Here is a 55378-nt window from a genome sequence, read left to right as displayed (position 1 = left end):
ATGTCCGCCCAGGCCGCCACCGGGTCCCCCAGCCGGGCCTTGGCCTCGCGGTACATCTGCAGCAGCACACCGCGCACGTACGGGTAGCGGACCCGGGTCGGCGAGTAGGTGTACCAGGAGAAGGCCGCTCCCCGGGGACAGCCGCGCGGCTCGTACTCGGGGCGGTCCGGGCCGACGGACGGATAGTCGGTCTGCTGGGCCTCCCAGGTGATGATCCCGTCCTTGACGTACACCTTCCAGGAGCAGGAGCCGGTGCAGTTGACGCCGTGGGTGGAGCGCACCACCTTGTCGTGCGACCAGCGGTCACGGTAGAACTCGTCCGCCTGGCGGCCGCCCTTGCGGTGCATCGAGCGCAGGTCCCCGGACACCTCGGCCCGGGTGAAGAAGCGGCGTGAGCGGACGAGTGCCTGAGCCACCTCACCGTCCATGCCCGGGGCGCTCTCCGCCCGGCCCGTCGATCCCGGTGTCGGGCTTGCCTCCGTGCTCACTCCGTCGCTCCTTCCCGGACGCTGCGCGCCCGTGGGATGCTCGCTCGGGTCCCGGCCGTCGTACGCACTGGCTCGTCTTACCTGACCGCCGGACAGATATGCGGAACCAGTGCATCTTTTTGACCGCGAGTCCCTTTGTACCCTCCTTTCACACCGTCCGGGAGGTGGAGCGGCCGGTCGGACCTGGCCCGTCTCAGCCGGCCGGCTGCTCCATGCGGGTGCCGGCGCGGGCGCGCACCGCCTCGACCGTCTCCCATTCCTCGGTGGACAGCGCCGCCAGCGCGGCCGGGAAGACACCGTCCTGTTCCTTCAGGATGTGCAGGCGCAGCAGGTCGAGCGTCCGGATCAGCCGGTCCGGCCAGGTGGCGTCCCGCGGCGCGCCCGCCCCGGCCTCCGCCAGCACGGCCTCGATCCGGCGGTGCTCCTCCTCCAGGACGGCCAGCTGCTCGGGGAACTCGTCGGCGAGCGCGGGGAACAGCCCGTGCTCCTCCACCTCGGTGTGCGGCTCCAGCACGTCACCGATCCGGCGGGCCAGCTCCGCCATCCGGTCGATGTCGCCGTCGCGGCGGGCGTCACGGACGTGGCTGATCAGGTGCACCACCTCGTCGTGCTCGCGGGTGAGTTCGTCGATCGCCGTGAGCGACTGGCAGCCGCAGTACTCGCACATGATGTGACTCCTTGACGCGGTGAGAGGTCAGTGCGCCTGGGGGGCGGTGACGCGGCGGTCGATGCCGCGGCGGACGACGGTCCCGGTGTAGAACAGCGCCGCCGCGGCCACCAGGGCCAGCAGGATCAGGCCCCAGGCGTAGGAGCCGTACGCGCCGTACAGGGCGCCCATCACCAGCGGGGGCAGGAAGCCGCCGAGGCCGCCGGCCGCGCCGACGACGCCGGTGACCGATCCGACCTTGTTCGCCGGGGCCAGCAGGGCCACCAGGGCGAAGACGGCGCCGCTGCCCGCGCCGAGCGCGGCGGCCATGGTGAGGAAGGCGATGGTGCCGACGGGTGCCAGGGACGGGGTGAACGACTGCACGAACGCGCCGGCGACCACCAGGGCCAGTGAGCCGCTCAGCACCCGCACCGGGCCGATGCGGTCCGACAGCCAGCCGCCGACGGGCCGCATGGCCACGGCCAGCAGCACGAACCCCGCCATGCGGTTGGCCGCGTCCGCCTGGGTGAGGCCGTAACCGGTCTTGAGGTAGGTGGGCAGGTACACGGAGAAGGCGACGTAGCCGCCGAAGGCCACCGCGTACAGGGCGGAGGCCTGCCAGGTGACGCTCAGCTTGAAGGTGGCGCTCAGCCGGCGGGCCAGCGGCTCGGTCGGCACGGTCCGCCCGGGGGCGTCGCGCAGCAGGAGGGCCGAAGCCACCGCGTACACGGCGAGCACCGCGGCGGTGATCAGGAAGGGGTTGGCCATCCCGTTCGCGTCGACGAGCTTGACCGTGGTGAGTGCGCTGATCGCGGTGCCGCCCATGCCGGCTCCGAAGACCCCGATGGCCAGGCCCCGGCGCTCGGGCGGGAACCACGCGCTGACGAACGGCACACCGACGGCGAACGCGGTGCCGCCGATTCCGAGGAAGAAGCCGCCGGCCAGCAGGGCGGGGAGCGAGGAGTGCCCGGCCAGACCCAGGTAGAGCACGGGCACGATGGTGGCCGCGGAGACCAGCGGGAACATCACCCGTCCGCCGAACCGGTCGGTGAGGGCCCCGACCGGGATGCGGCCCAGGGAGCCCACGATCACCGGCACGGCCACCAGCAGCGACTGCTGGAACGACGACAGGCCCAGGGAGTCCTGGAGCCGGGGGGCGAGAGGGCTGAGCAGGGCCCAGGCCCAGAAGTTCAGGGCGAACCCGGCCGTGGCCAGGGCCAGCATCAGCCAGGCCCGGCCGGTCACGGCCGCACCGGGTCGCGGTGCTCGATCGGATGTGCTCGACGGCTGGAGCATGCCGCCCGTCCTCCCTGTTCGCGGTGCGGCCCGATCACGTCGGTGCCGCGGGTGCCCGGACTCTGTGCCGGCGTCCCAACGACCACTATCGGCCGGGGGGACGCGGTGACGCGTTGGGCCGTCAGTCCTTCGCGCCGGGGTCCGGCGGTCCCGGTTGTGAGGTCCGAACGGCGTGCGGCACCGGCCGGTCGGCCGGACGTGCCGCCGCGCGAGGCGTACGCGTACCCCTCGCCTCGGGGCCGTAACCGAAGCGGATCAGCACGTGCGGGCTGCACCACTTGGCCGCGGGGGCCCGCATCGCCGACCGCAGGTCCGGCCATTCCATGGCCTGATGGAGGAGCGAGGTCCGCACCCCGTGCACCGTGGCCACCAGAAGTGCCCGTTCCAGTGCCTGGCCCGCCAGCAGCCAGTCACGCGGCCGGTCTCCGACGGTCCACAGCAGGGCGACCTGGGCGTGCCGTTCGAACCGCAGGCGCGGCCGTCCGGGCGCGGGCGGGCGGCCGGTGAAGTCACGCATCGGCATGCGCCCGGCGGCGTCGAGCGGGCGGGACGTGGTGAACGGGATGCCGTAGGGACTCGATCCGGGCGGAGCGATCCAGGCGCGGCTCTCGGCCGTACGCGCCTCGTCCGCGGTGTTGCGCAGTTCGGCCGCCGACGTCACTCGCAGCAGCCGGCGGGTGTGGAGGATGTCCGGGACGTACAGGTGCGCGCCCTCGGCCCGCGCGGCGGCGACCAGGTCGGCGACGACCGGCTCGGGCACCGGGCGGCCGGTGAACGGCATCCGGCTGGAGTGGCGCCGGGCCACGGCCGTGTACAGCGTGCGGTAGTCCGGCGCGTTGTCGGCGGGGACGGTCAGCTGCACGGTGGCGAGCAGTTCGGGGTCGCAGGGGTCCGGCAGCAGGTGGGGCACGGGCTGCCAGCCGAGGTGGGCCGCGGCGACCCGCAGGTTGAACACCGCCGAGCCCGCGGACAGGTACATGGCCCGCCCCTCCGGGTCGGCGAGGGCCAGGGACCGGCTGCGGTCGGCGTGGACCGTGACCGCCCGGGTGCTCAGGTCGAAGCCGAAGCGCCAGGGCTGCGTGTTGTGGATCGACGGCGCCGCCACCGCCGCGGCCAGCAGCGTCTCCAGCGCGAGGGCGTCGATCTTGTCGGTGTGCATCGTGGCTCCTCGCTGTGCGGGAACCTCCAGGTGGAGGAGGACTGTCCTTGATCCCCACCCTCCGTCACCGCCCGGCGCGCGACGAGGGCCACCCGGCCCTTCGCCCCGCGCCGAGCGGACCCGGCGGTGTCGTCGGGATCAGGACGCAGGAAGGCGGCGGCGCCTCGCCGGCACCGCCGCAGGGGCGTGCTCACGACGCCCTATGTGGCCGGCAGCGCGGTGGCGAGGAGGACGACCCCGAGGGAGCCGACCAGCGAGACGACGGCGAGGGCCCGGGCCAGGTCGGCGCGGTGGCGCGCGTGGGCGATGCCGTGTCCGGCCGCGGCGGCCATGACCAGGACGAACAGGGCGAGTTTGGCCGCCAGGGTGCGGCCGTAGCCGGGTTCGGCGAGGGACGCCCAGGTGACGCCCTTGTGCCAGGCCATCGCGACCCCCGTACCGAGCTGCACCGGCAGGAACAGCGCCCCGGTGAGCATCCCGAACCGGCGTCCCGCCTCGGCGGTGAAGCGGTCCTTGGCCTCGGGCCCGAGCAGACGCCTGGCGAGCGGCAGGATCACCAGCGACAGGGCCAGCTGTCCCCCGACCCACAGCGCGGCACCGGCCACATGCGCGAAGCGCACCAGGGACCAGAGTCCTACGGTGTCCACTACCGGCTCACCTCCACCGTGCCGTGCGCCCCGGCCTCGGCGTGCCGCATGTCGTGGTCGACGAAGGAGTAGTGCCCGGCCTCGGGGAACGTGGTCTCGACGAACCCGCCCTGCGCGGGGGCCAGGTCCAGCACCTGCGCCCCGCCCGGCCGGCCGGGTGTCAGCAGGTAGGCGCCCTCCTTGTACACCGTGTCGAAGACGGTTCCCACGATGTGGAAGGCGACGGGGTCGCTCGGCCCGGCGTCGATCACCCAGAACCGGGCCCGTTCCCCGGCCTTCACGGTCAGGGGCCGCTTGGCGTACTGGGCGGCGGCGCCGTTGAAGGCCCATGCGTCGGGTGTGCCCTCGCGCATCTTGGCCACCTGGGCGGTGCTGCCGGGGGTGCCCAGGTAGAGCGCGGAGGAGACCAGGAGGTATTCGTGGTCCACCTTCTTCAGATCCGGCGGGTCGATGACGACGGCGCCGTACATGCCGTTGCCGATGTGCTGGAGCATGGGGGCGGTGCTGCAGTGGTACAGCCAGGCTCCGGCCCGCTCCGCGCGGAACCGGTAGACCAGGCGTTCGCCGGGCTCGAGGGTGCGCATGGGCCGGTCGGGGGCCAGGGAACCGGCGTGGAAGTCGATGCCGTGCCCCATGCCCTCGTCGTCGTTGACCAGGGTGATCTCGAAGACGTCGCCGACCTTGCCGCGCAGGGTGGGGCCGGGGGCGGTGCCGCCGAAGGTCCACATCTGCTGTTTCACGCCGGGGGCGACCTCGGCCGTGGTGTGGGCGGCGCGCAGCTCCACCTTGTGGAGGCGTCCGCCGGGGGCGGGGGCGAGGTCGGCGGTGCGCTCCCGCCAGCCCCGGGAGAAGTCGGCGCCGAGGTCCGGGCCGGTGCCGTTGCCGGCGGGCGCGGAGTGGCCGCCGTGCGCGTCGTCGGTGGGGTCGCCGTGCGCGTCCCCGGCCGCCCGGTGGGCGGAGCCGCCCTCGGTGTCGCGGACGACGATGTCCAGGGTCATGCCGGCCGCGCGGTGCCCGGGCAGGGTGCACCACGCCTCGCGGTCCCGGGTGACGGTCCCGAGGTCGAGGGTGCGGCTCTGGCCGCGGGTGAGCAGCGGGGTGGCGGGCCCGTCCTCCACCTTGAGGTCGTGGCGCGCGGCGTCGGTGTTGGTGACCTTCAGGCGCAGGGCGGTGCCCTCGGTGACCTCGATGCGGGCGGGGCGGACACGCATGGCCGCCAGGGTGACCTCGACGGTGCGTGTGACGGTGGCACCCCCGGCCCCCGTGCCCGCCGCGACGGCGGGATCGCCGGTCCCGCCGCCGCTGTTGGCGGCGAGCACGGCCAGTACGGTCAGTGCCGCGCCGGCCGCCGTGCCCAGCAGGGCGGGCCGCCGTGCGGAGCGGCCGGCGCCGGTGGATGCGGGCTGGTCCTGCTGGGCGGTCACGGTGCTCCTCGGTGCTCGGCGCGGGGGTGCGGGACGGCGGGACCGCCGGCGCCCGGGTCGTCGGGCCCGTGCTGCTGTCCGGTACCGGTACCGGACAGCAGCACCGCCAGTTCCCGTTGGTACGGGAAGGAACCGGGCCGGTAGCCGCACCAGGGTTCCTCGGCGTACGGGTCGCCGGTCACGCCGTAGGCGCGGGACCGGGATCCGCCGCAGACCCGGCGGAACTCGCACCGCCCGCACCGGCCGCCCAGCCCGTCGGCGTCCCGCAGGCCGGTGAACAGCTCCGAGGAGCGGTAGATCTCCGCCAGGGGTCGGGTGCGCACACTGCCCGCGCCCAGGGGCAGGAATCCGCTGGGGTGCACGGTGCCGGTGTGCGACACGAAGACGAAGCCGCGGGCCGCGTTGACGTCCAGCGGCGGCCGCCTGGCCCGCCGGCCCCCGGAGTCCAGGCCCAGCGCGGTGGAGCGCTCGCGCAGTTGCCGGTAGAGCGGGCCGAGCCCCAGCACCGCCATGTGGTCGTCACCGGTGTCCGCGAGGACCGCGCGCTGGAGCGCGACCCGGCGGAAGTGGTGGGCCTCGGTGGTCTTGGCGGGCACGGTCAGCCCGACGTCGTACACGAAGTTCAGTACGTCCTCTGTCTCGGCGGGCGTGAGTTCACCGAGCTGCCGGCCGCGCCCGGTGGGCACCAGGAAGAAGGCGCTCCACAGCATCGCCCCGTGGTCGCGGACCAGGCGGACGATGTCCGGCAGGTCGTGCAGGTTGTGCCGGGCGACCGTGGTGTTGATCTGCACCTTCATGCCCATGGCCCGGGCGGCGTCCCAGGCGTCCAGCGTCCACCGGTACACGCCGGGCACACCACGGAAGCCGTCGTGCAGTGCGGCGGTGGACCCGTCCAGGCTGAGCGAGAGCCCGACCGCTCCGGCGTCGTGCACCTCCCGCAGCCGCTGCGGTGTGAGCGTCGGGGTGCCGGAGGGCGACACGGCGACGCGGACGCCCACCTCCTCGCCGTACCCGATCAGTTCGTTCAGGTCGGGACGCTGGAACGGATCGCCGCCGGTGATGACGAACAGCGGGGCGGGCCGGCCGAACGCGGCGACCTGGCGCAGCAGGTCCTTGGCGGCCGCCGTGTCCAGCTCGCGCGGGTCACGGTCGGGGACGGCCTCGGCCCGGCAGTGCAGACAGGCCAGCGGGCAGGCCCGGGTGGATTCCCAGATGACGATGAACGGCCGGTCGTCGACGTCCTGGTGCTGCCGCCTGATCGCTCGTGCGCCGCTCACCGGGTCCTCCGTCCCGCGCAGGTGCGGGGCGCGCGTCCGGCGGCCCGGGAGTCGGCACGGACGGCCCGGGCTGCCGAACGGTGACCGGCCCGGACCGCGCGCCGCATCCGTGACGGGGATCTGCGGGGGAAACGGCCGCACGGATACTGGTTGCGGTTGTACACGGGACACCTCCGGGTCGGTCGGTGTCAGCCTGTCGCACCGGGCCGGGCGGCGCCCCGGCCGACCGGTCCCGGCCCGGTGGGCCGTTGGTCCCTCGCGGGTGCACGGCGGGGCCGGGCGGCCTCCGCGCAGACGTGCGCCGCCCCGGACCGCTGGTCGCGGCCGGGGCGGCGCGGGAGTCACCGGACCCGGTCAGGTGTGGCGCCGGTCCGCTCCCAGGGCGTTCGCCGTGGCCACGAGGGCGGCCCCGGCACCGGTCAGCAGGGCACCGAGGCCGGTGACGAGGGTGGTGAGGTGCCACGCCTGGTAGGCGGACAGCAGGGAGGCGCGCAGGGTCTCGCCCATGAAGGCGGTCTGACGGAGCTCGGCGAGCTTGTCGGCGTCGCCCCCGCCGGCGTGCAGTTCGTCGGTGATCTCCGCGTAGGTGCGGCCCCCGGTGGCCCGGGTGAGGTGGTCCTTGATGAGCTCGGCGTAGGCGTGGGCCTCACCGCCGGTCCGCACGGGGCGGCCCGCGAAGCGCGCGAGGTGCCCGGGCAGGCCGTGGTGGGGGAAGGTGATCCTCTGCGCGGCCAGTTCCGCCCGTATCTCCTGGCGTCCGCCGCGCCCGCGGAGCAGCATCACCGGCCCGGCGGTTGTCAGGGCGATGCCGGTCAGGCCGATCAGGGCGCCGGCTCGGCGGGGCGCAAGGTTCATCGGGTGCCGTCCTTCGTTCTCGGGTGCGTGCCGTCGTTCTGCGTGTCGTGGGCGGGACGGCCCGCGCCGGCCGGCGCGGGCGGTGTCAGCCGGTCGTGCAGGTCGTCCAGCAGCGTGGCCAGACGGACCCCGGGTGCCATGGCCAGGAGGGGCAGGACCAGGCCGTTCTCCTTGGCGGTGTGTTCCTCGAAGAAGACCTGCAGGGCCCGGGCGTGGGCCACCGCGTCCGCCGGGGAGGCGGCCGCGCGTACCGCGTCCACGAGACCGGCGATGCAGCGGTGCTCGGCGGCCAGGCTCACCATGAGCAGACGGGCGTCGGGCATGGTCCGGGCGACCGGGTAGAGTGCGGCCTCCTCGGCGGCCGCGTGCGGCAGCAGTTCCCGCTCGCAGAAGGCCACGAGGCCCGTGCGGAGCTTCTCGGCCGCGCGCGGATCACACCCGGCTGCGGTGGTCAGCAGCGCCACACGGCCGGCCAGTTCCCCTGCCGTGCGGGCGTGCCGGGCCTCGGCCGCTTCGAGCGCCGCGGCGTCCTCGGCGGACGACGCGAGGGTGGGAGCACTCATGAGGTGTCTCCAGCGGTTCGTGACCGGCCGGACGACCGGTGCGGGTGGGAACGGTGCGGGGCGATCGGGGCCGTGCGGGCCACCACGTCCCTGACGCAAACCCCGCTGGCGGGCGGCCGGCACGGGTGGACGCCGGCCGGGGACGTGGTGGACCGCGGGTCCGGCCGTGACTGAGGAACGGCCGGACGGTGACCGGTCCGGGAGCTCGCCGCGCCTGCTGCCCGGCCCGTGGTACGAGAAGACGTGGCCGGACAGGGTGACGTGGCGGCCTGTTCACTTCCCGGCCGGTCACGCCCCAGCATCACCCGCCCCTCCCGTCCGTCACCTGGGCCGGGCGGGCCCGCGCGGGGGCGCCGACCGGTCCCCGCCCACCGGTCCGGACCGGGGCCGGACGGCCGGGGTGGAGTGGGCACTTCGGCCCAAGTGGCGCACCCGTGCGCCCCGTCACGGGCGCCGGGCGGGAACTGCCGCCCGGGCGGCCGGAGGTCACCGGGTGGCCACGGGGCCGGCGAACGGGCCGAGCCCGTCGAGTCGGGGTCCCGGGGCCCTGGTCCCGGGCACCCGGCCCGAGACCGGGCCGGTAGGACGGGTGACCGGGGCCGTTCGGCCCAAGGCCGCCCCCACGGCGGAAACCTAGGTTCCTGACCATGGAGAACGATCAGAGCGCACGCCGGGGGCACGAGCCGGCTCATGGGACCTGGCCACTGGCCGCGCGCAGACTGCTGAACCGCCGGGAGGTCTCGTCCGACGGACGTGCGGTCTTCGGCGAGGGCGACCCGAAGTGGGAGGGCTTCTACCGGGACCGCTGGTCCCACGACAAGGTGGTGCGCTCCACCCACGGCGTCAACTGCACCGGTTCCTGCTCCTGGATGGTGTACGTCAAGGACGGCATCATCACCTGGGAGCACCAGGCCACCGACTACCCCTCGATCGGCACCGACTGCCCCGAGTACGAGCCGCGCGGCTGTCCGCGCGGGGCGTCGTTCTCCTGGTACACCTACTCCCCCAGCCGGGTCCGCTACCCCTACGTGCGGGGCGAGTTGCTGAAGCTCTGGCGCGAGGCGCGCAGGCGGCTGGGCGACCCGGTGGCGGCGTGGGCGGAGATCACCGGTGACCCGGCCAAGGCCCGCGCGTACAAGCGGGCCCGCGGCAAGGGCGGTCTGGTCCGCGCCGACTGGGACGAGGTCTCGGAGCTGGTCGCCGCCGCCCATGTGCACACCGTCAAGCAGTACGGCCCGGACCGCGTCGCCGGCTTCTCGCCGATCCCGGCGATGTCGATGGCGTCCTTCGCGGCCGGGGCCCGGTTCATGTCGCTGATCGGCGGCACCCTGCTGTCGTTCTACGACTGGTACGCCGACCTGCCGGTCGCCTCCCCGCAGGTCTTCGGTGACCAGACGGACGTGCCGGAGGCCGCGGACTGGTGGAACGCCGGCTACCTGATCATGTGGGGCTCCAACATCCCGGTCACCCGCACGCCCGACGCGCACTTCCTGACCGAGACCCGCTACAACGGCACCAAGGTCGTCGCGGTCAGCCCGGACTACGCCGACAACGTCAAGCACGCCGACGAGTGGATGTCCCCGCACCCGGGCACCGACGGCGCGCTGGCCATGGCGATGGGCCACGTCATCCTGCGCGAGTTCCTCGTCGACCGCGAGGTCCCCTACTTCCGGGACTACCTGCGGAAGTTCACCGACGCCCCGTTCCTGGTCACCCTGCGCGAGCACACGCGGGGCGGTCTCGTCCCGGACGGTTTCCTGACCGCCGCCGACCTCGGGCACGAGGAGGAGAACGCCGGCTCCAAGACGGTGCTCCTGGACTCCGCCACGGGTGAGCCGGTCGTGCCCAACGGCTCGCTCGGCTTCCGCTGGGCCAAGGGCGAGCAGGGCCGCTGGAACCTCGACCTCGGCGACGTGACTCCGGAACTGAGCGTGCTGGAGCGGGCCGGGGAGACGGCCGAGATCGTGCTGCCCCGCTTCGACGAGGGCGCCACCGAGGGCGGCACGACCATGGTCCGCGGTGTTCCGGTCCACACGGTCGCCGGGCGCCGCGTCACCACCGTCTTCGACCTGATGCTGGCCCAGTACGGTGTGCGGCGGCCGGGTCTGCCGGGCAGCTGGCCGTCCTCCTACGACGACGCCGGCGAGCCGTACACCCCGGCCTGGCAGGAGACGATCACGTCCGTGCCCGCGGAGCAGGCGGCCCGGATCGCCCGGGAGTTCGCCCGCAACGCCGAACGCACCAAGGGCCGTTCGATGATCGCCCTCGGGGCCGGCACCAACCACTGGTTCCACTCCGACACCATCTACCGCGCCTTCCTGGCCCTGCTCACCATGACCGGCTGCCAGGGCGTCAACGGCGGCGGCTGGGCGCACTACGTCGGCCAGGAGAAGGTCCGCCCGGTCACCGGCCTGCAGCACCTCGCGTTCGCCTTCGACTGGCAGCGGCCCACCCGGCACATGGCCGGCACGTCCTACTGGTACCTCAACTCCGACCAGTGGCGGTACGAGGCGTTCGGACCGGACGAGCTGGCCTCGCCGCTGGGCGAGGGACGCTTCGCGGGCAAGGGGTTCGCCGACTGCCTCGCCCAGGCCGTGCGGCTCGGCTGGACGCCCGGGCACCCCGGCTTCAACCGCAATCCGCTCGACCTGACGGACGAGGCGAAGGCGGCGGGCCGGCCGGTCGCCGAGCACATAGTCGACGAGCTGAAGGCGGGACGGCTGCGGTTCGCCGCCGACGACCCCGACGACCCCGCCAACTTCCCCCGGGTGCTGACCGTCTGGCGTGCCAACCTGCTGGGATCCTCCGGCAAGGGCAACGAGTACTTCCTGCGCCACCTGCTGGGCACGGACGCGGCCGTCCGCTCCGAGGAGACCCCGCCCGAGGCCCGCCCGAAGGACGTGGTCTGGCGGGACGAGGCGCCCGAGGGCAAGCTCGACCTGCTGGTCACCATGGACTTCCGGATGACCTCCACCGGTCTGCTCTCCGACGTCGTCCTGCCGGCCGCGACCTGGTACGAGAAGGACGACCTGTCGAGCACCGACATGCACCCCTTCGTGCACGCCTTCACCCCCGCCATCGCCCCGCCCTGGCAGGCGCGTACCGACTACGACAGCTTCCTCACCATCGCCGACCGGTTCAGCGAGCTCGCCGCCGAGCACCTCGGCAGCCGCACCGACGTCCTGGCGGTGCCGCTGCTGCACGACACCCCCGACGAACTCGCCCAGCCCGGCGGGGTCGTGCGCGACTGGAAGACCGGGGACTGCGAGCCGGTCCCCGGGCGCACCATGCCCAAGCTGGTGGTCGTCGAGCGGGACTACGCGGCCACCGCGCAGAAGATGCGGGCCGTCGGTCCGCTGCTTGACACCCTGGGCACCACCACCAAGGGCGTCACCGTCCATCCCGACCGGGAGATCGAGGACCTGCGGCACCGCTGCGGGACCGTACGTGACGGAGTGGCCGCCGGCCGCCCGTCGCTGGCCACCGCCTCCGACATGTGCGAGGCGATCCTGGCCCTGTCCGGCACCACCAACGGCCGGCTGGCCACGGAGGGCTTCCGTGAGCTGGAGCGGCAGACCGGCAGCGAGGGGCTGGTGGAGCTGTCCGCCGAGCGCGAGGCCGAGCGGATCACCTTCGCCGACACCCGCGCCCAGCCGCGTTCCGTGATCACCTCCTACGAGTGGTCGGGCTCGGAGACCGGCGGCCGGCGCTACTCCCCCTTCGTGATCAACACCGAGCACAAGAAGCCGTGGCACACGCTCACCGGCCGGCAGCACTTCTTCGTCCAGCACGACTGGATGACCGAGCTGGGTGAGCAGCTTCCGGTCTACCGGCCGCCGTTGAACACCCCGCGGCACTACGGCGACGAGCACCTGCGCGAGGACGGGAGGGCCGAGGTCACGGTCCGCTACCTCACCCCGCACTCGAAGTGGTCCATCCACTCGAACTACCAGGACAACAAGTACATGCTCGACCTGTCGCGCGGCGGCCCGGTCATCTGGATGTCGCTGGAGGACGCCGAGAAGATCGGCGTCAAGGACAACGAGTGGATCGAGGCGTACAACCGCAACGGTGTCGTCGCCTGCCGGGCCGTGGTCACCCACCGGATGCCCGAGGGGACCGTGTACATGTACCACGCCCAGGACCGCAACGTGAACGTGCCGAAGACCGAGGTCAGCGGCAAGCGGGGCGGCATGCACAACTCACTGACCCGCCTGCTGCTCAAGCCGACCCATCTCGCCGGCGGCTACGCGCAGTTCACCTATGCCTTCAACTACTACGGCCCGACCGGCAACCAGCGTGACGAGGTCACCGTCATCCGTCGCCGCAGCCAGCGAGTGGAGTACTGAGATGCCCCGTGGCGAAGCCCCCATCGGCCGAGTGATGGCCCAGATCGCGATGGTGATGAACCTCGACAAGTGCATCGGGTGCCACACCTGCTCGGTCACCTGCAAGCAGACGTGGACCAACCGCACCGGTGTCGAGTACGCCTGGTTCAACAACGTCGAGACCAAGCCCGGCGTCGGCTACCCCCGCCGCTACGAGGACCAGGAGCAGTGGAAGGGCGGCTGGATGCTGGACAGGCGCGGGCGTCTGGTCCTGCGCTCCGGCGGCCGGGTCAAGCGGCTGCTGTCGCTGTTCTCCAACCCCGACCTGCCGTCCCTCGAGGACTACTACGAACCGGTCACCTACGACTACGACAACCTCATCAGCGCCCCCGCCGGGCCCGACATGCCCGTCGCCCGGCCCCGCTCGGTCCTCACCGGCAAACCCACCGAGATCACCTGGGGCGCCAACTGGGAGGACGGTCTGGGCGGCGCCCCGGAGAACGCCGGTGGCGATCCCAACCTCAGCGGCGAGTGGGCCGAGAAGGTCAAGTTCGAGTTCGAGCAGACCTTCCTCTTCCACCTCCCCCGGCTGTGCGAGCACTGTCTCAACCCGGCCTGCGTGTCGGCCTGCCCGTCCGGCGCGATGTACAAGCGGGTCGAGGACGGCATCGTCCTGGTCGACCAGGACAAGTGCCGCGGCTGGCGGATGTGCGTGACGGCGTGCCCGTACAAGAAGGTGTACGTCAACCACGCCACCGGCAAGGCCGAGAAGTGCACCTTCTGCTTCCCGCGCATCGAGGCCGGACAGCCCACCGTCTGCTCCGAGACCTGCGTCGGCCGGCTGCGCTACCTCGGTCTGCTGCTGTACGACGCCGACCGCGTCGGCGAGGCGGCCGCCACGCCCGACGAGAAGGACCTGCTGGACGCCCAGCGCGGCGTCTTCCTCGACCCGTCCGACCCCGACGTCATCGCCGCCGCGCGGGAGTCGGGCATCCCGGAGGACTGGCTGGACGCGGCCCGCCGCTCCCCGGTCCACGCCCTGGTGTCGAAGTACAAGGTGGCGCTGCCGCTGCACCCGGAGTACCGCACGCTGCCGATGGTCTGGTACGTGCCCCCGCTCTCTCCCGTGCTCGACGCGGTCGACGCGGCCGGCGGCAACCAGGACGATCCCGACCATGTCTTCGCCGCCGTCACCCGGCTGCGTATCCCCCTTGAGTATCTGGCGGAGCTGTTCAGCGCCGGGGACACCGACGTCGTCGGCGGGGTCCTGATGAAGCTCACCGCGCTCCGCTCGTACATGCGCGAGCGCACCCTGGGCGAGGAGGGCGACGAGGCGGTGCTCAAGGCGGTCGGGCTGACCGCGCGGGAGGCCGAGGACCTGCACCGGCTGCTCGCCGTCGCCAAGTACGAGGACCGCTACGTCGTCCCCGCCGCCCACAAGGAGGACGCCGCCGCGCTCACCGCCATGGAGAACCGCTGCCCCGTCGAGTCCTCCGGCGACCCGGCGCCCTCCGACGGCCGCCGCGTGATGCTCGGCATCCCCACCCTGCGCCGCCGCTCCCCCGAGACCCCCGCCGGAGGCCGACCGTGACCCCGCTGCCCTCCCCCAGTGCCCAGCGCCCGGGGGGACTCCCGTCCATGCCCGGGATCGTCCGCGCCAGGGTGCGGGCCGCTCTGCGCCGCCCGGACCGTACCCTCCGCGCCGCCCGGCCCGTACCGCTCACCCCCGAGGAGACGGAGCAGCGGGCGCTGCTGCTGCGGCTGATGTCGCTGCTGCTGCAGTACCCCGACGCCGAGCTCGCCGCCGCCCGCCCGGTGATCACCAGCACCGTCGCGGCGCTGCCGCCGTCGTCCGCGGCCGGGCATCTGGCCGAGTTCACCGCGTGGTTCACCGGCCAGGAGACGGACGCCCTGGAGCGGCACTACGTCGAGACGTTCGACCTGCGCCGCCGCAGCAGCCTCTACCTCACCTACTACCTGCACGGCGACACCCGCCGCCGGGGCATGGCCCTGCTCACCCTGGCCCAGCGGTACCGTGCCGCCGGCTGGGACACCGGCGGCGGCGAACTGCCCGACCACCTCCCGGTCGTCCTGGAGTTCGCCGCGCTGACCGGTCCCAGCCGGGGCGAGGCCCCGCTGCGCCAGCACCGGCGCGGCATCGAACTGATCCACCGCGCCCTGACCGACGCGGACTCCCCCTACCGGCACGTGTTCGCGGCGCTGACCGAGCTGCTGCCGCCGCCGACCGAGGCCGATCTGCGGGCGGTCGCCGAACTGGCCGCACAGGGCCCGCCCGACGAGGAGGTCGGACTCGACCCCTACGGGGCGGGTGAGTTCGCACCGCCGGGCGCCTTCGTCCCGCCCGGGCAGGCCCCGCCCACCCTCGTCCCGCCGTCCGCACCGCACCGTCAGGAAGACCGTCGATGAACACCTCCGCAGCCGACCTGCTCCTGTGGGTCGCCGTTCCCTACGTCTGCCTCGCGGTCTTCGCCGTCGGGCACGTCTGGCGGTACCGGCAGGACCAGTTCGGCTGGACCTCCCGCACCAGCCAGCTCCTGGAGCACCGCTGGCTGCGCTGGGGCAGCCCGCTGTTCCACCTCGGCGCGTTCATGGTGATCGCCGGACACGTCGTGGGCCTCGCCGTGCCGGCCTCCTGGACGGAGGCGGTGGGCATCGACGAACACGCCTATCACACCACCGCCGTGTGGGCGGGCTCGGTCGCCGGCGTCGCCATGGTCGTCGGTCTCGGCATGCTGTGCGCCCGCCGGCTGCTGAGCCCCCGGATCCGGCTCCGCACCGACCGCAGCGACAAGGTGCTCTTCCCGCTGCTGTCCGCGACCGTGCTGCTCGGCATCACCGCCACCGCCGCCCACAACGTCTTCGGCGCCGGTTACGACTACCGCTCCACCGTCTCCGTGTGGTTCCGCGGTCTGTTCACCCTGACGCCCGAGCCCGGGGCGATCGCCGGTGCCCCGCTGCTGTTCCAGCTCCACGCCCTCACGGCGTGTCTGCTCTTCGCCGCCTGGCCGTTCACCCGCCTCGTCCATGTGTGGAGCGCGCCGGTCGGCTACCTGGTCCGCCCCTACGTGGTCTACCGGCGGCGGCGCACCGCATGAGCACGGTGGAAGCCACCGCGCCGGAACGGGGCATCGGGTGGCTCATGACGGTGACCGGTGCCGTGGGCTGGCTGGCGTCCTTCCGCCTGACGGTCGACGACTGGCGTCTGCTCAGGGATCCGGCCTACCGGCCGTCGTGCGACGTCAGCACCGTGGTGGGCTGCGGCAGCGCCATGGCGAGCCGGCAGGGCAACCTGCTGGGGTTTCCCAACATGCTGCTCGGGCTGGGCGCGTTCGCCGTGGTGGCGGCCCTCGGCGTGGCCGTAGTGACAGGTGCGCGGCTCCACCGGGCGCTGTGGCTCGCGCTGAACGGCGGGGCGCTGGCGGCGGTCGGATTCGTGCACTGGCTGATCTGGCAGTCGCTGTACGAGCTCAACCGCCTGTGCCCGTACTGCGCCGTCGTCTGGGTCGTGACCATCGCACTGTTCTGGTACGTGACCCTGCACAACGGACGGCGCGGCGTCATCCCCGTGCCGCGCCGTGCCCGTGCCGCCGCCCACCTGGTGCTGGAGAGCCACTGGCTCCTCCTGGCGGGCTGGTACGGCGTCATCGTCCTGCTGGTCCTGACCCGCTTCTGGACGTACTGGAGCAGCCTGCTGTGACGGGGGCCGGGGCCGCCGTCACGGGTCAGTGACCCTCTTGCCGCAGGCGGTCCCGGGCCTCGGTGGCGATCACGGCGGCCTGGATGCGGCGCTCCACACCGAGCTTGGCCAGCAGCCGGGAGATGTGGTTCTTCACCGTCTTCTCGGCCAGGTACAGCCGCTGACCGATCTGCCGGTTGGTCAGCCCCTCACCGATCAGCGCGAGGATCTCCCGCTCCCGGTCGGTCAGCCCCGGCAGCGCGTCCGGCTGCTCCTGCTCCTTCTGCTGTCCGCCGCGCAGCCGGGCCATCAGCTTGGTGGTGGCGTTCGCGTCGAGCAGCGACTGGCCCCGGGCCACGGTCCGCACGGCCGTCACGAGGTCGGAGCCCCGGATCTGCTTGAGCACGTAACCGGACGCGCCGGCCATGATCGAGTCCAGCAGGGCCTCCTCGTCGTCGAACGAGGTCAGCATCAGACAGGCCAGGTCGGGCATGGCCGAGCGCAGCTCGCGGCACACGCTCACCCCGTCCCCGTCGGGCAGCCGGACGTCGAGGACCGCGACCTGGGGACGCAGGGCGGGGACGCGGACGAGGGCCTGCTCGGCGGTGGCGGCCTCGCCGACCACGGTGATGTCCGGCTCGTCGTTCAGCAGGTCGTGCACCCCGCGCCTGACCACCTCGTGGTCGTCCAGCAGAAAGACCCGGATCGGGTTGTCGGGGCCTGGCTGCTCGCCGTCCGCCATCACATGCTCCTGTTCTACGCGTGCAGTGCTCCGGGGAGGATACTCGCCGGTCCTGGGCCGGATGGCCAGGGCCGGTCGGCCCTGATGTCCCCGGTTCCGACCCTACGTCCACCCCCTGGGTGCCCGTCGGCCACCCGGAGCGACGCGTATGCGCCATCATGCCGCCCATGAGTGACCCAGAACACATCAGCGCTGCCGGCGGCGGCAGGCCGGCCCACAGCCGGACGCCGATGACCGGCCGGGATCCCGGGGAACGCGGCGGGACCACCACGCCTCCGGAGTTGCTGTTCGCCCTGACCTTCGTGGTCGCGGTGGGCACCGCGGCCTCCCACTTCGGCGAGATACTCGCCGGGGATCACGCCGGAGAGGCGGTGACCGCCTTCGTGCCGGCGCTGTTCGCGATCACCGTCGCGTGGATCGCCTTGAGCTGATTCTCCTCCGCGTTCGCCACCGACGACCGGCTCTACCGGGCGCTGACGACGGTGCAGACGGCCGGCGTCGTGGTGTTCCCGATCGGGCTGCCGGCGATGTTCCACTCGGTCGGTGAGGGCAGCCATCCCGAGCCGCGCGCCATGGTGATCGGGTACGTCGTGATGCGGAACGTCCACTGGTCCGTGCCGGTCCGGATCGGCTGGGTCGTGGCCGGGTTCGCGCCGCTGACGCTCGGGGAGGGAGTGGTGGGGACCGTGGCCTCGTCCGGTGATCTCCTGGGCGGCGCGGCCGGGACGCACTGGTCCCTGGCCGTGCCGGTGGGCCGTACCTGCTGATGGTGTACCTGCTGCACACCCTGCTGCTGTCCGCGGGGGACGCGTTCCATCTGCTGCTGATCTCCCTCACCCTCGCGGTCCTGCCGGCGGCGGTGGTCCTGGCCGCCGCGGGGGCCGGGATCGCGGTGTGCCTGCTGATGGTGATGCTCGCGCCGTTCGTCACCGTCGTCGGCTTCGAGACGGTCGGCCACCGTCACCAGCGGCGGATGCCGGGGAACCTCCGTGCGGGGTGAGGCCCGTGGTCGTCCGCGGTTCAACCGCCGGCCCGATTCACGCCCGGGTGTGTGGGTCTCGTGAGGGAAGTCAAGTGTCTGGCGGGGCAGGCGTGTTGCGGTCGCCGAGCTGTTAAGATCATCGGACTTTCAGTAGGCTGGCGGCGCGTCATGCACGCGTACGGGGGACAGTCTCTAAGGCCCCATCGCTGAGGAGTTGAGGCTTGGTCCGCCCGTGGATCCGTGCCGTCCGACGGGCGGAGTCGATCCACGGACGCGCGGTCTTCCCGCACTCCCGGCGCGATGCGACTTGAAGAGAGTCTCATGACGTCATTGATCGAGGATCCACTGCTGTGGATCCTGCTTGTGGTGCTCGTCGCTGCGGTCTTCGCAGTGCAGCGGGCGCGGAGAACCAACCTGGCGCTCCGAAGAACGAAGAACGACCTGGAGACGGGGCTGGGCCAGGCCCAGGGCCGTATCGACCAGCTCCAGGGGCACATCACCTCTCTGGACTCCCAGCACCGCGGTGACCTCGCCGACGTCCGCGCCGACGCCGAGTCGGCGACCAAGGCCGTACTGAAGTCGGCGATGGGCACGCTGCAGTCGCTCGCCGAGGAGCAGCAACTGCTGCTGGACGGGCTGCTGAAGAAGTACGGCAACGACACCGAGGTCCTGGCGGACCTGATGTCCGTGGACCACACCGGCAGCCAGTTCAGCCGCCGGGCCAAGGGCATCTCGGTGCTGTGCGGCGGGTGGCTGGGCCGGCGCGAGGGCCTGGCGACCGTCTACGACGTGGCCCGCAGCGCCCAGGGCCGCATCAAGGACTTCAACCGGGTGAGCATCCACGCCCAGGTCAGCGTCGCCGTCTCCAGCAAGGCGGTGGAGCCGGTCGCCGTGGTGCTGGCCGAACTGCTGGACAACGCCACCACCTACAGCGCTCCGGGCACCCCGGTCGAGGTCAACATCCAGGCCGTGCCGACGGGTGTGTGCTTCATCGTCGACGACGCCGGTCTGGGCATGGACCAGGAGACCAAGGACCGTGCGGCGGCCCTGCTGTCCGCGGACGGCCCGGTCGACATCACCGGTCTCGGTGACCCGCCGCGGTTCGGGTTCGCGGTGTGCGGCATGCTCGCCGCGCGGTACGGCTTCGCCGTCTCCGTCGGTTCGGTGTCCCCCTACGGCGGAGTGCGTGCAGTGATCCGTGTGCCGGAAAGTCTTCTGGCGGCCGAGGCCGTCACCCCCGCCGAACCGGTGCGGGAGCCCGCGGCCGAGAGCCAGGAGAGCGCGCCGCAGCGGCTGGCCCCCGTCCCGGTGGGCCCGTCGCACGTGGTGGGCACGACATCCGGCGGGCTGCCCAAGCGCCGTCGGCGTCAGGGGCCCATCTCGGTGGTGCCGGCCCCCGAGCCCGCCATCGACGAGCAGACGTCCGAGTCGGCCGGTGAGGTGACCGCGTCGCGCCTCGGGGCGTTCGCGCGCGGCACCCAGCTCGGACGGACCACGAACACCACGGAAGGACCTGACCACCAGTGAACACCGACCTGTCGTGGGTGCTGAACGACGTGCTCGAGGTGCGTGGAGCCCGCCACGCGGTCCTCGTCTCGGGTGACGGCCTGCTGCTGCAGCGTTCGGACGACATCTCACGCGACGACGCGGAGACCAACGCCGCCGCGATGAGCTCCATGCAGTCCCTCAGCCGGGCGGTCGCCGGCTTCGTGGGCGCCGGGCACGGCATCTGGAAGCAGACGCTGCTGGAGTACGACGGCGGCTGGATCTTCCTGATCGCCGCGGGGCAGGGCGCCTACCTCGCGGTCTCGGCGGCGCTGGACGTCGACATGGAGGCCATGTCGTTCCGTATGCAGAAGACGGTGACGGCGCTGAGCAAGGCGATGAGCGTGGCGCCGCGCTCCGACAACGGTGCCGGCGCATGACCACGCCCGGCGAGGAAGCACCCGTCACCAGTGACTTCGTCCGCTCCTACGTCATCACCGGCGGGCGGAGCCTGCCGTCCTCCGACGAACTGGCGCTGCACACCTTGGTCACCCTGGCTCCCGAGCGGACGCTTCCGCTGGGGGCCGGTCCCGAGGTCAGGGCGATCTGGGAGTTGTGCGCGGGTGGCTACCTGTCGGTCGCCGAGGTGGCGGGCCACCTCGGCCTGCCCGTCGGGGTGGCCCGGCTGCTGCTCACCGATTTATCGGAACAGGGGCACCTGCTGCGCAGGGCCGAGCCTCCCCGGGCCCAGAACGTTGACAGAGCGACCCTCGAGAAGGTTCTGAATGGACTCCAATCCCTCATCGGCTGAGACGGCCCAGAAGTCCATCTACGTCTCCAGCGCGGTGACCAACGCCGCCAAGATCCTCGTCGTCGGGCACTTCGCCGTGGGCAAGACGACCTTCATCGGCTCGCTGTCGGAGATCACTCCGCTGCGCACCGAGGAGAAGATGACCCAGGCGTCCGTCCACATCGACGACCTCCGGGGCGTCACGGACAAGACCACCACGACGGTCGCCCTGGACTTCGGCCGCCTCACCCTGAGCGACGACCTGGTGCTGTACCTGTTCGGCACCCCGGGACAGCAGCGGTTCATGCAGTTGTGGGAGGACATGGCGCGCGGTGCGCTCGGGGCGCTGCTCCTGGTCGACCCGGCGCGCCTGGAGGAGACCTTCCCCGTCATCGACCTCGTCGAGCGCTACGGCCTGGAGTACGCCATCGCCGTCAACTGCTTCGACCCGGCCGCCACCTACAGCGAGGCGGAGGTGCGCGAGGCGCTCGACCTGCTCCCGGACACCCCCGTCGTCTACTGCGACGCCCGCGACCAGCAGTCGTCCGCCAAGGCGCTGATCGCGCTGGTGCGGCACCTGCTCGAGCGGGCGGCCTGACCTCCTCGCGTCCGCCCGGCCCGGGGACCCCGGTCCCCGGATCAGTAAGGAAGACCTCATGGATCCTCAATCCGCATCCGCGCCGGCCTCCGGCAGATGCCCCATGCACGACGCCGCGTTCGCCACCGACCCCCACCAGGTCTACGACCGGTTGCGCGCACACGCCCCGGCCGGTCCGGTCGAACTCGCCCCCGGTGTGGACGCCACCCTGGTCGTCGAGCACGAGATGGCACTGCGGGTGCTTCAGAACACGGAGCTGTTCGCCCGCGACGCCCGCCGCTGGAAAGCCCTGAACGAGGGCCGGATCGGCATGGACAGCCCGGTGCTGCCGATGATGGCGTACCGGCCCAGCTGTCTGTTCACCGACGGCGCCGTGCACCTGCGGCTGCGCAAGGCCGTGGTGGACAGCCTGGCCCGGCTCAACACCACGCGGATCCGGCGTGACGTCGAGCCGATCGCCGACTACCTGATCGACCGGTTCAGCGAGCGGGGCCGGGCCGATCTGCTCGCCGACTACGCCAAGCTGCTGCCGCTGCTGCTGTTCAACAAGCTGTTCGGCTGCCCGGCGGACATCGGTGACACCATCACCACCTCCGTCTCGGCGATCTTCGACGGCAAGGACGCGCTGCGCGCGAACGAGGAGCTCACCGCCTGTCTCATGGAGCTGATCGCGCTCAAGCGGCGCCAGCCGGGTGACGACGTCACCTCCTGGCTGATCCAGCACCCGGCCGGGCTGACCGACGAGGAGCTCAAGGACCAGCTGGTGCTGCTGATGGGTGCCGGCATCGAACCCGAGCGCAGCCTCATCAGCAGCACCCTGATGCTTCTGCTGTCCGGGGCGGGCGGCCGGCAGAGCGGCATGCTGATCGAGGAGGCCGTCGATCACGTCCTGTGGAACCAGACGCCGATCGCCAACTACGCCACCCACTACCCGGTGCAGGACGTCGATCTCGGCGGCCACGTGGCGGAGGCGAACACTCCGGTCGTCATCTCCTTCGCGGGCGCCAACGGCGACCCCGCGCTTGAGGAGGCCCGCCGCGCGCACAGCAAGGGCGCTCACCTGGCGTGGGGGGCGGGACCGCACGCCTGCCCCGCGAAGGACCCGGCGCAGGTCATCGCGACCACCGCGATCGAGCGGGTGCTCAACGCGCTGCCCGACCTCACGCTGGCCGTGCCGGAGAAGGAACTCGAGTGGCGGCCCGGGCCGTTCCACCGTTCGCTGGTCGCGCTGCCCGTGACGTTCAGTCCTACTCCGGCCACCCGCACGGCGGCCGCCATCCGGGACCGGTCCACGGCTCCGGGTGCACAGCCCATGCCGGCGGCCGCGTCCGGACCGGCCCGGCAGGACTCTGCGCGAAGGAAGGGGTTCTGGAGCAGCTTCCTGGACATCTTCCGTGTCTGAGGGCACGGCATGTGACAGGTACAACACGCAACGACACATGACGCAGGTAGGTGGAGGGGTAGGTTCCGTCGGTAACGGTAGCGTCCAGCCGAAGGAGCTCCACGTGACCGCCGTTGGCGACATACGCGGGACCATCAACGACCGCCGAGCCGTCATCTCCCTCCTCCGCCACCTGCGTTCGGCCGAGGGTCAGGCCGACCCCCTTCCCGTCTGGGAGGGGCTACGCGCCCTGGGGGACGTGGTACGCGCCCCCTGGGGCGCCTACTTCGTCACCTCGTTCGAGGCATGCAGCCAGGTCCTGCGCGGCAGGAACTGGCTCGTGCCGGACTTCGCCTGGCAGGAGCGGCAGCCCGACCCGAGACGCTGGCAGGAGTTGGCCACCCAGGAGTTGACGGGCACTCTGTCCCGCATCAACGCCCCGACGCACACCTGCCAGCGCCGTGCCCTGGGCAACCCGTTCGACCGTGCCACCCTGGAGGGCATGCGTCCGCGGATCGCCGCGCTCGTCTCCGGCCTCCTGGACGACCTGGAGGAACGCCTGCGAGTCGACGGGGAGGCCGACTTCGTCCGTACGGTCGCCGAACTCCTCCCCGTCCGTACGGTCGGTGAGTGGCTGCGCATCCCCGAGGAGCACCACGCGCACATCCTGGACTTCGCCCACCGGCAGGCCTACGCCCAGGAGTTGCTGCCCACCAAGGAGGAACTGGCCGCGGCGGGACGGGCCACCCTGGAGATGCGGACGTTCTTCGACGAACTGATCCGCGACCGGCGCGCACACCCTGGCAACGATGTCCTCACCGCCTGGATCCACCACTGGGACGCCCAGTACCCGCACGACCCGGCCGCGGCGGCCCGGGTGATCTACCACCTGACGATGTTCATCACCATCGCCTCGCTGGAGACCAGCGCGGTGCTGCTGACCAACGCGGTGCGGTTCGCCACCGAGGAGCCCGCCCGCGCGGACTGGCTGCGGGCCCACCCGGAGCACATCGAGGACCTGGTGGAGGAGACCCTGCGCTACGACCCCCCGGTCTGGCTCAACTCCCATGTGGCCGCCGACGACACCGTCCTCGCCGGCACGCCCGTCGCGAAGGACACCACCGTCCACATCCTGTACGGTTCGGCGGCCCACGACCCCCGTCGCAACCCGGACCCGCACGTCTTCGACATCCTGCGCGGAGGCGGCCACATCACGTTCGGCAGCGGACCCCACTACTGCCTCGGCGCGGCCCTCGCACGCTTCGAGGCGCGCGAGATGGTCGCCCAGGTGCTGGAGCGCTTCCCCACCCTCCGGCCGATCGGGGCGCCCTCCTACGACAACTCCCGCCTCGTCTTCCGCCGTATCACTTCCCTGAAGGTGACGACATGAACGCCCAGCCCCTCGCCGGACTCCCCGCCGACCGGATACTCAAGACCCTGCGCACCTACCGGCAGGGTCCTCTCCTCACCGTCGAACTGAACCTCCCCGAAGAGGGCAACGCCGTCAGCGACGTCATGCTGGACGACCTCCTCACGGTCCTCGGCGACCAGGACCCCGCGGTACGGGTCCTGGTCCTGGCCGCAGCCGGGGAGGAGTTCTGCCTCGGCGGCGACCGGCGCGAGTTCCCCCGGCACTTCGAGGACGATCCCACCGGTGGCGGCATCCGCGTCTCCGGCGCGAAGGCCCTGCGGGTGTGCGAGGCGCTCACCACCAACCCGGCCGTCACCATCGCCCGCGTCCAGGGCAGGGCCGTCGGCGCCGGTGTCGGCCTCGCGCTCGCCTGCGATCTGCGCGTGGGCGTCGACACCGCCACCTTCCGGCTGCCCGAACTCGCCCTGGGAGTGCCACCCACCTGGGGTGGGCTGCTCCCCCGCCTGATCAGTGAGGTGGGCGTGGCCCGTGTGCGGGAGCTGATCCTCACCGCGCGGGTCTTCGACGCCCAGGAGGCCCTCGGCCTGTCGGTCCTGCACAAGGTCGTGCCGCCGGACGCGCTCGACGCCGCCGTCATGGCCTGGGCCAAGCCCGTCCTGCGGCGGCCGGCCTCCGCCGTGCGGGTCACCAAGGCCCTGCTCAACTCGCTCGCCGCCCCCACCCGTCTCGCCGACGTCTCGGTGTTCGATCCCGAACTGCTGACGGCGGTCCTCACCGAACAACGCCACGCCCGCTGAGCCCGGGTCCGTCACCCGACGGGGGGACGGGTCGGCCCGTCCCCCCGAAAAGACGTTGCGCGGCGGGCTCCGCAGCCCGACCCTTGCTGCTCATGCCCTACTCACGACGTCCCGCGGCGCTCGCCGACGCGGCGGCCATCACCGCGCTGCTCAACGAGGTCGACGAGATCGAGATCGGCCGGCCCGAGACCGACCTGCACACCGTCCAGGCGGACCTGAAGCATCCCGAAACCGACCTGGAGCGCGACTCCTGGCTCGTCCTGGACGGGGACCGGCTGGTGGCGTACGGGCTGCTGTGGGACGAGTCCGGCGGTGAGCGCATCGACATCGACCAGTACGTCCTGCCCGCGCACCAGCCGGCCGCCGCCCTCGTGCTGGAGGCGATGGAGGCCAGGGCGCTGGAGAAGGCCCGGGGGAACGGGGCGGCGCGGGCGGTGGTGCACCTGCATCTCAACGTGGCGCCCACACTGGACACCGGACTTCTGCGGGAGCGTGGCTGGCGTGTCGTCCGCCGGTACCACGTACTGCGCCGTCCTCTGGACCGCGCCCGCGACGCGGTGCCGGAGGTTCCGGCCGGGGTACGCGTGCGCGACTGCGCCGCCGAGGCGGACCGGCTGCGGGTGCACGAGCTGTACCAGACGTCCTTCGCCGGCCACTTCGACCACCAGCCCCGCGCCTACGCGCCGTGGCTGCACGACATCGACGCCGAGAGGCTGGACTGGTCGCTGGTGTGGATCGTGTCCACCGACGATCTGGGGGACGTCGGCTTCCTGCTCGCACGCGACGACCGCGAGGCCATGGGGTGGATACGGAGCCTCGGTGTCCTGCCCGCGGCGCGCGGCCGCGGCCTGGGCGGATTCCTGTTGCGGCACGCGTTCGCGGCCTTCGCCGCCCGTGGCCGGGACACCGTCGGCCTCGGCGTGGACACGGAGAACACCACCGGAGCCCCCCGCCTGTACGACCGGCACGGCATGACGGTCCATTACGCCGTGGACACCTGGGAGGCGGTGCTGAGCTGACGGTCGGGCTCGGTAATGCGTCCGAGCGGGCCCAATGTTCCCCGCCCGCGACCGGGAGGAGTGTTCAGGGCTGGACCGGGCGCTCGGACCGAGGCGCAGCGGCTGGCGGTAGCGCCTGTTCCGCTTCGAGGTCGGCCTATCGGACTGCTGTCGCCCGGCGGACCCCCTACCGTGATCGTTGCGACCTGTGGTGGGTGCTCCGGCCGCCGCAGGTGAGGTGCACGCATCTACTGCGGCAGTGCGCGCCCGCGTCGTACACCGCGGCGGTCGAGCGGTACCTCACCGGCGCGGGCATCGCGAAGTCCTCACCGTCAACCGGGAGCTGTCCATCGCGCGCAAGGCGATCGGCTGGTGGCAGCGCCAGGGCTGGATCGAAGGCTGATCCGACGATCGGGATCGAGCGGCGCCCGGCACTCCCGGACCGCACCAAGGCCCTGGCCGAGAACCAGATCGCCGGCCTGTGGCGCCTGGACGTCGCCCTGCGGGAGAAGCCGTTCTGCAAGACGCTCCACGAGTCCGACGCGCGGGCCGACGAGGTGCTGGCGTCTGCCGGCCAACCCCCTAGCCCCACCCGAGGACATCGAGGGCCTGGACGGGTGGACGCTCCACCGGCTCCGTCACGGCACCCTGCCGCCCACCGACGGACCTGAGCCCCCGTGCACCGACGCCCTCCGTCCCCGGCGTTGTCCGACGCCGGGGACTGGATGTGTTAGCGTCTAGTGGCACAGGGACAATCGGGTCAACTGCGAGACCGGAAGGGGGAGGTGAGTTGATGTCTGCCGTGAAGGCCGCTGCCGTGTGCAGCGCACGCCGGACCATCCTCACGTCCCGGACCCCGGTCTGACCTGACCTTCACCCCCGCCCAAGCCCCATGGCTCACGGGGGCGGAGCATCGCGCTCAACGGGGTCCTTGTTCAAGGGTCTCTGCGTTGTCTCAATCCACTTTCCACCATGCTCAGCCGTACTCCCTGGCGGACTACGGCTGGGACGAGGCGTGTGAGCACGCCTTCGCGCCCCATCGCGAGGCCGGCCTGATCCCGGCCCGTATCGTGCGAGCCGAACGCGGCTCGTGTGAAGCAGTCACCGACGCCGGAATCCTCCGTGCGGAGATCCCCGGTGCCGCCGATCAGAAGAATCCGCTGTCGCCGCCATGCACGGGCGACTGGGCCGCCCTGCGTCCCGCCACCACCAGTCACGGACCAGTGCTGCACGCGGTACTGGAGCGACGCACCGCCCTGGTGCGATCCACCGCCTCGCGTACCTCCCGTGGCCAGGTCCTGGCCGCCAACATCGACACGGTCGCGGTGACGGTGTCGCTGGGTACCCCGCTGAAGCACGGCAGGACCGAACGCATGCTCGCCCTGGCCTGGGAGAGCGGCGCCCAGCCGGTCGTGGTGCTCACCAAGGCCGACCAGTGTGCCGACCCGCAACTGGCCGCAGCCGAGGTGTCCGAGGTGGCACCAGGCACGGATGTGCTGGTCACCAGCGCCGTGACCGGGCTGGGCCTGGACACCCTGACGGCCGTCCTGAACGGCACCGTCGTGCTGCTGGGCCCCTCCGGCGCAGGTAAGTCCACTCTGGGTAACCAGCTGCTGGGCGAGGAGCGGCTGGCGACCGCCGCTGTGCGCGACGTGGACGGCAAGGGGCGGCACACCACCGCATGGCGGGAGCTGATTCCGCTGCCCGGCGGCGGGGTCCTGCTGGACACCCCCGGTCTGCGCGCGATCGGCCTGCACGACGCGCAGGACGGGCTGGAGCAGACCTTCGCCGAGATCGAACACCTCGCACAGGGCTGCCGGTTCACGGACTGCGCACATGTGAGCGAACCCGGCTGCGCGGTGCTGGCTGCCGTCGAGGCAGGCGAGATTCCCCCGCGCCGTCTGGACAGCTACCGCCAACTGCTGAGGGAGAACGCCTACGCAGCCTCCCGCACCGACGCTCGGCTGCGCAACGACCGCGAGGCCGCCAGGAAGGACATCACGCGGCACCTGCGTGCCACCTATCAGTTCCGGGAGCGCCAGCTGTGAACGACACCGACACACCCGACCACGCTCCTGGCACCGACCCGGTGACGGAGGCGTTCTTCGCCCTGCACCACGATCTGCCCCGGCAAGGCCCCGGCTCGGACGCCACCACACGGCGCCTGCTGGAGATGGCCGGGCCATTGCCCGAGAGCCCGCGGGTGCTGGACGCGGGCTGCGGCCCCGGCCGCTCCACCCTGCTGCTGGCGGAGGAAGCCGGTGCGCATGTGACCGCGGTCGACTTGTACCAGCCCTTCCTGGACGGCCTCGCCGCCGAGGCGGCCCGCCGGGGCCTGGGCGACCAGGTCACGGTCGTCAACTGCTCGATGGACCGGCTGCCCGTCCCCGATCACAGCTTCGACGTGATCTGGGCCGAGGGGTCCGTATACACCGTCGGCTTTGACGTCGCCCTGCGCGCCTGGCGTCGCCTGCTCGCCCCGGGCGGCGTCCTCGTCGTCACCGAAATCGAATGGACCGTGCCCAACCCCGCTGCCCCGGCGCGCGCCTACTGGGACGCGGCCTACCCACTGCGCACCCACGCCGCGAACACCGACGCCGCGCAGGCCGCCGGCTATCGCCTCCGCGCGCACTGGCCGCTGCCGGAAAGCGACTGGTGGGACGAGTACTACACGCCGCTCACCCAGCGCCTGGCCCGAGAGGACCCCCAGCAGCCCGGCATGCCGGAGGCCCTGGCCGCACACCGGACAGAGATCGGCATGCGGCGCGAACACGGCAGCGACTACAACTACGCCGCCTACATCCTCAGCCCCCACGACACCACTGAGAACGGAACCATGACCACCTGGACTGCCCGTCCCGAAACCGCCGACGACATCCCCGCCGTCCGAGACGTCCTCCTCGGGGCCTTCCCCACCGCCGCCGAGGCCGACATCGTCGACGCCCTGCGCGCCGACCCGACGGCGTGGATCGACGGCCTGTCGATGGTCACCGCAGCCCCCGACGGCACCCCGGTCGGGTACGCGCTGCTCACCCGCTGCCACGTCGACGGTCAACCTGCCCTGGCCCTGGCCCCGTGCGCGGTACTGCCCTCAGCCCAGCGCACCGGTGCCGGCTCCGCGGCCATCCGCGCCGCCCTGGCCGCCGCCCGGGCCACGGGAGAGAACCTCGTTGTCGTCCTGGGACACCCCGACTACTACCCTCGGTTCGGCTTCACGCCAGCCTCCCGCTTCGGCATCCGAGCCCCCTTCGAAGTACCTGACGAGGCCATGATGGCCATGGCTCTGGACGACACCCGCCCGGTCCCGGCGGGCACCATCCAGTACCCGGTTGCGTTTGGCGTCTGACCGCTCCTGTGGCGCCCCGGGGCTTGTTCCCTGGGCGCCACAGCCTTCCCGGGCCGCGTATTTCCGGATGACCTGGGAGGAAGAGGACCTGCTGCAGCAGCAGCGTGTTGACGTGGACCAGGGCGGACTGGAGCAGGCGGAAGGCGAGCACGGCCCCCTCCTGAACCGGAGAACAGGGCCGTGGAGGTGTGTCTCGACGCGGCCAACGGGGCGAGCGCGGCAGTGGCCCGCCGTGCCGGGCTCACCGAGACCGGACGCGGGCCGACGCCCGAGGGGGTCACGGCTCCGGGCGAAGTGGGCATCGAGGTCGTGTGGCGGGTGACCGCGGACGGGTGGGCGGCGGGACACTGACGCGCCGGGGCCCGTGCGGCCCCGGCGCGTGGTGCTACGGCTTGCGGGCCACCGCTCCGTACATCGCGATGTCCTCGTCACGGATGCCCTCCTCGCCGGTGCCGTCCGGGTGCCACTTGTGCACCTGGACGATGCCCGGCTCGACCAGCTCCAGACCGTCGAAGAACTCGTGGGCCTCGTCGAGGGTGCGCAGCCGCATCGGCATGTTGCGGGCCGCGTACTCGCGGGCCACCCGGCCCACCTCCTCGGGGGCGAACTCCGCCGTGCCGATCGTCATGGCCAGGTAGCTGCCCGGGGGAAGCGGCTCCAGCAGTCGCCGGACGATGCCGACGGCGTCGTCCTCGTCGAGGACGAAGTGGACGATGGCGATGACCGTCAGCGCCACCGGCCGGTCCAGATCGAGGGTCTCCCGCAGCTCCGGGGCGTCCAGGATGCTCGCCGGGTCACGGAAGTCGGCCTCGACGTACGACGTCCTGCCCTCGGGTGTGCTGGACAGGAGGCCCTGGGAGAGGGTGAGCACGATGGGGTCGTTGTCGACGTAGACCACGCGTGACGCGGGCGCCACCGACTGGGCGATCTCGTGCAGGTTCGGGGAGGTGGGGATGCCCGTGCCGATGTCCAGGAACTGGCGCACCCCCGCTTCCTCCACGAGCCAGCGGACCGCCCGGTTCATCCAGTCCCGGTTGGCGCGCATGTGGACGGGGAGCGCGGGCCACTCCCGGGCCATGGCGTCGCCGGCCTCCTGGTCCGCCGGGTAGTAGTCCTTCCCGCCGAGTATGTAGTCGTAGATCCGCGCGGAGTGTGCGTTCTCGGTGTCGATGCGGTCGGCCGGCCATCCGTTCTCGGTCACCTTCGGGTCTCCTTCGTACGTCGTGGGGCGGCTGGGTCGGGACATGGCGGACGGCGTGTCCCCCGTGGGCACCGCCGGGTCGGAAGTCCCCGTGCTTCACAGGTCCTTGCGGATCCGTTCGAGGACGGCCTCGGTTCTCGGCACGGGCGTCGCCTGGGCGCCCACCCGGTCGAGGGCCTCCCGGTACACCACGACGTCGGCGCCCTTGTCGAGGTAGACGGCACCGACCAGACCGTCGAGGTAGACGACATCGGGCAGTTCACGTGCCCGGAACCGCAGGAGCTGGAAGGCGCCGGCGCGCATGGCGGGGTGCGGGCCGCCTGCGAACGGCATGATCTGCAGCGTCACGTGGGGCAGTCGCTGGATCTCGATGAGGTGATCGATCTGGGCGCGCATCACGTCCGCGCCGCCGACCGGCCAGCGGAGCACCGTCTCGTCCATCACCACCCACACCCGTGGTGGCGCCTCGCGTCCCAGCAGCTCCTGCCGGCGCATCCGGAGGGCGATCCGGCGCTCGGTCGCCTCGGCCCGGGCGTGCGGGTTGCCGGCGTCCAGCAGGGCGCGCGCGTAGGCCTCGGTCTGCAACAGCCCGTGGACGAACTGGCTTTCGTAGGCGCGGATCTGCGAGGCCGCCTGTTCCAGGCTGAGATAGGCGGCGAACCAGTCGGGCATGACATCGCGGTAGGTGTGCCACCACCCCCGCTTGTTGGCCTCACGTACCGACTTCAGGAAGGTGTCGATCTCCTGCTGGTCCGTCACACCGTAGACACGGAGGAGCTTCTCGGCGTCCGCGAGTCTGAGCCGGGCGACCTTGGCGGCTTCCATCCGGCGGATCGTGGAGTGGCTGACCCCGATGGCCGCGCCCGCCTCCTCGTAGGTCAGTCCGGCCCGGGTGCGCAGCTCCTCGAGCTGCCTGCCGAGGATCATGCGCAGGACGGAAGGGGCACCGCCCCAGTCGGTCTCCGCGGTCACGCCGTGCCCCCTCACATCGGTGTCCCGGGTTCACCGTCTCACGCGCTCGATCACCGCGGACACATTCGATCAGGCGCTGTCGGAAGCAGCATGCCTGCAGCCGGATGCAATTTTCAACTTGCCTGTTGCGGGGCACCGTTGACCGGTGCCAAAGTGTTCGCACCGTCCCCGCGGCCCGCTGAACGGCCGTACGGAGCAGGCCGGTTGACCCCCGGCCGGCCGTGACGGCACCCCCCGCGCGAAAGCAGACGAAAGGCCCACGGAGATGGCTCGGCTCCCCTTACCCAGGCCGCTGCAACACGCCGGGAGCGAGCTCTCCCCCAGATCGCCCGGAGGCGGGCACACGGCTCCACTCCCCCAGCCGGACGGCTCCGGCCGTCTCGCCTCCGGGTCCCGCCCTCCTCGTGAGACACGCGCGTTCGACCTGCCGGTGGCCCCGGCCTCCGTGCGTACGGCCCGGAGCGGGGTGCGCGAGCTGCTCCTCGCGCGGGGCGTGGGCGACGAGGCGTGCGACAACGCTGTCGTCGTGACCTCGGAGCTCGTCACCAACGCGCTCACCCACTCGGCCGGTGACCGGATCGTGTGCCGGCTGCACCTGTCGGCGGACGTGATCCGCGTCGAGGTCGAGGACCAGGCCCGCGGCACCGGACTGCCGGTCCTCCGCCGGCCGGGCCCCGACGACCAGAACGGCCGCGGGCTGCTCCTGGTCGACGCGCTCAGCGACGCCTGGGCGGTCGCCCGTGTCCCGGGCCGGCCCGGACGCACGGTCTGGGCCGAACTGCCCCGGAAGGCGGGGCCGTCGTCGCCCGCGTCACCGTGCGGCCCGGATCCGCGCGCGGACTGACGGCGGCCGTGGCGGCGGCACGCCCGGTTGAGGCAGCCGTCCCACCGGGCGCCCCTGAGGGCCACCGGGCCCCGGCAGCCGTCGGCCGTCTGCGAGAATGAGGCCGATCCCGGAGCGCCGCGGTGTGCGGTGCTCGCCGCACGACTGGAGCACACACGGTGTCGCCACAGCGCGAAGCCCCCGCCCCCGCCGGGGACCGCCAGGACCTGCGGGCCGACTGTGCCTCGTGCTTCGGCCTGTGCTGTGTGGCCCTGCCCTTCGCCCGCTCCTCCGACTTCGCCGCCACCAAGCCCGCCGGGCAGCCGTGCTCGAACCTCCGGACCGACTTCCGCTGCGGCATCCACGAGCGGCTGCGCGACAGGGGGTACCCCGGTTGCACCGTCTTCGACTGCTTCGGTGCCGGGCAGAAGGTGTCCCAGGTCACCTTCGGCGGCACCGACTGGCGTCGGGACCCGGAGACGGCGCGGAGCATGTTCGAGGTCTTCCCCGTCATGCGGCAGTTGCAGGAGCTGCTCTGGTACGTCACCGAGGCCCTCGCGCTCGCGGCGGCCCGCCCCGTCCACGGGGAGCTGCGGCGGGCGCTGGCGCGGATCGACGGACTGACCCGGGGCAGCGCCGGGTCGATCGTCGAGTTCGACGTGAACGCGCTGCGCGGCGAGGTCAACGCGCTGCTGCTGCGGGCCGGCGAGCTCGCCCGGGCCCATGTCCCGGGCCGCAGGAAGAACCACCGCGGAGCCGATCTCGTCGGCGCGAAGCTGTCCGGCGCCGACCTGAGGGGAGCCAGCCTGCGCGGCGCCCTGCTCGTGGCCGCGGATCTCAGTGGGGCGGATCTGCGGGACGCCGACCTGATCGGGGCCGATCTGCGCGACGCCGACCTCACAGGCGCCGACCTCACAGGCGCCCTGTTCCTCACCCAGGCGCAGCTCAACGCGGCCAGGGGCGACGCGGCCACCGTGCTGCCTCCCGCGCTCACCCGCCCCGCCCACTGGTAGGCGGCCGCGTCACCGGCGGCGATGTGGTGGTCAGCCGGCCGCGTTGTCGACGCGCAGCACCGCGAGGCGATGCGTCGTGGCGGCGGCAGGGCACCGCGCACCCGGCCGCTCCGGCGGGGAGCCGAGTACCCGGCACCGTCGACCCGGGTACGCGTACTCAGGCGCGGGGGGCGGGTGGCGTACGAGGCTGACGGCGAGGTTCCCGTCTGCCGGAAGGACGTCTCTTGCTCAGCCGTACCGCCGCCGTTCTGCTGCCGTTGTTCGGGCGGCTCACCGTGACTCGCGACGCCGAGGAGCCCTTCGCCGCGGGCAGTGTCTTCGTGGCCAACCACGACTCGACGGCCGATCCGGCCGTCGTCCTGGCCGCGCTGCGCACGGTGGGCGTGACGCCCGCCGTCATGGCGACGGCCGGGCTGTGGCGGGTCCCGGTACTGGGACGCGCCCTGACGAAGGGCGGCCACATCCCGGTGCACCGGAGGACCGCCCGCGCGGCCGACGCGCTCGAGGCCGCGGCGGAGGCCGTGCGGTCGGGACGCCATGTGCTCATCTACGCGGAGGGCGGACTGCCCCCGCGCGCGGACGCGGCGTGCGCCGCGCCCCTGCCCTTCCGCACCGGTCTGGCACGGCTGACGGCCGCCACCGGGGCGCCGGTCGTGCCCGTGGGCCAGGCGGGGGCCCGGAGGCTGGCCTCGGGGCCGGCCGCGAAGCAACTGGCCGGTGTGGTCACCGCCCCGGTGCGCCGCCCGCGCCTCCACGTCCACGTCGGCCGGCCCCTGCATCTGCCGCCCGGGACGACCGCCGGGACGGCGGTGGCCCACCGGGCCGTGAGCGCCGCCTGGCGGCAGGCCGCCCGGGCCGTGGGCGAACCGGCCCTCGGCGCCTCCCCCGAGGCCCCGGGCGGTCACCGTCAGTCCGCGTCCGCGTCCGCTTCCGTGCGCCCCGCCAGCCGCTCGTAGCGCTGCCGGGCGGCCTGTGGGCTGCGCAGACCCAATCCGAAGGCGATCTCCGGCCAGGTCATGCCACGTCCCCGTGCCATCTGCAGCAGGCCGGCCTCCAGTTCGTCCATCTCGGCACGGGCGCGCGGCATGAGGGTCAGCGCGGCCGTGATGTCCGCGCGGTCCACCTCGGGTTCGCCGTCCTGGAGCATCGCCGCGCCGCTGAGCAGGAACGACACCAGCCTGACCGCCTCGTGCGGACCGATCACGCCGGGATGGGTCTGCCGGCTGCGTTGTCCGTCGGTGGCCGCGTGCCGTTCGGCGATGCGGAACAGGGAGGCGTGCACCCGTTGCGCGCGGGCCGCGTCGGCACGGGGCGGGGTGAAGGGATCGGTGGGCTGTTCAGGGGTCCGGGCCATGGAACCAGCCTCCTGAATGAACACTTCGTTGTCAACGACATAAACCCTCCGTGCAACCGATGACTTTCCGCGCCGTCACGCGTCTACACCCGCGACCGGCCCCACCGGGGCACGGCGCACGGGACGAAGGACGACACCATGAGCACCGGCACCGGCTTCACCTACACCCTGACCCGCACCCTGGACGCCCCGGCCGACCGGGTGTGGCAGGCGTGGACCACGCCCGACCGCTACGCCCGCTGGGCGTACGCCGCTCCCGGTTCCGTCGAGATGGACGTACGGCCGGGCGGCGTCTGGAAGGCCACCGTGGTCACCCCGGACGGCGGGGAGTTCCCCCTGACCGGGTCCTACCTCGAGGTCGAGCGGAACCGGCTCCTGGTGGTGGGGATGGACGTGCCCGGAAAGCCCGCGCCGCAGGCGATGAGCGTGGAGCTCGCCGAGGACGGCCCGCGGACGCGGATCGTGGTGCGCCAGTCGTGCGACACGGCGGAGGAGCGCGACACGGCCGAGCAGGGCAGCACCATGCTCCTCGACAGCCTGACCGCGTTCCTGGCCGGGGACGCGGCGAACTGAACCGAACCGCTTCACGTGGTCGGACTCGTCCGCCGGTGCGACGCTTGGGTGGACAGGTTCCGAGGACGACAGACCTGGAGGGAGACCGATGGGACGCGACGTCCCGGCGCTCACCTTCACCCGCGAGGACCGCCGCCGATACCGGATCAAGATGCAGGAGTGTCTGGACGCGCTCGCGCAGATGCTGCGCGAAGCACGCTTCGAGGCCGAGCGTCCCCAGGTGGGTCTGGAGATCGAGCTGAACCTGGTCGACGACCGGGCCGAGCCCGCGATGCGCAACACCGATGTGCTGGAGGCCATCGCGGACCCGGCCTGGGCCACGGAGCTGGGCCGGTTCAACCTCGAGATCAACATCCCGCCCCGCCGGCTCACTGCGGGCGGCCCCGATGCCTGGGAGTCGGAGATCCGCGCGGCACTGAACCACGCGGAGCACCGCGCCAGGTCCATCGGCACGCATCTGATCATGACGGGCATCCTCCCCACCCTGCGGCAGGAGGACGTCGGCGAGGGCGCGCTGTCGGAGAACCCGCGCTACCGGCTGCTCAACGACCAGATCTTCGCGGCGCGCGGGGAGGACCTGCACATCGAGGTGACCGGTGTCGACCGGCTGCGCACCTACGCGGACACCATCACCCCGGAGGCCGCGTGCACCAGTACGCAGTTCCACCTCCAGGTGTCACCGGAACAGTTCGCCGACTACTGGAACGCGGCGCAGGCCATCGCCGGGGTCCAGGTCGCGCTCGCCGCCAACTCGCCGTTCCTGTTCGGCAAGGAACTGTGGCACGAGACGCGCGTCCCTCTGTTCGAGCAGGCCACCGACACCCGGCCGCAGGAGATCAAGGCGCAGGGGGTGCGCCCCCGGGTGTGGTTCGGCGAGCGGTGGATCACCAGCGTCTTCGACCTCTTCGAGGAGAACCTGCGCTACTTCCCGGCCCTCCTTCCCCTGTGCGACGAGCAGGACCCCGCGGAGACGCTGACGCGCGGTGACATCCCCGAACTCGCCGAGCTGACCCTGCACAACGGCACCATCTACCGCTGGAACCGCCCCGTGTACGCCGTCGCGCACGACAAGCCGCACGTCCGGGTGGAGAACCGGGTACTGCCCGCCGGCCCGACCGTCGCGGACACGCTCGCCAACGGCGCCCTCTACTACGGGCTCACCCGTGCCCTGGTGGAGGAGGAGCGGCCGGTGTGGTCGCGGATGTCCTTCTCGGCGGCCGAGGACAACCTGAGGGCGGCGGCGCGCTACGGCATCGACGCCCGGCTGTACTGGCCCGGCATGGGGGAGGTGCCGGCGGCCGAACTCGTGCTGCGGCGGCTGCTGCCGCTGGCGCACCGCGGGCTGGAGCGCTCGGGGATGGACGAGGCCTGGCGGGAGCCGCTGCTCGGCATCATCGAGCAGCGCTGCGTCGCGGGCCGCAACGGGGCGGTGTGGCAGAAGGAGATGTTCCACCACATCGACGCCACCGCGCACTGCGGCCGCCACGAGGCCCTGCGGCGCATGACGCAGCAGTACATCGAGTACATGCATCTCAACGCCCCGGTTCACACCTGGCCCGTGGAGTGACACGGGCGGCGCGGGAGATGCGGACAGCGACTGGTGAGTGAGGTAGGCATGCAAACCACTGAACCGGCACCGCGGGTGGTCGTGGGCGTGGACGGATCACCGGCGTCGTACGAGGCACTGCGCTGGGCCGTGCGCCATGCGCGGACGGTCGGCGCGGTGGTGGAGGCCGTGCACGCGTGGGAGACCCCGTCGTCCGTCGGGTGGGCCGGCCCCGTGATCGAACCGGACTTCGACGCCGAGCAGGCACGGCGGCTCTTCGCCGACGCACTGAGCACCGCGTTCCCCGGCGGGCGGCCCGCCGAACTGCGGGAGCGACTGATCGAGGGCGATCCCTCCGAGGTGCTGATCCGCGCCTCCGAGGGGGCGGAGCTGCTGGTGGTGGGCCACCGCGGACGGGGCGGGTTCGCCCGGGCGATGCTGGGCTCGGTCAGCCAGCGCTGCGCCCAGCACGCGCCCTGCCCGGTCGTCGTGGTCCGGCACCGGCAGGACTCAGGCAGCTGATACGGCCCGCCGTCGAAGGCGGCGTGCCCGTGTGCCGTCCGGTCGGCGCGGATGGCGGAGTTCCTTGCCCGTGCCCGTGCCCGCGTCAGCGGTCCGCGGAGCGGTTCAGTATCCCGTTCACCTCCCGGCCCACCGCTTCTCGCGCCTGGGCGGGGAGCGCCCCCAGGCCGGTGCGGTCCAGGGCCTCGAGGGTGTGCTCGGGTCCGCTGTGGCAGGGGATGGACTCGCTGGTCACCTCGTAGCCGTCCCGGACGGCGACGAAGAGGCGGGGCCGGCCGTCGCTCCCGGCGTGCACGGCGGTGGCGACGACGAGGGGCGGCGGGCCTCCCGCTTCGCCGGGCGCCTTGTAGTACCCGCTGGTGACCGGGTCGCGCCAGCGGAGCCCGAGCAGCAGGTGACGCTTGGCCACCACCTCCGCCAGGTCGGTCTCGTAGGTTCCGTCCCGGTCCAGTACGGTCGCCCGGGCGTCCAGGACCAGCGCCGCGGGCAGCAGGCAACGCAACGTGCTGCCCACGAGGTTGCCGCCCACGGTGGCCGTCCGCCGTACGGCGCCGGTGCCCACGGTGGAGGCGGCCCGGCGCAGCACCTCCGGCATCCGGTCGTCCACCTGGTGCAGCAGGACCGCGGCACCCAGCGCCTCGCGTTCCATCAGATTCGCCTGGGGCAGCTCGCGCAGCGACATCGCCTGCTCGGGGAAGCCGTCGCGCTGCCAGAGGGCCCACACGAGTGTGGCGCCGCCGACGGGCACCGCTCCTTCCCCCAGATACCGCTGTGCTTCGGACAGGGACGTGGGCAGACGCAACAGCACGACGGTCGACCTGCTTTCCTCAACCGGAGCGGAGAACAAGGGATTTCAGGAGTGATCGCGGGCACTGCATTGTCCGCACGGAACCGGGGGCGCGTACAGGGCTCACAGGTCCGGTGTGTGCGCCCATCGGGAGGGGACCTTGCGCTGGGCCGGGTGCTTGCTCCATGGTTGACGCGCGTCACATGGCTCGTCACCCAGCTGAACCCCCCGTCCCTGAACCGGAGATCGCATGTTCGGACGCGCTGTACGACTACTTCTCTCGATTGTCATGCTCATGGCTGGAATGGTCGTGGGTACCGTCGCCACCGCGGGCACCGCGCACGCCGACGGCTGCTACACCTGGACCCGCACCCTGTCCCAGGGCGCCTCGGGCGCCGATGTCAGCCAGCTGCAGGTCCGCCTCAGCGGCTACCCGGGCTACGGGTCCGTGCTGGCCGTCGACGGCAGCTTCGGGCCGGCCACGGCAGCCGCGCTCAAGCGCTTCCAGTCGGCCTACGGCCTGGCCGCGGACGGCGTGGCCGGCCCCAACACCTACAACAAGCTCTACGCCCTCCAGGACGACGACTGCACGCCCATCCACTTCTCCTACGCCGAGCTGAACCAGTGCAACTCCACCTGGTCGGGCGGTGCGGTCAGCGCCGCGACGGCCAAGTCCAACGCGCTGCGGACGATGTGGAAACTGGAGGCCCTGCGGCACGCGCTCGGCGACCAACCGATCCGGGTCACCAGCGGCTTCCGGTCCTACGCCTGCAACGACGCCGTGGGCGGGGCGAGCGGCAGCCGCCATCTGTACGGTGACGCGGCCGACCTCGGCGCGGGACCGCACTCCCTGTGCACGCTGGCCAAGCAGGCCCGCAACCACGGCTTCAACGGCATCCTCGGCCCCGGCTACCCGGGACACAACGACCACACCCACGTCGACCACCGCGCCGGCCGGTACTGGTCCGCGCCGACCTGCGGCGTCTGATCCGGCCACAGCCGCCCGGTGGTTCCCCGGCCCCACTCCGGGGAACCACCGGCGCGGGAACGGACGGTGTGCGCACCGCTCACAGCAGCCGCCGGATCTCACCCCGCACCCGGTAGAAGCCACCGGACGCCGGGTGCAGCGCGTCCACGACATAGCGCGCGCCGGGCACCCGTATCGCGCGCGGGAACTGCACGTTCCACGACCCGTCGTAGCCCTCGGACACCACATGGACGCGCACCCGTCCGTTGTGCTGCACGCACTCGACGACGACGGCGCCCGAGGGCGCCTGCGCGACGGTGGCCACGGCGGTCGCTGTCGTGGCCGGTGCGTACGTCGGCAGGGCCGCGGCGAGCTTGACGTCCCGTACGACCGGCACCGTGCCCCGCTGCGCCGCGGAGACCGCCGCCTCGCTCGCGTCCACGCACACCAGCGAACCGTCCGTGGTCACCAGGTACAGCCGTTCGTCCCGGTACTGCATCGACAGCGCCGATCCGCCTCCCGTACCGAGCTTCCACAGGCGCGTGCCGTCCCGGTCGAAGCAGTACACGGACGACGCCGCGTCCCCTGCGAAGACGAACCGTCCGCCCGGCGCGGTCGCGCACGAGTACACCGCGCTGTCGCAGGCGTAGGTGGCCTCGACGGCACCGGTCGCCTTCGACAGCCGCTGCACCACCCGGTGCGCCGTCCCCGCGTAGACGGTGTCGTCCTCCTGCCAGCCGAACAGCACACCGCCGCGGGTGGGCGTGTGCCACAGCTCGCCGCTGCCGTCGGGGGCGTAGGCCGTGACACCCCGGTGGTGGCCGTGGTAGACGGCCCGGTCGTCGGCGCGGACCATCCAGGCGTGTTCACCCTGGCTGCGGCGGGTCCACTGGTGCTCGTCCTCGTGGTCGATGACGGTGAGCCGGCCCTCGCGGTCCGAGACGTCGAGAACACCCTCGTGGATGTCCAGCCAGAAGATGTCGACGTCCGCCGCGATGTCGTAGGCGGCGAACGGCAGCTTCGAGGACAGGTCGTAGACCCTGCCGTCGTCACAGCCGGCGTAGATCCAGAAGTCGTCGGCGACCAGGCATTTCACGCCGTCGGGCAGCTGGAAGCGGGCCAGGACGTTGCCCTCGTGGTCGAGGGTGAAGACGTCACCGGACTGGTTCCCGACCCAGCAGCGGTCGTCGTCGACGTGGATGCCGAACGCCGAGGAGCCCGTGCCGAAGCGCCACAGCACGGGAGCCACGGCGCGCGCGGTGGACGGGGCGGAGGCCACCTGACGCCGGGTCACCGAGCGGGGGGCCCGCTGTCCGGGCACCGCCGGCGCATAGCCCTTGCGGACCTTCTCCCCCACCTTCTTCGCCGCGGCGGCCCGCGCCTTGGCCACCGAGGCGAACGTCGTCGTCTGGGTCTGCCCCGCCGCGCCGATCCGGCCGTAGCGCACCGTCACAACCTGGCTGTCGACGCTCACTTCGTAGAACTTGTGCGCGCCGTCGCCCTCCTGCGAGAGCTCCAGATACGTCGTCGACACCGCGGACCCGGCAGACATGGCACACCCCTCCCCAGACGGGCCCGCGCCTCTCCGGCGGGCCCACTGATCGAACCGTAGGGGGCGCCACTGACAACGGAGCGGCCGTCAGACGCCGAACTCCTGCGGCGAGAGACCGAGGGCCGCGCAGGCGTCACGGATGGCGTACTGCTCGGAGGGCTCGAAGCTGCCGTCGGCTCCGGCGACGACGATGCCGGTCTGGACGACGGCCCGCGCCTCGACCGGTTTCTTCGCCGCCTTGGCGATGTCCTCCAGCGCCCGCGCCTTGCCCTGCTCGAAGTTGGCGGTGAGCCGGTCCACGTGTTCGTTGAACCGCTTGCGGAGCTGGTCCGCCGGGAAGTTCTGCAGCACCTCGTTGGAGACGATCAGTTCCTCCACCCGCTGCCGCTCCGCCGGGTCGACCCGTCCGTCGGCCGCCGCGACCAGCGCGCACATCGCCATGCTGGCGTCCCGGTAGGCACCGCTCTTCAGCTCCGCCTTGGCGGACGCCAGCTGGGACTTGAACAGCCCCATCAACTGGGCCTTGGAGCCCCCGCCGGACGAGGACGAGCCGTGCCCCTGCGGCCGCGCGCCTCCCGCCCCCGCGCCCTGGGACTGCTGGAGCGTCCTGGCCTGGTCCTTGAGCCGGTCCCACATCGCCATTCGGTGCCACCTCGGGTTGTGTCGCTGTCCGTCCGGTCCTGGTCGCCAGTCCCGGATCTTCACGGTCCGTCCGGTCAACGGACGCGGCCCCGGCGATGTTCCCGTTCGGCAAAAGAACGGCAAAACCGATCGGGAGCACCGCCGCCCCGGCCCGTCGGGGCAGGGGCGGCGGCGCTCCCACCTGGTGCCGGGCGCGGGCTCAGCCCACCGTCCACTTCTGGTTCGCGCCGCCCGTGCAGGTCCAGATCTGCAGCCGGGTGCCGTTGGCCGAACTGTTGCCGGCCACGTCCAGGCACTTGTCGGCCTGCGGGTTGACGATGTCGCGCGCCGCGGTGACGACCCACTTCTGGGCCGCGGTGCCGTTGCAGTCCCACAATTGGACCGGCGTTCCGTCCGCCGTGCCGCCCGAGGTGACGTCCAGGCACTTGCCGAGCGCCCGGATCGTGCCGTCGGATCCCACCGTCCACCGCTGGGCGGAGGTGCCGTTGCAGTCGTAGAGCTGTACGGGGGTGCCGTTGGCCGTGTCCGCCCCGGCCACGTCGGCGCACTTGCCGGCCAGGCCGCGGATCGCACCGCCGGTGGACGAGTCACTGGTCGTCACCGAGACGTGGTCCACCACGAGTTGCTGCGGGAGGACGGTGGAACCGTCCGGATCGCCTGGCCAGTAGCCGCCCACCGCCAGGTTGAGGATCAGGAAGAACGGCTTGTTGAACACCCACTGCCTGCCGCCCAGATCGGCGGGCGTGCGCCGCTGGTAGACGTTCCCGTCCACCGACCAGGTGATCGAGTCCGGCGCCCAGTCGACGGCGAAGGTGTGGAAGGCGTCCGCGAAGGCCTGACCGCCCGGCAGCGTGTAGCCGGCGCCGATGCCGCCGGAGCCGGAGTAGCCGGGGCCGTGGATCGTGCCGTGCACCGTGGAGGGCTCGAAGCCCACGTTCTCCATGATGTCGATCTCGCCCGAGTCCGGCCAGTCGACCGGCGTGCCCAGCATCCAGAACGCCGGCCACATGCCCTGCCCGCGCGGGATCTTCATCCGCGCCTCGATGTGCCCGTACTGCGCGGTGAACCTGCCCGCCGTGTTGAGCCGGGCCGAGGTGTACTGGCAGGTGCCGTACCAGCACTGGTAGTTGGCCGGGTTCTCCTTGCGGGCCGTGATGACCAGATGGCCCTGGCCGTCCAGGGCGGCGTTCTTGTTGCCCGAGGTGTAGTACTGCCGCTCGTGGTTGTTGACGTTGTCGCCGGTCTCCGTCTGCCACTTCGAGGAGTCGGCCGCAGCGCCGGCGGGCCCGTCGAAGGTGTCCGAGAACGTCACGGCCGCCGCGGCGGCGGTGTCCGCCGGTTCGGCCTGCGCGGTGGTCCCGGCCGCACCGGAGGCGACCAGAACGGCGGACAGGGCGGCGATCAGCCATCTGCGGCGGGTGCGCGGAGAGAACATGGCTCTCCCTTCCGTACGGCGTCCCGCATGCACGGGTGCGCCGACCGAGGTTGTGGGGGTTGAATGCGCAACCACTTGATTTAAGGGGTGAGGTAACAGGGCGTCAAGACCCTGGTACGGACCAGGACCGGACGGCCGCCGCCCTGGCCCGCACCCCCGGGCAGTGGTTCAGGCCGTTGTGCCCCACGAGGTCCGGTGTGCGCAGCCGGGGTCGTGCTCGGTGGCGCACGACGTCCACCAGCGTTCGCAGCACGCGGCCTCCACCTCTGCCTGTGCGAGCGCCGCGGCCGCCGCGTCGCGCCACGCCGCCCGGCGGCCCTCCCGCTCACGCAGGACGGCCACGGTGCGCCGTTCCTCGGCGACGACGGTCTCGCGGACCACTCCCACGACGGGTGCGAGGGCGGCGACGGCCATGGCGAGGCTGGTCCACACGGGAACGGTGCCCCAGGTGCGCACGGTGCAGAAGGAGAGCCAGAGGGCCACGGCGGCGTACATGACGGTGAGAGCGCGGCTGCCCCTGCTCATGGCTCGTTCTCCTTCTCGGTCCGGCCGGTGGAGATCTGATGCCCCGGATGCGCGCGGGCATGACTCGTCCCCGGCGATGAGAAGCGGGTCCCTCCCCCGCACCACCTCGACAGCGTGGTGAAGCCCGCCGGAGCCGATGACGGGGCGCCCGGCCAGGAGGTCGAACCGGTGCGCTACATTTTGCACGCCCTTGACCGCGATCATTCACGATCCCTCACGCTACGGAGCCGGCACACCCATGAGCGACATCGTCAACGGACTCGGCCGGGCCGCCGCCTACGGCGCACTCGGGCTGGTCCTGCTGGTCCTCGGCATCGTCCTGGTCGACCTGCTGACGCCCGGAAAGCTCGGCCGGCAGATCTGGCAGGAGCGCAACCGCAACGCCGCCGTCGTGCTCAGCTCCGCGCTGCTCGGCATCGGCGGCATCGTGTTCACGTCGATCTGGACGACGTACGAGGACTTCGGCAAGGGGCTGGTGTCGACCGCGACGTTCGGCGTGCTGGGCCTGGTGATGATGGCCGTGGCGTTCCTGGTGGTGGATCTCGTCACCCCGGGGCGCCTGGGTGCCACGCTGGTGGAGCCCGAACCCCACCCGGCGGTCTGGGTGACGGCGTCCTGCAACCTCGCGGTGTCCGCCATCATCTCGGCGTCGATCGCCTGACGCCCCGTCCGCTCCCGGCGGCCGGATGCGGCACGGCCGAGGCGGCCGGTGCCGCCCGCCCTCACGCCACCCGGGAGCGGATCTGCGCCACGCCGCCGCGCACCGGCGCGGGCTGGACGCGGGCGGAGGTGCGGACGCGGTACGTCGTGCGGTTGGGGTCCACGACGGGCTCACCGAGGGTGATCCGGCCGGCCGCGTGCAGCTCGTCGCAGTCGGCGGTGGGCAGGGCGGCATAGCAGCCGCCCGTGCCGGTGGTGGAGTCGAGGGGGCGCCAGTAGCTGTATCTCCGGCGGCCGTTCGCGTACACCGTCACGTACGTGGGGGTGCGGGGGTCGGCGATGATGCGCAGCGCTTCGGCGGCCGCCCCCGAGGGGCGTCCGGCCGGGGCGGGGCCTGCGGCGGCGCGGGAGTGCCGACGGCGTGCGGTGGGCAGGGCGACGAGGGACTTCGTGCGGTCGACGGTGGAGAGCATCAGCAGGACCTTTCCGGAGCCGGACACGAGACCGTCTACCCAGCAAGGCGCCGGTGTTGATCTCCTTTTCCGATCATTGTGCAACCTCATACTGACAACGCGGGCAGGGCTCGCTCCGTTCCCGTGTCGGCGTGTCGCCCGCCCGGGTCAGCCGCCCGGCCCCGGATCCGGATGCACCGCCGCGTCGATACCGGCGCGCGCCGCCTCCAGCTGGGCCGCGAACGCGATGCCGAGGAAGAGGGCGACGGCGGTGAGGTAGGCCCACAACAACAGGGCGACGAAGGCGGTCAGCGGCCCGTACAGGGCACCGAACGCCCCGCTGCCCTCGACGTACAGCGCGAGCAGCCACGTCGCGGCGACCCACAGCAGGAGATGGACGGCCGAGCCGAAGGCCAGCCAGGTGTAGCCCGGCTGGACCCGGCGGGGCGACCAGCGGAAGATCACCGCCGAGGCGACCCAGGCCAGCAGCAGCCCCACCGGCACGTCCAGCGCGCCCCACCACCCGGTGCCGGTCCCCCGGCCCGCGGCCACCTCGGCCACCGAACGGCCGACCGCGTCACCGGCGACGAGGACGACGAACCCGAGCACCATGGGCAGGCCCGCGGCGAGCGCGAGGAGGACGGCCCTGCCGTACTTGCGGGGCAGGGGCCGGTCGCGTTCGATGCCGTAGATGCGGTTGGCGCCCCGCTCGATCTGGCCCATGGCCGAGGCGAGGTTCAGTACGGCGAAGCCCAGACCGAGCCACAGGGCCAGCGTGCTCGCGAGGTCGTCGTGGGCGGTGCGCCGGATGCCGTCGAAGGCGTCCTCGACGATGTCCGCGCTGGCGCCGGGCACGATCCGGCCGAGGGTGAGTTCGATGACGCGGCCCACGCTCTCGGTGTGCACGGAGGTCGCGAGGCCGACCAGCGCCACGGTGAACGGCACCAGTCCCAGGACGACCTGGAAGGCGAGCGCCCGCGCGTTGGTGAAGCCGTCCGCGAAGCGGAAGCGGGCGAATGAGTCGGTGAGCAGCCGCAGGCCCCCGTAGTGCCGCAGCGCGGCGAACGCCTCGTCTCCGGAGAGTTCGTCCCCGACCATGTCCCGGGTCTGCGGGACGCGGACGACGGTTCCCATGCGCGGACCCTCCTCGCGTCGAGTGGCTTGCTCCCACTCACTGATCGCCCCTTTCGTCGGCGTCACACCCCGTGCGGGCACTTACATGGCGTCCACGGAGATGTCCACCGGGTGCCGCATGGGACGGGAGGGGTCACCGGACGCGCGTGGGGATTGGGCGGTCACGTCCGGCAGGGGTCGGGGACCGCGCCGCCGTGGCCGTCCGTCACCGGCTCGCGGACTCGTCGGCGAGCGGGTCGTGGCCCCAGTTCATGAGGGAGTGGCGCCAGCGCGAGTCGCGCACGTCGCCGGACGGGTGCTGGGCGAGATGGCGGCGGATGTACCCGACGACCTCGCGCATGTGCTCGTAGTCGTCGTCGGTCAGGTCCTTCCTGCCCGCGCGGAGGATGCCGACGATGCGGCGGCCTGACGCGTGGCCGGTCGACTCGCCGCCGTCCTCGTGCTGCCCCGCGCCGCGGGACTCGTCGGTGGCCAGCCACTTCTCGAGATCGGCCGGCTTCATGTTGACCAGGTCGCGGAACTCGTCCCAGGTCTCGTCCCTGCGGTCCGGTTCCACCGCGCTCACTTCTTCTTCTTGAGCGCCGAGGGCTTGTGGACCGCCTGCTTGCCCGACTTGTCGCTGCGGACCTCGTACTGCGGTTCCTCCTCGGAGGCGGCGACCGTGCGCCCGGCCGCCTCGGTGCGCTCGGTGATCTTCTTCTCGACCTTGCCCGTGGTCTCGCTGCCGTGGCTGCTCCAGGCGACCTCGTCGCCCTTGCGGAGATCCTTCTCCCGGTCGCTGTCCTTGCCCATCCCAGGCGCCTCCTTCACGTGGCGGTCGGCTCGGTTCCACCCTGCTGGCAGCGTGGCCCACGCGCATCTCGGGCGCCCGACGCAGTCCGGGCCGGCCCCTGCGGGCCGGCCCGGATGCGCGGTACGGACGGCTCAGACGAGGTCGAACCGGTCGAGGTTCATGACCTTGTCCCACGCCTTGACGAAGTCCCGCACGAACTTCTCCCCGGCGTCGTCGCTCGCGTAGACCTCCGCCAGCGCCCGCAGCTCGGAGTTCGATCCGAACACGAGGTCGGCACGGGTGCCGGTCCACTTCGGTTCGCCGGTTGCCGCGTCGCGGCCCTCGAACGTGGTCCGGTCCTCGGACGTCGCCTTCCACGTCGTGCCCAGGTCGAGCAGGTTGACGAAGAAGTCGTTGGTCAGGGTGCCGGGGGCCGTGGTGAACACGCCGTGCGCCGACTGCTGGTGGTTCGCGCCCAGGACCCGCAGACCGCCGACGAGGACGGTCATCTCGGGGGCGCTCAGGGTCAGCAGGTTGGCCTTGTCCAGCAGCAGGAACTCGGCGGGCAGGCGGTTGCCCTTGCCGAGGTAGTTGCGGAACCCGTCGGCGGTGGGCTCGAGGGCGGCGAACGACTCGGTGTCCGTCTCCTCCTGCGACGCGTCCACGCGGCCCGGCGTGAACGGGACCTCGATGTCGAAGCCGGCGTCCCCGGCCGCCTTCTCGACACCGGCCGCGCCGGCCAGCACGATCAGGTCGGCGAGCGAGACCTGCTTGCCGCCGGTCTGCGCAGAGTTGAAGGATTCCCGGATGCCTTCCAGGGTGCGCAGCACCGTCGCCAGCCGGTCGGGGTCGTTGGCCTCCCAGCCGCGCTGCGGCTCCAGGCGGACGCGCGCGCCGTTGGCGCCGCCGCGCTTGTCGCTGCCGCGGAAGGACGACGCCGACGCCCACGCTGTCGACACCAGCTCGGACACCGACAGTCCCGAGGCGAGGACCTGGTCCTTGAGGGCGGCGATGTCCGCCGCGTCGACGAGGTCGTACGTCCGCTCGGGCAGCGGGTCCTGCCACAGGAGCGTCTCGGAGGGCACCTCGGGGCCGAGGTACAGCGACTTCGGGCCCATGTCACGGTGGGTGAGCTTGTACCAGGCGCGGGCGAAGGCGTCCGCGAACTCGTCCGGGTTCTCCAGGAAGCGGCGCGAGATCGGACCGTAGACCGGGTCGAAGCGGAGCGCGAGGTCCGTGGTCAGCATGGTCGGCTGGTGGCTCTTCGACGGGTCGTGGGCGTCGGGCACGGTGCCCGCCCCCGCGCCGTCCTTCGGCCGCCACTGGTTGGCGCCCGCCGGGCTCTCGAACAGCTCCCACTCGTAGCCGAAGAGGATCTCGAAGAAGCTGTTGTCCCAGGTCGTCGGCGTGTTCGTCCACGTCACCTCGAGACCGCTGGTGATCGTGTCGGCGCCCTTGCCGGTGCCGAACGTGTTCCTCCAGCCCAGGCCCTGCTCCTCGAAACCGGCGGCCTCCGGGTCGGGGCCGACGTGGTCGGCCGGGCCCGCGCCGTGGGTCTTGCCGAAGGTGTGGCCACCGGCGATCAGGGCGACGGTCTCCTCGTCGTTCATGGCCATGCGGCGGAACGTCTCGCGGATGTCACGGGCCGAGGCGATCGGGTCCGGATTGCCGTTGGGACCCTCGGGGTTGACGTAGATGAGGCCCATCTGGACGGCGCCGAGCGGGTTCTCCAGCTCCCGGTCGCCGGTGTAGCGCTCGTCGCCGAGCCAGTTGGACTCGGGGCCCCAGTAGACGTCCTCCTCCGGCTCCCAGACGTCCTCACGGCCGCCGGCGAAGCCGAAGGTCTTGAAGCCCATCGACTCCAGGGCGACGTTGCCGGAGAGGATCAGCAGGTCGGCCCACGACAGGCTGTTGCCGTACTTCTTCTTCACGGGCCACAGCAGGCGGCGGGCCTTGTCGAGGTTGGCGTTGTCCGGCCAGCTGTTGAGCGGGGCGAAGCGCTGCTGGCCGGCCCCGGCACCGCCGCGGCCGTCGCTGATGCGGTAGGTGCCCGCGCTGTGCCAGGCCATGCGGACGATGAGCGGACCGTAGTGGCCGAAGTCGGCGGGCCACCAGTCCTGGGAGGTGGTCAGCACCTCGGCGATGTCCCGCTTCACCGCCGGAAGGTCGAGGGCCTGGAACGCCTCGGCGTAGTCGAAGTCCTCGCCGAGCGGGTTGGCCACGGCCGGATTCTTGGCCAGGATCTTCAGGTTGAGGCGCTCGGGCCACCACTGGCGGTTCCCACCGCCCTGGGTGGGGTGCGGGGCGCGCCCGTGCGCGACCGGGCAGCCACCCGCTTCCTCCGCCTTGGGTTCGGTGACGATCGCGTCATGGTTCTCGGTCATGGAAGTCCTTCCGGGCGAAAAGGTTCGCGCAGTTCAGGTACTGCGGGAGGTGGAACAGCCGGGGCACAGGCCCCAGTAGACGACCTCGGCCTCGTCGATCACGAAGCCGTGACCGCCGGACGCGGTCAGACAGGGAGCGTCGCCGACCGCGCAGTCGACGTCGGCGACGACGCCGCACGTCCGGCACACCAGGTGGTGGTGGTTGTCCCCCACGCGCCCCTCGTAGCGGGCGGGGCCGCCGGCCGGTGCGATACGGCGCACCAGCCCTGCCCCGGTCAGCGCGTTGAGCGCTTCGTACACCGCCTGCAGGGAGACATGCCCTATGCGCCGGCGCACCTCGGAGGCGATCGTCTCGACTCCGAGGTGGCCGCCCTGGCGGACGGTCTCGAGGAGGGCGACGCGGGCTGCCGTCGCGCGCAGCCCCGCACCGCGGAGCTCCTCGGCGGTGCTCGACGGCCGGGATGCGGTCATGCGCCGAACCTATAGGCCCAGACGCGAATAATTCCAGAGAACGAACAAGTCCAGTCTTGGGGCGTGTCCGGTAACTGCGGGTGACTCCCGGGTTGCGCCGCGCCGTCTACGGTGCCGCGGCGGCGGTGTCGTCGTAGACGAGCAGTCCGTCCTCGCGCAGGCGTGCGCCCGGGGTGGGGCTGTGCGGTGTGTGGCGTCCGTCGTGCATCAGGTGGCGTACCGGCACGTGACGGGCGAGGACGGCGAAGTCGGCGATGAGCCGCCGGTGGCACCGCCACCACACGGATTCGCCGCACATCACCGCGGTCGGCTCGCGGGCGGCCTGCTCCAGCAGGGTGTCCATCGCGGCGACGAACCCGGGGGTGCGGGTGTGGGCGGCGTAGCCGCGGAAGGACTCGTTGCGCCAGACGGTGTCGGGCGAGTCGGGCGGTGGTTTGCGGAAGCCGCCCAGGTCCCGTTCCCACCGGTAGGCGATGCCGGCCTCGGGCAGCCACTCGGCCAGCCGGGTCCGGGCCAGGTCGGGATCGCGGCGGCTGCCGGGGCCGATGCGGACGTCCACGACGGCGGTGATCCCCGCGTCGTGCAGCAGGGCCGTCAGGGCTTCCCGGCCCGCGGTGCCGTGGCCGAAGGTCGACAACTCTCGCGGGTTCATGCGGCACCTCTTCGTGGCAGGGTCAGGCGGCGGGTTCCAGGCGGACGCGGCACCGGCCCGGTTCCGGCGCCGGACAGGCCCCGCATCCCGTTTCACCGGGTCCTTCGACGACCCCGACGACCCCTCGCATCAGGTGGAGGTGCACGCAGTCGTCGTGATCAGGAGTGCCCATTTCTGCCGAACATCATGGTGCCCAGGCAGGAGGCACCGACTTCGATGCCGGTCCGTCCCGGCTTCCGCATCCTCACGGCGTCCCGTTTCCTTCCGCTGCCGTACGGGTTCGGTGCCTGCGCCGTCCGGGCCGCCCGTGCGGCTGCGGCCCGGACGGCGCAGGCATGTCAGGCCGGTCGGTTGGTTCAGCCGTTGTACGGAGCGGTGACGTCCAGGACCCAGGTGATGCCGAAGCGGTCGGTGAGCATGCCGTACAGCGGTGCCCACTGCGCGGGCTCGAGCGGACGCACGATGGTCGAGCTCTCGGCGAGCTTGCCCCACAGGCCGCTGATCTCCTCCGCGTCGTCGCCGCGCACGGAGACGAAGAACGGGTTCTCGCCCTGGTTCCAGGGCAACCGCGAGGGCACGTCGTAGGCCATCACGTGGAAGCCGTTATCGCCGGCCACCTCGCCCCACATCACCCAGTCCGCCTCGCTCTCGTCCTGTACGGCGCCCGCGTCCTTGTAGGTGACCGCGACAGTACGTCCGCCGAAGACGGACTGGTAGAAGTCCAGCGCCTCACGTGCGGCGCCCCGGAAGTTCAGGTGAGTGGTGGTCGTGACGGACATGACCTGCTCCTTGCTCGATGTGGTGAATACACCGCCGACCGTCCCGGCTCAGCGGCGGCTGCCGTGACCAGGAGCGATGCCTCCCGAACGGCTCGTATGCCACGATGGCAGGGGTAGAGGACAGGTCGTGTCCGGTACTCCAGGGAATATGGGTGCCGTGCATAAGACATCTGCCCGGCTGCTCGCGCTGCTCTCGCTCCTTCAAACGCCCCGTGACTGGTCAGGCGATGATCTCGCCGAGCGTCTCGGCATCACGTCGCGCACAGTGCGCCGTGACATCGACCGCCTGCGCGAACTCGACTACCCGATCAAGACCCTCAAAGGACCGGCCGGCGGCTACCGCCTGGAGGCCGGCACTCACCTGCCGCCCATGTTGTTCGACGACAACCAGGCCGTCGCCCTGGGCGTCGCGCTGCAGACCGCGGCCGCCGGCACCACCGTCGCCGAAGACGCCACCCGCGCGCTGGCCACCCTCCGTCAGGTCATGCCACCCCGCCTGCGCCACCGCATCGACCTGTTGCACATCACCGCCGTACAACCGCCCGCAGCGGCCGGCGACACCCCCCGGGTCGACGCCCGGGTCCTGATGGACCTGAGCCGCGCCATCCACGCCCGCGAGGAACTGCGCTTCGACTACGCCCCGGGTCCAGGCACCTCGGCCGATGACGTCCGCCGCGCAGAACCCCACCACCTGGTCACCTGGCGTCATCGCTGGTACCTCGTGGCCTGGGACCTCCACCGCGAGGACTGGCGTACCTTCCGCGTCGACCGCATCCGGCCCCGCACACCCACCGGCCCCCGCTTCACCCCTCGTGACCTCCCCGGCGGCACCGTCTCCACCTTCATCACCAGCCGGTTCCGTGGCAACGACGGCACCACCACCGACTGGCCCTGCCAAGGCGAAGTCATCCTCCGCCTCCCGGCCGCCGATGTCGCGCCCTTCGCCCAGGACGGAATCGTTGAGGACCTCGGCTCCCGTCACTGCCGGCTCATCCTCGGCTCCTGGTCATGGACCGGACTCGCCGCCGCCATCGGCCGCTTCGACACCGATATCGAAGTCATCGGCCCACCCCAACTGGCCGCCGCGTTCGGGGACCTCGCCGCCCGCTACGCCCACGCCGCCCGCACCACGAGACCAGAGACCGGCCCGGCGCGGTGAGAACGGAACTCACCACGTCGCTCAGGCCCTCCATCCGTGCCCGAAGTGCAAGGCCGCCCCCGCCTCGCCGTGCCGATCGCGCAGCGACGCAGTCACCAGCGCCTACCGCACCGGCCGCTTCACCAAGGTGCCGAAGTCACTCAGCGCTACGTGTCCGTTCGCCGTAGCTGTACGAGAACAGGGCCGTCAGCACAGGACGCGCAGCGCTCCCGGCAGGACCCTGGCCGTGACGGGGAGGACGGCGTCGACCTCGCCGTCGGTGCCGTAGGGGATGTCCCGGTCGGCCTCGATGCGGATCTCGCTCCCCCGCAGGATGCGCACCTGGGGGCGGCGGACGTGTGCGCCGGTGCCGAGGTCGTTCATCAGTGCGAAGAACAGCCGCCTGGGCGCCTCCTCGATCATCACGACGTCCAGCAGGCCGTCGTCGACGCGGGCGTCGGGGGCGATGATGCGGCCGGAGCCGTAGAAGCCGGAGTTGGCGGCCACCACCGTGTACCCGGTGTGCGTGTGCTCCGTGCCGTCGACGGTGACCCGGTAGCGGGCGGGCCGCCAGGTCGTGACGGCCCGCAGCCCGCCCGCGTAGTAGGAAGCGGACCCCTTCAGCAGCCTGGACCGGTTGGCGTGGCGGTTGGCGAGCGCGTCCACACCGGCGTACACGCTGCCGAGGACGACGGTGCGGTCGTGGACGGCCGAGGCGACCTCGATGGTGTCGACCTGCCGTGGCTCGCCGTGGAGCAGGACGCGGGCCAGGGCCTCCGGGTCCCGTGGCAGTCCGAGGGCGCGGGCGAAGTCGTTGCCGCGGCCGGCCGGGACGAGGCCGAGGGTCGCGCCCGTTCCGCTGAGTGCGCCGCCGACGCCCCCCGCGATGCCGTCACCGCCGACGGCGAGGACGACCCGCCCGCGCTGTCCGGCGTCGCGGGCCAGCTCCCGCGCGTGGTCCAGGCTGCGGCTGTACTCGGTCCGCAGGTCGGCGCCCTCCTCGCGGAGGCGCCGGGCCAGGGCGAGCAGCGCGGCCGCTGCGGTGGCCGCGCCCGCGGTGGGGTTGACGACGGCGGTGAACTGTCGCATCGGAATGCCTTTCGGGGCGGGCCGACGGGGTGGGGACGGGCGGACGAACCGAGGGGTCCGCCGTCAGTCGGCGGGCAGCAGGACGCCGGGGTTCAGCAGTCCCGCCGGGTCCAGCCGCCGCTTCACGGCGCGCAGGGCGTCGATGCCCAGCGGGCCCGCCTCCCGGACGTACCAGTCGCGGTGGTCGGTACCGACGCCGTGGTGGTGGCTGATGGTGCCGCCGGCGGCGAGGATCGCCTCGTTCGCCGCGTATTTGGCGCGGGTCCAGTGCGCCACGGGGTCCTCGCCCTGGGCCGAGACCACGGTGAAGTACAGCGAGGCGCCGTTCTCGTACACGTGGGAGATGTGGCACATGACCAGCGGCGGGGTGCCGGCCCCGGTGAGGGTGGCGGTGAGCGCGTCGCGGACCGCGGCGTACAGCCCGGGGACGCGTGACCAGAACGTCGCCGTCTCCAGCGTCTCCGCGAACGCCCCGGCGTCGAGGAGCGCGTCACGCAGGTACGGGGCCGAGTAGCGGCCGTGCGCCCAGCGCCGGCCCGGCTCCTCGCCCAGGGGTGTGCCCCCGCACTCGCGCAGGACGGCCGCGGCCCGTTCCCTGCGGTACGCGGTGTCCTCGTCCGTGCCCTCGTAGCCGGCGACGGCCGTGCAGCCGGCGGTCTGCCGCGTGCCGGAGCCGATCGCGTCCGGGTGCGCCAGGCCGATCAGGGTCTCGGTCTCGTCGGACAGGCGCAGCACGGTCGGCCGCGGCCCGTCCTGGGCGAGCCGGCGCAGCGCGGTGGCGCCCTCCTCGAACGAGGGGAAGTGCCAGCCCTCGTAGACGGCGGCCCGCGGGACCGGACGGATGCGTACGGTCACCGAGGTGATGACGCCGAACGCGCCTTCGGAGCCGAGGACGAGCTGGCGCAGGTCGGGTCCGGCGGCCGAACGGGGGGCGCGGCCGGTGTCCAGGGTGCCCTCGGGCGTGGCGAGGGTGAGGGACAGCACCATCTCGTCGAAGCGGCCGTGGCCGGCGGACGCCTGGCCGCTGGAGCGGGTGGCGGCGAAGCCGCCGATGGTGGCCCACTCGTAGGACTGGGGGAAGTGGCCGAGGGTGAAGCCGTGTTCGGCGAGGAGCGCCTCGGCCCGCGGGGCGCGCAGGCCGGGCTGGAGGGTGGCGGTGCGGGAGACCGGGTCAAGGTCGAGCAGGCCGTCCATGCGCCGCAGGTCCAGGGCGACGAAGGTGTCGCGCCGCTCGGGGGCGAGGCCGCCGACGACGGAGGTGCCGCCGCCGAACGGCACCAGCGGCAGGCCGTGTTCGGCGCACACCCGCAGGACGGCGAGCACCTCGTCGTGGTCCGCGGGCAGGAGTACGGCCGCGGGGACGGCGGCGACGTCGCCCTCGCGGATGCGCAGCAGGTCGGGGGTGGACTTGCCGCGCGTGTGCCGGACGCGGGTCTCCGCGTCGGTACGCACCTGGGCCTCGCCGCCCAGGGCCGCGACCAGGGCGCGGTGCGCGGCGGGCGCCAGCGCGCTCTCGGGGACGGCCAGGTCCTCGAGGGCGACGGGCCCGGCCCCGCGCGGCTTGACCCCGAGCAGATCGCGCAACAGCCCGATCACCGTGTCGGGCAGCGGCGTCGCCTTGGCCGGGTCGCCCCAGCCGCTCCACAGCATGTCCATGGCTGTCGTCCTCATCGGTCGGAAACGGGCGATGCCGTCGCACGACGGCCTCACGTGGCGTTACACTGTGACACATGACGCCTATTCGTCACAACGCTTCCGGTGGATCCGACAACGACGCGGTGCTCGACGCGGTGCGCGACTGCGTCCTGGCCGTCGGGGTCCGCCGCACCACGCTCACCGACGTGGCCCGCCGCGCCGGGGTCTCCCGGATGACGCTGTACCGGCGCTGGCCCGATGTGCGGTCGCTGGTCGGTGACCTGATGACCCGGGAGTGGATCGCGGTGGCCACCGGGGCCATTCCCGAGCCCCGGCCGGGGGTGCCCGCGCGCGATCTGATCACCGAGGGTCTGGTGGCGGCGGTGCGCGCCTTCGGCGTCCATCCGCTGTTCCGGAAGATCCTCGACGTGGATCCCGAACTGCTCCTTCCCTATGTGCTGGACCGCCGCGGGGCGAGCCAGGAGGCCCTGCTGGAACTGCTGGCCGGTTCGCTGCGCGAGGGGCACGCGGACGGCTCTGTGCGCACCGCCCACCCGGAGCGGCAGGCGCGGTCGGTGCTGCTGATCGTGCAGTCCTTCACCCTGTCCCTGCGGACCATGACCGACGAGGACGACCCCGAGCTCACCTCCGAGGCCTTCCTCGGCGAACTGCGCGGCATTCTGGAGAGGACCCTCACGCCATGACCCCCCTCAGCGGCCCGGCCCCCGCCGCCTCCCTGTCCGCCGTCCGGCGCGCGCGTGAGCTGACCGGCTCCGTCGGCGGTCCCGTGGTCGACGTGCTGGTCGTCGGTCTCGGCGCCACCGGCGCGGGAGCCGCCCTGGACGCCGCCGCCCGCGGGCTGAGCGTGGTCGCCGTCGACGCCCACGACCTGGCCTTCGGCACCTCCCGCTTCAGCAGCAAGCTCATCCACGGAGGGCTGCGCTATCTCGCCTCCGGACGGCTCGACGTGGCCCACGAGAGCGCGGTCGAACGCGGGGTGCTGATGGAGCGCACCGCCCCCCACCTCGTACAGGCCCAGCCGTTCGTGCTGCCCCTCACCCCGCTGGTCTCGCGCGGCCAGGCCGCGCTGGCCCGGGCGGGCTTCCGGGCCGGCGACACGCTGCGGCTGGCCGCCCGCACGGCCCGGGCCACCCTGCCCCCGCCGCGCCGGCTCTCCGTGGTGGAGACCCGTCATCTCGCCCCCGCACTGCGGCGCGACGGCCTGCGCGGCGGCCTGCTGTCCTGGGACGGCCGGCTCACCGACGACGCCCGGCTGGTGACCGCCCTCGCCCGTACGGCCGCGGCGCGCGGCGCGCGGATCCTCACCCGCGTCCGGGCCCTGGAGCTGACCTCGACGGGCGCCCGGGTACGGGACGAACTCACCGGCGAGGAGGGGGAGATCCGCGCCCGCGCGGTGATCAACGCGTCC

The 55378-nt window shown here is 72.4% G+C and carries 59 protein-coding genes (2 of these 59 only partly in view); 31 read left to right on the top strand and 28 right to left on the bottom strand.

The genetic code is table 11. The features are described 5' to 3' along the window. The 9 genes from F1615_RS14460 to F1615_RS14420 form a co-directional block, all read right to left on the bottom strand. Window positions 1-428, bottom strand: partial view of a nitrate reductase subunit alpha gene (locus F1615_RS14460; RefSeq protein ID WP_149549565.1) — the beginning only. It extends 3256 nt beyond the left edge of the window; only the first 428 of its 3684 coding nucleotides appear in the window; the start codon lies at window positions 426-428; its stop codon lies beyond the left edge, outside the window. A gap of 253 nt (window positions 429-681) precedes the next feature. Further along, the gene (locus F1615_RS14455; protein WP_149549371.1) at window positions 682-1155 is read right to left on the bottom strand and encodes a hemerythrin domain-containing protein; all 474 of its coding nucleotides are present in this window, start codon (window positions 1153-1155) and stop codon (window positions 682-684) included. Window positions 1156-1182: 27 nt separating this feature from the next. Continuing rightward, complete coding sequence (locus F1615_RS14450) at window positions 1183-2430, bottom strand: MFS transporter (RefSeq protein WP_149549370.1); 1248 nt, start codon at window positions 2428-2430, stop codon at window positions 1183-1185. A 121-nt stretch (window positions 2431-2551) separates the two neighbouring features. Continuing rightward, window positions 2552-3589, bottom strand: coding sequence for an Acg family FMN-binding oxidoreductase (locus F1615_RS14445; protein WP_244328736.1), 1038 nt, complete (start codon window positions 3587-3589; stop codon window positions 2552-2554). A gap of 200 nt (window positions 3590-3789) precedes the next feature. Beyond that, on the bottom strand, window positions 3790-4236 hold the full coding sequence (locus tag F1615_RS14440; RefSeq protein ID WP_149549369.1) for a hypothetical protein: 447 nt from the start codon (window positions 4234-4236) through the stop codon (window positions 3790-3792). Then, window positions 4236-5660, bottom strand: a complete 1425-nt coding sequence (locus F1615_RS14435) for a multicopper oxidase domain-containing protein (protein WP_149549368.1) — start codon at window positions 5658-5660, stop codon at window positions 4236-4238. The genes F1615_RS14440 and F1615_RS14435 overlap by 1 nt, the downstream gene beginning before the upstream one ends. Continuing rightward, window positions 5657-6937 (bottom strand): TIGR04053 family radical SAM/SPASM domain-containing protein, encoded by a 1281-nt coding sequence (locus tag F1615_RS14430; protein ID WP_244328735.1) that lies wholly within the window; start codon window positions 6935-6937, stop codon window positions 5657-5659. Before F1615_RS14430 ends, F1615_RS14435 begins: the two co-directional genes overlap by 4 nt. A gap of 354 nt (window positions 6938-7291) precedes the next feature. Next, a complete protein-coding gene (locus F1615_RS14425; RefSeq protein ID WP_149549367.1) occupies window positions 7292-7792 on the bottom strand; it encodes a hypothetical protein in 501 nt (166 codons plus the stop codon). Next, window positions 7789-8355 carry a hemerythrin domain-containing protein gene (locus F1615_RS14420; RefSeq protein ID WP_149549366.1) on the bottom strand — a complete coding sequence of 189 codons (567 nt, stop codon included), beginning with the start codon at window positions 8353-8355 and terminating at the stop codon, window positions 7789-7791. Before F1615_RS14420 ends, F1615_RS14425 begins: the two co-directional genes overlap by 4 nt. Before the next feature lie 647 nt (window positions 8356-9002). Between F1615_RS14420 and F1615_RS14415 the strand changes: the two genes are divergently transcribed. From F1615_RS14415 to F1615_RS14395, 5 genes are read left to right on the top strand one after another with little or no spacing between them, the layout of a single operon-like run. Next, entirely contained in the window at window positions 9003-12704 is a 3702-nt protein-coding gene (locus F1615_RS14415; protein WP_149549365.1) for a nitrate reductase subunit alpha, read from the top strand. A gap of 1 nt (window position 12705) precedes the next feature. Continuing rightward, window positions 12706-14274 (top strand): nitrate reductase subunit beta, encoded by a 1569-nt coding sequence (gene narH / locus F1615_RS14410; protein ID WP_149549364.1) that lies wholly within the window; start codon window positions 12706-12708, stop codon window positions 14272-14274. A gap of 47 nt (window positions 14275-14321) precedes the next feature. Beyond that, entirely contained in the window at window positions 14322-15110 is a 789-nt protein-coding gene (narJ, locus tag F1615_RS14405; protein WP_149549363.1) for a nitrate reductase molybdenum cofactor assembly chaperone, read from the top strand. Next, window positions 15107-15799, top strand: coding sequence for a respiratory nitrate reductase subunit gamma (gene narI, locus F1615_RS14400; protein ID WP_149549362.1), 693 nt, complete (start codon window positions 15107-15109; stop codon window positions 15797-15799). Before narJ ends, narI begins: the two co-directional genes overlap by 4 nt. Beyond that, complete coding sequence (locus tag F1615_RS14395; protein WP_244328734.1) at window positions 15796-16401, top strand: vitamin K epoxide reductase family protein; 606 nt, start codon at window positions 15796-15798, stop codon at window positions 16399-16401. The genes narI and F1615_RS14395 overlap by 4 nt, the downstream gene beginning before the upstream one ends. A 25-nt stretch (window positions 16402-16426) precedes the next feature. Here F1615_RS14395 and F1615_RS14390 read toward each other — a convergent pair whose 3' ends face one another. Further along, complete coding sequence (locus F1615_RS14390; protein ID WP_149549361.1) at window positions 16427-17122, bottom strand: response regulator; 696 nt, start codon at window positions 17120-17122, stop codon at window positions 16427-16429. Between the two features lie 167 nt (window positions 17123-17289). On the opposite strand from F1615_RS14390, the gene F1615_RS36275 reads away from it, so the two are divergent. The 14 genes from F1615_RS36275 to F1615_RS35620 all read left to right on the top strand — a co-directional run bounded on the left by F1615_RS36275 (window position 17290) and on the right by F1615_RS35620 (window position 29222). Beyond that, a complete protein-coding gene (locus tag F1615_RS36275) occupies window positions 17290-17553 on the top strand; it encodes a low temperature requirement protein A (protein WP_244328733.1) in 264 nt (87 codons plus the stop codon). Window positions 17554-17604: 51 nt separating this feature from the next. Further along, window positions 17605-17889 carry a hypothetical protein gene (locus F1615_RS36270; protein WP_244328732.1) on the top strand — a complete coding sequence of 95 codons (285 nt, stop codon included), beginning with the start codon at window positions 17605-17607 and terminating at the stop codon, window positions 17887-17889. After that, window positions 17889-18122, top strand: coding sequence for a hypothetical protein (locus tag F1615_RS36265; protein WP_244328731.1), 234 nt, complete (start codon window positions 17889-17891; stop codon window positions 18120-18122). The genes F1615_RS36270 and F1615_RS36265 overlap by 1 nt, the downstream gene beginning before the upstream one ends. 303 nt (window positions 18123-18425) lie before the next feature. Beyond that, a complete protein-coding gene (locus F1615_RS14380) occupies window positions 18426-19631 on the top strand; it encodes an ATP-binding protein (RefSeq protein WP_208818315.1) in 1206 nt (401 codons plus the stop codon). Further along, a complete protein-coding gene (locus tag F1615_RS14375; protein WP_149549360.1) occupies window positions 19628-20029 on the top strand; it encodes a roadblock/LC7 domain-containing protein in 402 nt (133 codons plus the stop codon). The genes F1615_RS14380 and F1615_RS14375 overlap by 4 nt, the downstream gene beginning before the upstream one ends. After that, window positions 20026-20400, top strand: a complete 375-nt coding sequence (locus F1615_RS14370) for a DUF742 domain-containing protein (RefSeq protein ID WP_149549359.1) — start codon at window positions 20026-20028, stop codon at window positions 20398-20400. Before F1615_RS14375 ends, F1615_RS14370 begins: the two co-directional genes overlap by 4 nt. Next, complete coding sequence (locus tag F1615_RS14365; protein WP_037936760.1) at window positions 20375-20977, top strand: GTP-binding protein; 603 nt, start codon at window positions 20375-20377, stop codon at window positions 20975-20977. The genes F1615_RS14370 and F1615_RS14365 overlap by 26 nt, the downstream gene beginning before the upstream one ends. A gap of 103 nt (window positions 20978-21080) precedes the next feature. Further along, window positions 21081-22379 carry a cytochrome P450 gene (locus F1615_RS14360; RefSeq protein WP_149549561.1) on the top strand — a complete coding sequence of 433 codons (1299 nt, stop codon included), beginning with the start codon at window positions 21081-21083 and terminating at the stop codon, window positions 22377-22379. Between the two features lie 103 nt (window positions 22380-22482). After that, window positions 22483-23748, top strand: a complete 1266-nt coding sequence (locus F1615_RS14355; RefSeq protein WP_149549358.1) for a cytochrome P450 — start codon at window positions 22483-22485, stop codon at window positions 23746-23748. Further along, a complete protein-coding gene (locus F1615_RS14350) occupies window positions 23745-24527 on the top strand; it encodes an enoyl-CoA hydratase/isomerase family protein (RefSeq protein ID WP_149549357.1) in 783 nt (260 codons plus the stop codon). Before F1615_RS14355 ends, F1615_RS14350 begins: the two co-directional genes overlap by 4 nt. Before the next feature lie 92 nt (window positions 24528-24619). Continuing rightward, window positions 24620-25546 (top strand): GNAT family N-acetyltransferase, encoded by a 927-nt coding sequence (locus tag F1615_RS14345; protein WP_149549356.1) that lies wholly within the window; start codon window positions 24620-24622, stop codon window positions 25544-25546. A gap of 929 nt (window positions 25547-26475) precedes the next feature. Continuing rightward, a complete protein-coding gene (gene rsgA, locus F1615_RS14335) occupies window positions 26476-27573 on the top strand; it encodes a ribosome small subunit-dependent GTPase A (protein WP_149549355.1) in 1098 nt (365 codons plus the stop codon). Then, window positions 27570-28871, top strand: coding sequence for a bifunctional class I SAM-dependent methyltransferase/N-acetyltransferase (locus tag F1615_RS14330; protein ID WP_244328730.1), 1302 nt, complete (start codon window positions 27570-27572; stop codon window positions 28869-28871). The genes rsgA and F1615_RS14330 overlap by 4 nt, the downstream gene beginning before the upstream one ends. 180 nt (window positions 28872-29051) lie before the next feature. Further along, window positions 29052-29222 carry a hypothetical protein gene (locus F1615_RS35620; protein ID WP_167533747.1) on the top strand — a complete coding sequence of 57 codons (171 nt, stop codon included), beginning with the start codon at window positions 29052-29054 and terminating at the stop codon, window positions 29220-29222. A gap of 34 nt (window positions 29223-29256) precedes the next feature. Here the strand turns inward: F1615_RS35620 and F1615_RS14325 are convergent, their stop codons facing one another. Together F1615_RS14325 and F1615_RS14320 are read right to left on the bottom strand one after the other, a co-directional pair. Continuing rightward, on the bottom strand, window positions 29257-30072 hold the full coding sequence (locus tag F1615_RS14325) for an SAM-dependent methyltransferase (RefSeq protein ID WP_149549354.1): 816 nt from the start codon (window positions 30070-30072) through the stop codon (window positions 29257-29259). A 96-nt stretch (window positions 30073-30168) separates the two neighbouring features. Beyond that, window positions 30169-31044 carry a helix-turn-helix domain-containing protein gene (locus F1615_RS14320; protein WP_149549353.1) on the bottom strand — a complete coding sequence of 292 codons (876 nt, stop codon included), beginning with the start codon at window positions 31042-31044 and terminating at the stop codon, window positions 30169-30171. A 430-nt stretch (window positions 31045-31474) separates the two neighbouring features. Between F1615_RS14320 and F1615_RS14315 the strand changes: the two genes are divergently transcribed. From F1615_RS14315 to F1615_RS14305, 3 genes are all read left to right on the top strand, one after another. Then, a complete protein-coding gene (locus F1615_RS14315) occupies window positions 31475-31888 on the top strand; it encodes an ATP-binding protein (protein ID WP_244328729.1) in 414 nt (137 codons plus the stop codon). A gap of 158 nt (window positions 31889-32046) precedes the next feature. Beyond that, the gene (locus F1615_RS14310; protein ID WP_149549351.1) at window positions 32047-32880 is read left to right on the top strand and encodes a pentapeptide repeat-containing protein; all 834 of its coding nucleotides are present in this window, start codon (window positions 32047-32049) and stop codon (window positions 32878-32880) included. Window positions 32881-33104: 224 nt separating this feature from the next. Beyond that, window positions 33105-33836 (top strand): lysophospholipid acyltransferase family protein, encoded by a 732-nt coding sequence (locus tag F1615_RS14305; RefSeq protein ID WP_149549350.1) that lies wholly within the window; start codon window positions 33105-33107, stop codon window positions 33834-33836. On the opposite strand, the gene F1615_RS14300 is transcribed toward F1615_RS14305, so the two are convergent. After that, entirely contained in the window at window positions 33788-34234 is a 447-nt protein-coding gene (locus tag F1615_RS14300; protein WP_149549349.1) for a DNA-binding protein, read from the bottom strand. The genes F1615_RS14305 and F1615_RS14300 overlap by 49 nt on opposite strands. Window positions 34235-34372: 138 nt before the next feature. Here F1615_RS14300 and F1615_RS14295 point away from each other — a divergent pair, with 138 nt between their 5' ends. From F1615_RS14295 to F1615_RS14285, 3 genes are all read left to right on the top strand, one after another. Beyond that, on the top strand, window positions 34373-34807 hold the full coding sequence (locus F1615_RS14295) for an SRPBCC family protein (protein WP_149549348.1): 435 nt from the start codon (window positions 34373-34375) through the stop codon (window positions 34805-34807). A gap of 88 nt (window positions 34808-34895) precedes the next feature. Next, window positions 34896-36374 carry a glutamate-cysteine ligase family protein gene (locus F1615_RS14290; RefSeq protein WP_149549347.1) on the top strand — a complete coding sequence of 493 codons (1479 nt, stop codon included), beginning with the start codon at window positions 34896-34898 and terminating at the stop codon, window positions 36372-36374. A 48-nt stretch (window positions 36375-36422) separates the two neighbouring features. Continuing rightward, the gene (locus F1615_RS14285) at window positions 36423-36875 is read left to right on the top strand and encodes a universal stress protein (protein ID WP_149549346.1); all 453 of its coding nucleotides are present in this window, start codon (window positions 36423-36425) and stop codon (window positions 36873-36875) included. 85 nt (window positions 36876-36960) lie between these two features. On the opposite strand, the gene F1615_RS14280 is transcribed toward F1615_RS14285, so the two are convergent. After that, a complete protein-coding gene (locus F1615_RS14280) occupies window positions 36961-37683 on the bottom strand; it encodes an FAD binding domain-containing protein (protein WP_149549345.1) in 723 nt (240 codons plus the stop codon). A 229-nt stretch (window positions 37684-37912) separates the two neighbouring features. Between F1615_RS14280 and F1615_RS14275 the strand changes: the two genes are divergently transcribed. Next, on the top strand, window positions 37913-38650 hold the full coding sequence (locus tag F1615_RS14275) for a D-Ala-D-Ala carboxypeptidase family metallohydrolase (protein WP_244328728.1): 738 nt from the start codon (window positions 37913-37915) through the stop codon (window positions 38648-38650). Between the two features lie 79 nt (window positions 38651-38729). On the opposite strand, the gene F1615_RS14270 is transcribed toward F1615_RS14275, so the two are convergent. The 4 genes from F1615_RS14270 to F1615_RS14255 form a co-directional block, all read right to left on the bottom strand. Next, entirely contained in the window at window positions 38730-40181 is a 1452-nt protein-coding gene (locus F1615_RS14270) for a WGR domain-containing protein (protein ID WP_149549343.1), read from the bottom strand. Between the two features lie 87 nt (window positions 40182-40268). Next, a complete protein-coding gene (locus F1615_RS14265; protein ID WP_149549342.1) occupies window positions 40269-40823 on the bottom strand; it encodes a tellurite resistance TerB family protein in 555 nt (184 codons plus the stop codon). 199 nt (window positions 40824-41022) lie between these two features. After that, on the bottom strand, window positions 41023-42258 hold the full coding sequence (locus tag F1615_RS14260; RefSeq protein ID WP_149549341.1) for a glycoside hydrolase family 16 protein: 1236 nt from the start codon (window positions 42256-42258) through the stop codon (window positions 41023-41025). A 168-nt stretch (window positions 42259-42426) separates the two neighbouring features. Continuing rightward, window positions 42427-42783 carry a hypothetical protein gene (locus F1615_RS14255; protein ID WP_149549340.1) on the bottom strand — a complete coding sequence of 119 codons (357 nt, stop codon included), beginning with the start codon at window positions 42781-42783 and terminating at the stop codon, window positions 42427-42429. Window positions 42784-43021: 238 nt separating this feature from the next. On the opposite strand from F1615_RS14255, the gene F1615_RS14250 reads away from it, so the two are divergent. Next, window positions 43022-43444: a DUF350 domain-containing protein gene (locus F1615_RS14250; RefSeq protein WP_149549339.1), complete on the top strand. Its 423-nt coding sequence runs from the start codon at window positions 43022-43024 to the stop codon at window positions 43442-43444. A gap of 61 nt (window positions 43445-43505) precedes the next feature. Here F1615_RS14250 and F1615_RS14245 read toward each other — a convergent pair whose 3' ends face one another. From F1615_RS14245 to F1615_RS14210, 8 genes are all read right to left on the bottom strand, one after another. Continuing rightward, window positions 43506-43916, bottom strand: a complete 411-nt coding sequence (locus tag F1615_RS14245) for a hypothetical protein (RefSeq protein ID WP_149549559.1) — start codon at window positions 43914-43916, stop codon at window positions 43506-43508. A gap of 147 nt (window positions 43917-44063) precedes the next feature. Continuing rightward, window positions 44064-45029, bottom strand: a complete 966-nt coding sequence (locus tag F1615_RS14240; RefSeq protein ID WP_149549338.1) for a YihY/virulence factor BrkB family protein — start codon at window positions 45027-45029, stop codon at window positions 44064-44066. Between the two features lie 205 nt (window positions 45030-45234). Beyond that, window positions 45235-45585, bottom strand: coding sequence for a DUF3140 domain-containing protein (locus tag F1615_RS14235; protein WP_149549558.1), 351 nt, complete (start codon window positions 45583-45585; stop codon window positions 45235-45237). 5 nt (window positions 45586-45590) lie between these two features. Next, entirely contained in the window at window positions 45591-45821 is a 231-nt protein-coding gene (locus tag F1615_RS14230; RefSeq protein ID WP_149549337.1) for a DUF2945 domain-containing protein, read from the bottom strand. A gap of 132 nt (window positions 45822-45953) precedes the next feature. After that, window positions 45954-48185 carry a catalase/peroxidase HPI gene (gene katG / locus F1615_RS14225; protein ID WP_149549336.1) on the bottom strand — a complete coding sequence of 744 codons (2232 nt, stop codon included), beginning with the start codon at window positions 48183-48185 and terminating at the stop codon, window positions 45954-45956. Between the two features lie 33 nt (window positions 48186-48218). Next, complete coding sequence (locus F1615_RS14220; protein ID WP_149549335.1) at window positions 48219-48656, bottom strand: Fur family transcriptional regulator; 438 nt, start codon at window positions 48654-48656, stop codon at window positions 48219-48221. 106 nt (window positions 48657-48762) lie between these two features. Further along, window positions 48763-49308: a DUF488 family protein gene (locus F1615_RS14215; protein WP_149549334.1), complete on the bottom strand. Its 546-nt coding sequence runs from the start codon at window positions 49306-49308 to the stop codon at window positions 48763-48765. A 356-nt stretch (window positions 49309-49664) separates the two neighbouring features. After that, window positions 49665-50087, bottom strand: a complete 423-nt coding sequence (locus F1615_RS14210) for a VOC family protein (protein ID WP_149549333.1) — start codon at window positions 50085-50087, stop codon at window positions 49665-49667. A 148-nt stretch (window positions 50088-50235) separates the two neighbouring features. Between F1615_RS14210 and F1615_RS14205 the strand changes: the two genes are divergently transcribed. Next, window positions 50236-51246, top strand: coding sequence for a helix-turn-helix transcriptional regulator (locus F1615_RS14205; RefSeq protein ID WP_149549332.1), 1011 nt, complete (start codon window positions 50236-50238; stop codon window positions 51244-51246). Further along, window positions 51137-51514 carry a zinc finger domain-containing protein gene (locus F1615_RS37100; RefSeq protein ID WP_425385642.1) on the top strand — a complete coding sequence of 126 codons (378 nt, stop codon included), beginning with the start codon at window positions 51137-51139 and terminating at the stop codon, window positions 51512-51514. The genes F1615_RS14205 and F1615_RS37100 overlap by 110 nt, the downstream gene beginning before the upstream one ends. Here F1615_RS37100 and F1615_RS14200 read toward each other — a convergent pair. Next, window positions 51433-52314 carry a YegS/Rv2252/BmrU family lipid kinase gene (locus tag F1615_RS14200; protein ID WP_149549331.1) on the bottom strand — a complete coding sequence of 294 codons (882 nt, stop codon included), beginning with the start codon at window positions 52312-52314 and terminating at the stop codon, window positions 51433-51435. The genes F1615_RS37100 and F1615_RS14200 overlap by 82 nt on opposite strands. A gap of 63 nt (window positions 52315-52377) precedes the next feature. Further along, window positions 52378-53970: an FAD-binding oxidoreductase gene (locus tag F1615_RS14195; protein WP_149549330.1), complete on the bottom strand. Its 1593-nt coding sequence runs from the start codon at window positions 53968-53970 to the stop codon at window positions 52378-52380. Window positions 53971-54044: 74 nt separating this feature from the next. Here F1615_RS14195 and F1615_RS14190 point away from each other — a divergent pair, with 74 nt between their 5' ends. Further along, the gene (locus F1615_RS14190) at window positions 54045-54653 is read left to right on the top strand and encodes a TetR/AcrR family transcriptional regulator (RefSeq protein ID WP_149549329.1); all 609 of its coding nucleotides are present in this window, start codon (window positions 54045-54047) and stop codon (window positions 54651-54653) included. Beyond that, window positions 54650-55378 carry the 5' end (the start) of a glycerol-3-phosphate dehydrogenase/oxidase gene (locus F1615_RS14185; RefSeq protein WP_149549328.1) on the top strand. Its footprint extends 852 nt past the window's final position, so the window shows 729 of its 1581 coding nt (coding positions 1-729); the start codon lies at window positions 54650-54652; its stop codon lies beyond the right edge, outside the window. Before F1615_RS14190 ends, F1615_RS14185 begins: the two co-directional genes overlap by 4 nt.

It is taken from the genome of Streptomyces marokkonensis (assembly GCF_008312835.1).
In the GTDB taxonomy this organism is placed as follows: Bacteria; Actinomycetota; Actinomycetes; order Streptomycetales; family Streptomycetaceae; genus Streptomyces; species Streptomyces marokkonensis_A.
This window is presented reverse-complemented; position numbering and strand designations above follow the sequence as displayed.

Bases quoted from the DNA above. Each gene is read 5' to 3' on its own strand.
- F1615_RS14240 (WP_149549338.1), bottom strand. From the start codon at position 45,029: ATGGGAACCGTCGTCCGCGTCCCGCAGACCCGGGACATGGTCGGGGAC.
- F1615_RS14220 (WP_149549335.1), bottom strand. From the start codon at position 48,656: ATGACCGCATCCCGGCCGTCGAGCACCGCCGAGGAGCTCCGCGGTGCG.
- F1615_RS14290 (WP_149549347.1), top strand. From the start codon at position 34,896: ATGGGACGCGACGTCCCGGCGCTCACCTTCACCCGCGAGGACCGCCGC.
- F1615_RS14425 (WP_149549367.1), bottom strand. From the start codon at position 7,792: ATGAACCTTGCGCCCCGCCGAGCCGGCGCCCTGATCGGCCTGACCGGC.
- F1615_RS14270 (WP_149549343.1), bottom strand. From the start codon at position 40,181: ATGTCTGCCGGGTCCGCGGTGTCGACGACGTATCTGGAGCTCTCGCAG.
- F1615_RS14445 (WP_244328736.1), bottom strand. From the start codon at position 3,589: ATGCACACCGACAAGATCGACGCCCTCGCGCTGGAGACGCTGCTGGCC.
- F1615_RS14200 (WP_149549331.1), bottom strand. From the start codon at position 52,314: ATGCGACAGTTCACCGCCGTCGTCAACCCCACCGCGGGCGCGGCCACC.
- F1615_RS14380 (WP_208818315.1), top strand. From the start codon at position 18,426: ATGACGTCATTGATCGAGGATCCACTGCTGTGGATCCTGCTTGTGGTG.
- F1615_RS14190 (WP_149549329.1), top strand. From the start codon at position 54,045: ATGACGCCTATTCGTCACAACGCTTCCGGTGGATCCGACAACGACGCG.
- F1615_RS14275 (WP_244328728.1), top strand. From the start codon at position 37,913: ATGTTCGGACGCGCTGTACGACTACTTCTCTCGATTGTCATGCTCATG.
- F1615_RS14370 (WP_149549359.1), top strand. From the start codon at position 20,026: ATGACCACGCCCGGCGAGGAAGCACCCGTCACCAGTGACTTCGTCCGC.
- F1615_RS36265 (WP_244328731.1), top strand. From the start codon at position 17,889: ATGGTGTACCTGCTGCACACCCTGCTGCTGTCCGCGGGGGACGCGTTC.
- F1615_RS14265 (WP_149549342.1), bottom strand. From the start codon at position 40,823: ATGGCGATGTGGGACCGGCTCAAGGACCAGGCCAGGACGCTCCAGCAG.
- F1615_RS14260 (WP_149549341.1), bottom strand. From the start codon at position 42,258: ATGTTCTCTCCGCGCACCCGCCGCAGATGGCTGATCGCCGCCCTGTCC.
- F1615_RS14195 (WP_149549330.1), bottom strand. From the start codon at position 53,970: ATGGACATGCTGTGGAGCGGCTGGGGCGACCCGGCCAAGGCGACGCCG.
- F1615_RS14365 (WP_037936760.1), top strand. From the start codon at position 20,375: ATGGACTCCAATCCCTCATCGGCTGAGACGGCCCAGAAGTCCATCTAC.
- F1615_RS14345 (WP_149549356.1), top strand. From the start codon at position 24,620: ATGCCCTACTCACGACGTCCCGCGGCGCTCGCCGACGCGGCGGCCATC.
- F1615_RS14295 (WP_149549348.1), top strand. From the start codon at position 34,373: ATGAGCACCGGCACCGGCTTCACCTACACCCTGACCCGCACCCTGGAC.
- F1615_RS14255 (WP_149549340.1), bottom strand. From the start codon at position 42,783: ATGAGCAGGGGCAGCCGCGCTCTCACCGTCATGTACGCCGCCGTGGCC.
- F1615_RS14395 (WP_244328734.1), top strand. From the start codon at position 15,796: ATGAGCACGGTGGAAGCCACCGCGCCGGAACGGGGCATCGGGTGGCTC.
- F1615_RS14455 (WP_149549371.1), bottom strand. From the start codon at position 1,155: ATGTGCGAGTACTGCGGCTGCCAGTCGCTCACGGCGATCGACGAACTC.
- F1615_RS14210 (WP_149549333.1), bottom strand. From the start codon at position 50,087: ATGTCCGTCACGACCACCACTCACCTGAACTTCCGGGGCGCCGCACGT.
- F1615_RS14250 (WP_149549339.1), top strand. From the start codon at position 43,022: ATGAGCGACATCGTCAACGGACTCGGCCGGGCCGCCGCCTACGGCGCA.
- F1615_RS14350 (WP_149549357.1), top strand. From the start codon at position 23,745: ATGAACGCCCAGCCCCTCGCCGGACTCCCCGCCGACCGGATACTCAAG.
- F1615_RS14205 (WP_149549332.1), top strand. From the start codon at position 50,236: ATGGGTGCCGTGCATAAGACATCTGCCCGGCTGCTCGCGCTGCTCTCG.
- F1615_RS14360 (WP_149549561.1), top strand. From the start codon at position 21,081: ATGCACGACGCCGCGTTCGCCACCGACCCCCACCAGGTCTACGACCGG.
- katG (WP_149549336.1), bottom strand. From the start codon at position 48,185: ATGACCGAGAACCATGACGCGATCGTCACCGAACCCAAGGCGGAGGAA.
- F1615_RS14230 (WP_149549337.1), bottom strand. From the start codon at position 45,821: ATGGGCAAGGACAGCGACCGGGAGAAGGATCTCCGCAAGGGCGACGAG.
- F1615_RS14390 (WP_149549361.1), bottom strand. From the start codon at position 17,122: ATGGCGGACGGCGAGCAGCCAGGCCCCGACAACCCGATCCGGGTCTTT.
- narJ (WP_149549363.1), top strand. From the start codon at position 14,322: ATGCCCGGGATCGTCCGCGCCAGGGTGCGGGCCGCTCTGCGCCGCCCG.
- narI (WP_149549362.1), top strand. From the start codon at position 15,107: ATGAACACCTCCGCAGCCGACCTGCTCCTGTGGGTCGCCGTTCCCTAC.
- F1615_RS14415 (WP_149549365.1), top strand. From the start codon at position 9,003: ATGGAGAACGATCAGAGCGCACGCCGGGGGCACGAGCCGGCTCATGGG.
- F1615_RS14245 (WP_149549559.1), bottom strand. From the start codon at position 43,916: ATGCTCTCCACCGTCGACCGCACGAAGTCCCTCGTCGCCCTGCCCACC.
- F1615_RS14215 (WP_149549334.1), bottom strand. From the start codon at position 49,308: ATGAACCCGCGAGAGTTGTCGACCTTCGGCCACGGCACCGCGGGCCGG.
- F1615_RS14300 (WP_149549349.1), bottom strand. From the start codon at position 34,234: ATGGCCCGGACCCCTGAACAGCCCACCGATCCCTTCACCCCGCCCCGT.
- F1615_RS14450 (WP_149549370.1), bottom strand. From the start codon at position 2,430: ATGCTCCAGCCGTCGAGCACATCCGATCGAGCACCGCGACCCGGTGCG.
- F1615_RS36275 (WP_244328733.1), top strand. From the start codon at position 17,290: ATGAGTGACCCAGAACACATCAGCGCTGCCGGCGGCGGCAGGCCGGCC.
- F1615_RS14420 (WP_149549366.1), bottom strand. From the start codon at position 8,355: ATGAGTGCTCCCACCCTCGCGTCGTCCGCCGAGGACGCCGCGGCGCTC.
- F1615_RS14285 (WP_149549346.1), top strand. From the start codon at position 36,423: ATGCAAACCACTGAACCGGCACCGCGGGTGGTCGTGGGCGTGGACGGA.
- narH (WP_149549364.1), top strand. From the start codon at position 12,706: ATGCCCCGTGGCGAAGCCCCCATCGGCCGAGTGATGGCCCAGATCGCG.